Origin of the sequence: Bradyrhizobium vignae (assembly GCF_004114425.1) — a bacterium.
Taxonomy (GTDB): domain Bacteria; phylum Pseudomonadota; class Alphaproteobacteria; order Rhizobiales; family Xanthobacteraceae; genus Bradyrhizobium; species Bradyrhizobium vignae.
Genome location: NZ_RDQF01000025.1, coordinates 1 through 54,730, shown reverse-complemented (window position 1 = coordinate 54,730; position 54,730 = coordinate 1). Strand labels below are relative to the sequence as shown.

Here is a 54,730-nt window from a genome sequence, read left to right as displayed (position 1 = left end):
GACGCTGGCTTTCACCATGCCGTCCCGGGCCGCGGAGGATGCGGTCGTGATCCCCGCCCCCGCCGTGGACGCGGCGCCCGCGAGCGGCATCCAGACCGCCGTGCTCGCCGGCGGCTGCTTCTGGGGCGTGCAAGGCGTCTTCCAGCACACCGCAGGCGTCGTCAACGCCGTCTCCGGCTATGCCGGCGGCACCAAGGCGACCGCCGATTACCAGACGGTCTCGAGCGGCCGCACCGGCCACGCCGAGTCGGTCGAGATCAAGTACGACCCGAAGAAGATCTCCTACGGCAAGATCCTCCAGATCTACTTCTCGGTGGTGCACGACCCGACCCAGCTCAATCGCCAGGGCCCTGACGTCGGCCCGCAATATCGCTCCGCGATCTTCACCACTTCCGACGAGCAGAAGAAGGTGGCGGAGGCCTATATCGCGCAGCTCAACAGTGCGAAGGTCTTCAACAAGCCGATCGTGACCAAGATCGGCGCGCTCGAGGCATTCTATCCGGCGGAGGCTTACCACCAGGACTATCTGACGCTGCACCCGAACCAGCCCTATATCGCCTACAACGACATCCCGAAGGTCGAGAACCTGAAAAAGCTGTTCGCGGACAATTACATTGAGAAGCCGACGCTGGTGAATGCCAGCAAGGCCACCAACTGATCGCGAGATCACCAGAAAACGGGAGACCCATGCCCGACACCAAGACGAAAACCACCGACGACAAGGTCATCAAGAGCGAAGAGCAGTGGCGGCGCGAATTGACGCCGATGCAATACGCCGTGCTGCGCGAGAAGGCGACCGAGCGTCCCTTCTCCGGCGAATATGAGCACGAAGAGCGTGCCGGCACCTACGTCTGCGCCGGCTGCGGCAATGTGCTGTTCGAATCCGACGCCAAGTTCGATTCCGGTTGTGGCTGGCCGAGCTTCACCCAGCCCGCGGTCGAGAGCCATATCGACGAGGAACGGGATACGAGTCACGGCATGATCCGCACCGAAGTGCTCTGCTCCAAATGCAGCGGTCATCTCGGCCATGTCTTTCCCGACGGCCCCGGGCCGACCGGTCTGCGCTACTGCATCAACTCGGCGGCGCTGAAGCTGGAGCCGAAATAAACGCCGCGCGCGCCGGGTTCCCCCGTGGAACCCCGCGGCGTGATGTGCTTTTCTCCTCTGGCGGTGCGGCCGATCATCGCATCTCGGCGACCGCCAGGGAGGATGCCATGACGCTTGGGACCATCCTGATCATCCTGGTGATCATCTATCTGGTCGGCGGCCTGTCCGGCCGGTTCGGCGGCTACGGCTATGGCCTCGGCCATTCCGGCATGGGCATCGGCGGGGTCGTTCTCGTGGTGCTGATCGTGCTACTGCTTCTTGGCAAGATTTAAACCATTTAACACATTGATATTACTCGATTTATTCCGGCTGCGGAGCTGCCATGCGTGGATTCATCATCTCGCATCGCGGGGGTCGCATTTCTGTCAAATCGGCTTATATTAGTGGGCGAAAATGACATGCGGCGGGCCCGCTCGATTGCGGCCCCTGCCCTCCCCAAACCCCACGCGCTTAAAGCCCCAGAGAAGATCACGAGGTCTTTGACCATGCGTCCAATGCGTCCGTTCAACTTCAACACCTCCGCCGAACTCTTCCCCGCCGCGATCCGCAAGAAGAAGCGTGCAGGCTTCACCTATCGGCGGTTCGGCACTGCGGCCGAGGCCGTGCAGTTCGCGATGGAGCAGTTGCCGACGGACTCGCTGAACGGCGCCTATCTCCAGGTCGAGGAAGCGCGCTTCGACCAGAACGGCATTCGCTCGCTGTACGAGAGCGATGCCTTCCCGCTGCCCCGTCGGCCCAAGCCGGCTCCGGCTGCGGAGACTGACGCCGACGCGGCGTAAGCTTTTCGTAAAAACCTTCGATGTGCGCAAAAGGCGCGGTGACCGAGAGGTCATCGCGCCTTTTGCGTTTTGGGTTCTCCCTCTCCCGCTTGTGGAAGCGAGGCGACGACTCTCGTGCCCCGGACGCAGCGCAGCGCTGAAGGAGCGCTGCGGTGCGTCCGGGACACGAGAGCAAGGCAGAGGAACTAGAGAGACGCTACATCCGCGGCTGCTTCTCCAGCCAGCGGCGCAAGAGACGGACGTTGCGCATGTTGGCTCGGAACATCACGTCGAAGGCATCGCCCGCGAACGGGACTAGGCCGACCACGCCGTCGACCGCGACATTGCCGAGCATGCGCGCGGTGATGTACCAGGGCGCTCCCAGCGCGCGGGCCTCGCGCACGAGCCACAGCGAGATCGCGGTGGTGATGATGTCGCCGACGACGGGGATCAGTCCGATCAGCCCGTCGATGCCGTAGCGGATGTTGGTGCCGGGCAGGATGAAGGCGACGTCGAGCAGCTTTGCGATCGCCTCGAAACGCGCGATCCGCTGCTCGCGTGTCAGATTGCCGAACGGGCTCGCTTGCCCGAACTCGAAGCGAAACTCGCGAAACCCCTGCTCCAGGCTTTCCGGCCTGATCTCGTGGCCCTCCTGGTCGATGATCGGCCCGCGCGCCTCATGGCGAGAAAAGGTCGCGCGCGAGCTGCTGCCCGTACGGGATTTGCGCGGAGCAAGGATGTCGTCCTCGGACATGATCATGGCTTTCGGTGAACGCGCCAGCGCGGCGGAGGTTGCTGCCGCGACCTGACGCCGCGCATCAGGTCGACGCCGCCGCCGCTCGCGGCTCCTCGATATAGCGATGCACGAGCCAGGACGACATCACCGCCGGCACGAACCCGACGAGGCCATACAGGATGAACTGCACCGCGCCCGAATCCGGTCCGCGCGAGCTGTAGGTGAGCGAGGCCAGAGCGAAGGCGAACAGGCCGACCAGGAGCATCCGCAAACCCGGGCCGATCCGGCGAATGTGGATCAGGATGTCGTCGACCGCGCCGATCATCAGTGAGGGCAGGAAGCCGAACAGATAGCTGTATTGCAGGGTCTTGAAAAACACGACGAACAGCTTGCCGACCTCGCCGAGACTGGTCTGGGCCCAATAGCCGGACTGGTAGGTCGTCGTCAGCAGCAGCAGGAACCCGCCGACGAACGGGCCAACCAGGGCAAACACCAGATAGCGTTTCATCCAACAACCCTCACACTTCGCCAGCGTTATAACAGCGCCGCGGGAACCTTGAACAGCCGGGGCGCGGGCGCGGCCTAGGGGAACAAGTGGCAGGACGACGAGTTCAGACAGGACCAGAATTTTCCCTGGCGGATTGGAGGGGCCGATGGCCCGCAAACTTCTCCTGGCGACGATCGCGCTGGCAGCCTTGAGCGGCCTGTCCGACGTGCCCGCTCTTGCGCAAGACCATATGGGCACGCCGCAGGAGCAGAAGGCCTGCTCGCGGGACGCCTCGCGCTTCTGCCGCAAGGATCTCGGCAATGACGGCGCGGTGCAGAGCTGCCTGCAAGCCAACCGATCCAAATTGTCGCGCGCTTGCAGCAAGGTCTTTCAGAGCCACGGCATGTGAGGACCGAACCCCATCCCCCGCGAACGGAGTGTGAAGCCATGTTGCGCGACGAACAACTCTCGATCCTGCGGGACATCAGCCAATCCGTTGCGTTTGCCGACGACCGGCAGGGCATGGTGGGGCAGCTTATCGCCGAGGGCTACGTGATGAAGGACGGCGATCTGTTCGAGCTCACGGCCAAGGGCGTCACCGCCATCGAGGAACACGCCGCCGCTCTCGGCGGGATCGATGCGGAACAGATCTGATCGCGCGCGACGTGACTCGCGCGCAACAATTGCGAATTCCTTTGCGCTGACCATTGCAGGTCCGTGACAATGGCGCATACTTCGCTCGGGCGGCGTAGCACTTTCGATTCGAACATCAAGTAATCGAGCGACCACATGCGGGATCAAGATCCCGGCGTGAAGGCTGTGACGTGCGGCAGATCAAGCCGCGTGCGGCGCCCCAAAACCAAGCGGCTCAAGCCCAGGGGAACTCGGGGACCATCCTTCATGACACGCTATCAGACCATCGCTTCGCTGTTCGCACTCGCCAGCACCTTCGCACTCCAGACATCACCCAGTCTCGCCTTCTCGCAGGAAGCCCAGCAGATGTGCTCGGCTGACGCCATGCGGCTGTGCTCCAGCGAGATTCCCGACATCCCGCGGATCACCGCCTGCATGGTCAGGAACAAGGCCCATGTCAGCCCCGGCTGCCGCGCCGTGATGGACCGCGAGCACGCAGCCGCCGCAGCAGCGCGCAAGCGGGAAGCCGCGGCGCAGTAGCCGGCTCAACCTTGGTTGAATGATCGTCGCGAGAGGACTCGCTTCACCTCTCCCGTAGTGAGAGGTGAAGAGTTCAGTCGCCCCACTGGGCGAAGGCGTCGTTGAAGGCGCGCTCGCCGGGGGCGCCCTTCTCGATGGCGATGATGGCGCGGCGCTGGTCGGCGTAGACCAAGGGCACGTCGAACCAGGAGCGCTCCTTCAGGAGCTGCACGTTGCGGCTGCGGTCGGCGTCGACGTTGGAGAGGCCGACCAGGAAGAAGCCGTCGGTGACCTTGACCGCGAGGCCAGCGAGAGGCGTGCCGCGCGCCTGCTCGTTCGACTTCATCAGGATGCCCGGCACGTTGGAGACGCTGCCGCCGGGAAAATCCTGCGGCAGGATGAAGGTCAGCTCCGCGGTGTGGCTCGCCGGCAGCGAGGAGTCGGTGTTGCGGCGGAACGACATCGTCATCTTGAACTTGCGGTCGGGGATCTCGATGTCGGCGCGCACGGCAACGTCGGCCTTCTGGTTGCCGGAGGCCTTGATCGGCTCGAGCCGCCACACCACCGAGCCGACATACTGCTTGCCCTTCGGGTCGGACGGATCCGCGTCATAGAGCACGGCCCTCTGCGCCACCGGTGCGACCGGCTGGTCGCTGGGCTGGCCGACGCGATCGGGAATCTTTGGCTTGCTCTGCGGCTGCGAGGCATCCTTTGGCGCCTCCACCACCTGCGTCGCCGACGGCTTGAACAGATTGGTGGCGGTCTGCACCAGCTGCTTGCCCCAGAGAATGCCGGCCCCGACCAGAATCAGCACGATGCCGACGGCGATCGCGCTCTTGAACGGAAAGCCCGAGCGGGTGCGGGCGCGCTTCTTGGCGTCGCGGTCGGGCGCGATACGCGGACGCGGCGACGGCGGCGCGTAGCGCTCGGCCTCCTCGATCGATTCGTCGTAGGAATAGGGCGCCTCGGACTCGCCGGCGCGGTTTTCCAGGCTCGGCTCCAGCCGGTCGAATTCCGGCGAGGGCGAGGGCACGTTGGCATAGGTGCGCCGCGCGGCGCGGCTGGCCTGCGCGGCAGCGCCGCCGAGATCATTGGCATCGGCCGTGATGTCGCGGAAGCCGCGCACGCCGGGCGACGGCGGCAGCGGCGGTGGCGGTCCCGCGTCGGGCGGACGGCGCGCACCTTGGCGATCGCGCCCGGCCGGCGGCTCCGGCGTCGGCGGCGGGGCGGCGGGTCCTCCCTGGCGCGGGGCGTCGAAACGGGGAGCGCGCGGCGGACGCGGGGCCTCCCCCTGATCATCGACGTTGAAGGACGGGCGGTCGGCCCGCGGCGGCGTCGGGGCCGGACGCGTGCGCGGCGGAGCCGCAGCCGGGTTGCCCTCGGTGGCACGGGTGCTGGCGCGGCGGAAGGCATCGCCACTGCCGCCAGGGCGCCCCGCCCCACCTGCCCCACCTGCCCCACCTGGGCGCGAGGCCTCGCGGGCACGCTGGGCGGCCTCCGATTCGACCTTGCGGACGGCCTCTTCCAGCGACAGCCGTTCGCGCGTGATCTCGGATTCGGAAAGCGGCGGCTGCACGCTGCGCAGCTGGGCGATCAGGGCCGTGCGCGCCCGTTCATAGAGCGCGCGACGGCTTTCGCCGGGAGCGTTGGGGTCCAGGGCGGCAATAGCGCGGGCGATCAGCGGGTAGTAATCAGCCATTTCTACTCAACTATACGCGCGTCCCGGTAAGATATCGTTAAGCCTCAAACGGATTTTGCACCAGGATAGTATCTTCGCGTTCGGGGCTGGTGGAAAGCAGCGCGACCGGGCACCCAACCAATTCCTCGATCCGCCGGACATATTTGATGGCCTGGGCCGGGAGGTCGGCCCAGGACCGCGCACTGGCGGTCGGCTCCTTCCAGCCCTCGATGGTCTCGTAGATCGGCTCGACCCGGCTTTGCGCGCCCTCGCCGGCCGGGAAATGGTCGATCTCCTTGCCGTCGAGCTTGTAGCCGGTACAGACCTCGATCGAATCGAAGCCGTCGAGGATGTCGAGCTTGGTCAGCGCGAGGCCATTGATGCCGCAGGTCCGGACCGCCTGGCGGACCAGCACGGCGTCGAACCAGCCGCAGCGGCGCGGACGGCCGGTATTGGTTCCGAACTCGCGGCCGCGCTCGCCGATCTTACGGCCGATGTCGTTGTCCTGCTCGGTCGGGAACGGGCCCTGGCCGACGCGGGTCGTATAGGCCTTGCACAGGCCGAGCACGTAGCCGACCGCGCCAGGCCCGAGGCCGGCGCCGGTCGCGGCCTGCGCCGCCACCGTGTTGGACGAGGTGACGTAAGGATAGGTGCCGTGATCGACATCGAGCAGCGCGCCTTGCGCGCCCTCGAACAGCATGCGTTTGCCGGCGCGCCTCTCGATGTCGAGCAGCCGCCACACCGTCTCGGCATAGGGCAGCAGCTGCGGCGCAAGCGCGGTCAGCTCCTTCAGGATCTCCTTGCCGTCGAACTCCGGCAGATTGAGGCCACGGCGCAGTGCATTGTGGTGAGCCAGGAGCCGGTCGATCTTGTGCGGGAGCGTATCGAGGTCGGCGAGATCCATCAGGCGGATGGCGCGGCGGCCGACCTTGTCTTCATAGGCCGGGCCAATGCCGCGGCGGGTGGTGCCGATCGCGGTCGCGGCGCTGGCGGATTCGCGGTGCGCATCGAGCTCGCGGTGCAGCGGCAGGATCAGCGTGACGTTCTCGGCGATGCGCAAATTGTCCGGAGAGACCGCCACGCCCTGGGCTCTGAGCTTGGTGACCTCGTCGAGGAACGCGGCGGGATCGAACACGACGCCATTGCCGATCACCGACAGCTTGCCCTCGCGCAGCACGCCGGAGGGCAGGAGCGCGAGCTTGTAGGTCTTGCCGTTGATCACCAGCGTGTGGCCGGCGTTATGACCGCCCTGGAAGCGAACGACGATATCCGCCTGCTCCGACAACCAGTCGACGATCTTGCCCTTTCCTTCGTCGCCCCACTGGGCGCCGACGACGACAACATTGGCCATGCGCGGGTAATCCTTCGAAGATTTCTCTGTAAGTGGCATGATCCGAACGGAAAACCGGGACCCACTCTTCCGGGATCATGCCTGCGCCCAGCCCAATTCCCGGCCGAGGCCGGTCGCACGCGAGGCTGCCCAACCGGATAAAGGAAGCGGCCCCTCTAGGCAAGCAAGAACGGGGCTTTTTTCGGGCCCAGCGCGCGCTCCAAGCCTTTGATATCGCCGAAAAATCCAGAAACCTTCGCAGCCGGCGCGCTGGCTTCGACCAAAGCCTGAGAGGCCGCCTCCGCCGCCAGCATGGTCGCGATGCGTCCGCCCCCGTTGATGCAACCTCGTTTTCCGTGTCTTTGGATGCTGCCGGGTGATCAGCCGGCCCGGATCCCGCCGGGCCGGAGGGCTCGGCGTACTCCACGCGGGGCCCGCATCATCACAATGTCCGCCACCGGCCAGACCACGAGCGCGGAAACATCCGGCCACAGCTGGGTCGCCAACCAGCCTTATCTGCTGCTCAGCATCACGGCGCTGTGCTGGGCCGGCAACGCCATCGTCGGGCGGCTCGCCGCCGGCCACATTCCGCCGGTCACGCTGTCGTTCCTGCGCTGGTTCTTCGCCTTCCTGCTGGTGCTGCCGTTCGCCTGGAAGCACCTCGTGCAGGACTGGCCGGCCATCCGCGGCAAGCTCGGCCTGATGGTCACGCTCTCGATCACCGGCATCGGCGCCTTCAACACGCTGCAATATTGGGCGCTGGAGCATACCCAGGCGCTCAACACGCTGCTGCTGCAGTCGGCCGCGCCACTGCTGGTGGCGCTGTGGTCGCTGGTCATCCTCGGCATCCGGCTCACCGCGGCACAGGCTTTCGGCGTGCTGCTGTCGATGTGCGGCGTGCTGACCATCCTGCTGCACGGCGATTTCACCACGCTGTCGAGCATCGACTTCAACAAGGGCGACCTGATCTTCCTCCTCGCGCTCCTGATCTTCGCGCTCTATTCGGTGCTGTCACTGAAGCGGCCGCCGATGCACGGCCTCTCGTTCCTCGCCTTCACCTTCGGCTGCGGCGCCGCCTGTCTCGTTCCGCTGGAGATCTGGGAACTGTCCGCGCGTCCGGTCATGAAGCTCGACGGGCCGAACCTCTTGACCCTGTTCTACGTCGCCGTTTTCCCCTCGGCGCTCGCCTATCTCTGCTTCAATCGCGGCGTGCGGCTGATCGGCGCCAATCGCGCCGCGCCGTTCTTCCACGTCGTGCCGGTGTTCGGTTCGATCATGGCGATGGCATTTCTGGGCGAACACCCGCAGGCGTTCCACTTCATCGGCTTCGCGCTGGTGCTGGCGGGCGTGTTCGCGGCCTCGAGGAAGCAGGCGGCGTAGGCGCCACCAGGAGCGCGGCTCTGCACTTCCTTCCCCCTTGTTGTCCTTGTTGTGGGAGAGGGGAAAAGTGCACGCCGCGCGACGGGTATGCCTATTTGGGCCTGAACTTGCTGTACGCTTCACTTGTCGCGATGATGACGTGCTCGGCGCAGGCGTTGACGCGATGGGGATCGGCTTCACGCTCGTAGGCTTCCGACGTCATCATGTCGAGAAAGGCCGCGACGGACGGGTAATAGACCAGCGCGACGAAGTCCCACTGGTTACCCTGATGCGGGCCGAGCGCGACCGCCTTCGCTTCACCGGTCCAAAGCAGAGTGCCGCCGCGCGCCCTGATCATCGGCACCGTGATCGCGCTGTAGCGCAGATACGCGTCCCATCCGGACCCATCGCCGTCGCGCGAGCGCGCGTGGAAGCGCATCAGGTTCAGCATCACCACCGGCGCATTCGGTTCGAGCTTCTCCAGGCCCTCGATGTTCAACATATTAACCGCCAACGGCACCTCCTCAGCTCATGCGCGCATTGTAGCATTGCGGCCCTGTGACTTGTGTCATCTCGGCGATCCGGCGCAAGCTTGCATGCAACGCCCATGACGATCGCTTCGCCCGCAACACCGACCGCCAGTCCGGCCAGCCGGCTCAACAACCAGCCTTATCTGCTGCTCAGTCTGAGCTCGCTGTTCTGGGCCGGCAACATCGTGCTCGCCCGCCATGTCGGCGCGCATGTGCCGCCGCTGACGATGACCACGATCCGCTGGTTCGGCGTGTTCCTGATCCTGTTGCCGTTCGCCTGGCCGCATCTGAAGCGCGACTGGCCTGCCTTGCGCAAGAGCCTGCCCTTGATGCTGTTCCTGTCGCTGGTCGGCTTTGCCTTCAACAATGCGATCTCGTACTGGGCGATGCAATACACAGAGGCGCTGAACGCGCTGCTGATCCAATCGGCAGGGCCGCTGTTCGTGGCACTGTGGTCGCTGGTGCTGTTCGGCGTGCGGCTGACCGGAGCGCAGCTCGGCGGCATCGCGATCTCGCTGGCCGGCGTGCTGATCATCATCCTGCGCGGCGACCTCGCCGCGCTCGCGAGCATCAGCTTCAACAGGGGCGACATCATGTTCGCCTCCTCGCTGGTGGCGTTCGGCCTCTACTCCGCCTTCATCCCGCGGCGGCCGAAGATCCATCAGCTCTCCTTCCTGGCCTTCACCACCTGCTGCGGCGCGACCATGCTGCTTCCCACCGCGATCTGGGAGGCGGCGAGCGGCCGCGTGCTGCACTTCGACGGGATGACGCTGGCGACGCTGGGCTACATCCTGATCTTTCCCTCCACCCTCGCCTACCTCTTCTTCAATCGCGGCGTGGCGCTGATCGGCCCGAACCGCGCCTCGCCGTTCTTCCATCTCGTGCCGGTGTTCGGCTCGGCGATGGCGATCCTGCTGCTGGGCGAAAAGCTCCAGCCGTTCCACCTGATCGGCTATGCGCTGGTGCTCGCCGGCGTCGTGCTCGCATCGCGCCAGGGCTCGGCGGCGAAGTAATTCCGTGTGACGGACGGGCGCGTGCGATCTCGTGTCCGGACAAGATGCAGCGCCTAAGCGCTGCATCGCGGAGCCGGGATCCAGTGTGCCGCGAATGTGGGCCCCGGTTCGGCAGCGCATCACGCCGCGAAAGCGGCGCGCTGCAGTGCGCCCGGGGCACGCAACTCCCGTCTTCCGATTTCAGCAAACAGACGCTAGTTTCCCGCCAACGAAAAAGAGGGAACGACCACATATGCTTTCAGGGCTGATTCGAAACCTGCGCACCATCGGCGCGGCCGCACTTTGCCTCGCCGCAGCTTCCACGGCTCAGGCCGACACTTATCCCAGCCGCAACATCACGCTGGTCTTGCCGTTCGCGGCCGGCAGCGGCACCGACACCACGACGCGCCTGATCTCGCAGCATCTGTCGCAGGCGCTCGGCGTCGGCATCGTCATCGAGAACAAGGCGGGTGCCAACGGCATGCTCGCCGCGACCTACGTCGCGAAAGCCGCCCCCGACGGATACACGCTGCTGGTGACGACCAACACCACGCATTCGGCCAACCCCTATCTGCTCAAGAGTCTCACTTACGATCCGGTCAAGGATTTTACCCCGATCGCCCGTACCGGCGATCTGCCCTTTATGCTGGTCATCAATCCGGAAGTGCCGGCCAAGTCCGTCGCCGAGCTCATCGCTTATGGCAAGGCCAATCCCGGGAAGCTGAGCTACGCCTCGGGCTCGTCGTCGGCGATCGTGTCGGGTGCGACCTTCGCGCACAATGCCGGGCTCGACCTCTTGCACGTGCCCTACAAGAGCTCGCCGCCGGCGCTCAACGACGTCATTGGCGGCCGCGTCTCGATGATGTTCGTGGACATCCTGACCGGCCTGCCCCATGTCAACGGCAACGCCCTGCGCGCGCTCGCCGTCACCACCAAGGAGCGCTCGCCGCTGGTGCCACACCTGCCCTCGATGCAGGAGGCGGGCGTGCCGGATTTCGACATCTCGTCCTGGCAGGGCTATTTCGGCCCCGCCGGCATGCCGAAGGAGATCGTGACGCGGCTCAACACCGAGATCCGCAAGATCGTCGAGAAGCCGGAAATCAAGGCGCAGCTCGCCACACTCGGCATGGACGCCTTCTCCGGCACGCCGGAGGAGCTCGGCACCTTCGTCAATGAGCAGCTCGTGCTGTGGGAGAAGCTGATCACCAACGCGAAGATCGAAAAGCAGTAGGATCAGTCCCCGTGTTCCGGACAAGATGCAGCGCGTCCGCGATGCATCGCAGAGCCGGGACCCCGACCGCCGCATGCCCCCGGCTCAGCAGCGCATCGCTGAAGGAGCGCTGCGCTGCGTCCGGAGCACGAGACCTCCGCATTCTCCGTCATGGCCGGGCTTGTCCCGGGCAGACGGCGGAGCAGATCGAAGCGTCGGTGCACGCGCGAAAACTACGCCGCGCGCACCTTGGCGAGGAAGTTGTCGACGGCGGTGCGCAGCGCGCCGGATTGGTTGTCCAGTTCGCGGGCATTGGAGAGCACGTCGGTGGCGGCACTGCCGGTCGCTTCCGCGGCCGAGGTGACACTGCCAATATGGGCGTTGATTTCGCTCGAACCGGCCGCGACCGACTGGATGTTGCGCGCGATCTCGCGGGTCGCCTCGCCCTGCTGCTCGATCGATGCGGAAATGCCGGCCGTGATCTCGCTCATCTCGGCGATCGTCTGGGTGATGCCGGAGATGGCCGCGACCGCGTCGCTGGTCGAGGTCTGCATCGCAGCGACCTGGGCGGAAATCTCCTCGGTCGCCTTCGCGGTCTGATTGGCGAGCGCCTTGACCTCGGAGGCGACCACGGCGAAGCCGCGGCCGGACTCGCCGGCTCGGGCGGCCTCGATGGTAGCGTTGAGCGCGAGCAGGTTGGTCTGCGCCGCGATCGAGTGGATCAGCTTGACGACCTCGCCGATCTTCTCGGCGCCGGAGGAGAGCACCTGAACGGTGGCGTTGGTACGCTCGGCGTCATTGACGGCACGGCTCGCCACTTCGGTCGAGCGCGTGACCTGGCGGGAGATTTCCGCAACCGAGCTCGACAGCTCTTCGGCGGCCGCCGCGACCGTCCCGACATTGCCGGAAGCCTTTTGCGAGGCAGCGCCGACCGTTGCCGCACGCGAGGAGGCATCGCTGGCAGTGGCCGTCATCGATTGCGCCGTCGTCTGCATGCCCGCCGCGGCCGAGGAGACCGAGCGGACGATGCCGTTGACGCTGCGTTCGAAGTCGTTGGCGATGTCCTCCATCGCGCTGCGACGTTCCGCCGCGGCGCGCTCCTTGGCATCGGCTTCGGCTCGCTCGATCTCGCGGATGCGGACTGCATTGTCCTTGAAGATCTGTACGGTCGAAGCCATCTCACCGACCTCATCGCCGCGACCGACACCGGGGATGTCGCCTTCGAGCTTGCCCTCGGCGAGATCCTTCATGCGCATGCCGAGCAGCGCCAGCGGACGGCTGATGCTGCGTCCGATCATCCAGGCGACGCTGCCGGCAACGATGACGATGCCGAGCATGGCAAGGCCGAGCAGCCAGTAGGCCGGCCCCATCTTCTCGTCGATGTCATCGAGATAGGCACCCGTGCCCAGATACATGTCGAAGCCGGGGATGGCGACCGCGTAACCGAGCTTGCGGATCGGCTTTGGCTGTCCGGGTTTCACATACTCATAGAAGAGCAGGAGTTCGCCGTTGGCCTTGACGCCGTCCATGATCTCGCGGGACAGCTTGCGGCCATTCGTCTCCACGTCCATGCGGTTCTGGCCGATCTGCTTCGGATCCGGCGCGAGCTGCGTGATGCCGTCATAGGTGGTGCCGAACAGATAGCCGGACCCCTTGTCGTAAGTCATCGCGTTGCCGTAGCGGCGCAGGTCCGCGAGCGCGGCGTCCTTGGTCATCTCGCCGGCATTGACCCGCTTCATCAGCGTCGCGGCGTAGTTGCGGGCCAGCTCGACGATTGCCTTGGTCTGGTCGACGCGCGCATTCACCATTTCGCGCTTCATCAGATAGCCGGCGAGAACACCGGAGGCGCAAAGGCCGAACAAGGTGACGCCGACAAGAATGCCCAGCTTGGGGGCGATCTTCAGATTGCTCAACTTCACAGGTTAGCTCCGGCAAAAGTGGGACACGGGCACGCGACCAGATCGATCATAATCGAATCAATTTTTAGTGGCCGAGCCCTTAGCAAGTTACTTACGTGCCTCCGTAGAAGCCCGGACCGCGCGCGGAAAATCGGAAATATACCTCGCTCACGACAACCGCGAATTGTACGCACCGGCCGCGATTTCGCGTAAAAGACGCAAAGGCCCGCCACGAAGGCGGGTCACAACAAGAAACCAAATCGGGAGCAGGACATGCCGAAATACAGGGTGGTGACGCCGAAGGGTGCGAGCTTCACCGTCGCGGGCAGCGATTATTCCTATGAGCGCGAGGCGCTCGATCCGATCGATGCCGAGATCGTCGAGGCGCCGGCCGACGAGGCCGGGTTCATCGCCGCCGCCAAGAATGCCGACGCCATCTATGCCAAGGGCATCCCGATCACCAAATCGATCATCGACGCGCTGGAGAGCTGCAAGGTCATCACGCTCGGCTCGGTCGGTGTCGACAGTGTCGACGTCAAGGCCGCCACCGCCCGCGGAATTCCCGTCACCAACATCCCCGACACCTTCATCGAGGAGGTCGCCGACCACGCCATGATGCTGCTGCTCGCGGGCTTCCGCCGCCTGGTCGAGCAGGACCGCATGGTGCGCGACGGCCGCTGGGCCGAGGGCCGGCCGGCACTGCTCAAGATCCCGCGGCTGATGGGCCAGACGCTCGGCTTCATCTCGTTCGGCCGCGTGGCGCGGGCGGTTGCGAAACGCGCCGCGCCGTTCGGCCTGCGCATGATGGCCTATGATCCCTTCATCCAGGAAACGCTGATGTACGACCACGGCGTGATGCCGGCGACGCTGAACGAGGTGCTGTCGCAATCCGACTTCGTCTCGATGCACGCGCCGGCGAGGCCCGAGGTGCATCACATGCTGACCGAAAAGCACTTCCGGCAGATGAAGAAGGGCTCGATCTTCATCAACACCGGGCGCGGTGCCACCGTGGACGAGGAGAGCCTGATCAAGGCGCTGCAAGAGGGCTGGATCGCGCATGCCGCCCTCGACGTGCTGGAGAAGGAGCCCCCCTCGCACAACAATCCCCTGCTCGGCATGGAGAACGTGACGCTGACAGCCCACGTCGCCTCGGCCTCGGCACGGTTTGACGAAGCGCGCAAGCGCCGGGTGGGCTACGAATTGTCACTGGTGCTTCAGGGCATGTGGCCGGTAAGCTGCGTCAATCCGTCGGTGCTGCAGAACACCGCACTCCGCCGCTGGCAGCCCGTCAGCATGGACCGCGGACCGAACAGCTAGACGGGCCGGCGTAAAACGCGCCGACGACCGAAACGGCCCTTCACCGGCGATCAACGCCGGGAAGGGAACATCATAGGGAGGTTACTGATGAGGAACGACATCACACGTCGTGATGCCTTGGCGCTGGGCCTGTCCGCTGCAACGCTCGCGGCCACCGGTGCTGCAGCGCAAACACCACCATCAACGATCAAGGCCGCCGACGTTCCGGCGCCCAAGCTGCCGATCGAGAAGGGCGCATCCTTACGCATGCTGCGGCCCGTACGTTTCGTCCAGGCGGATGAGGATGTATTCCGCGCGAATGCAGCGAAGTTCACCAAGGAGACCGGCGTTGAGGTGAAGGTCGACTTCGTCGGCTGGGAAGACATCAACCAGCAGACCGCGGTGACCGCCAATTCCGGCGCCGGTCCTGACATCATCATCGGCTTCTCCGATGCGCCGCACATCTATATCGACAAGCTGATCGAGCTGACCGACATCGCGGACTATGTCGGCAAGAAGTATGGCGGCTGGCTGCCACTGGCGCAACGCTACGGCAAGAAGAACAAGAGCGAGACCTGGATCGGGCTGCCGTTCGGCGCCACCGCGGGGCCCCTGATCTACCGCAAGTCGGTCCTGCAATCGGTCGGCTTCGACAAGGTGCCGGAAGACCATGCCGGAATCGTCGACCTGTGCCAAAAGCTGCACAAGGCCGGCAAGCCGGCCGGTTTCGCGCTCGGCAACGCCAAGGGTGACGGCAACGGTTTTGCGAACTGGGCGCTGTGGTCACACAATGCCGCCCTGCTCGACGAAGAGGGCAACCTCACCATCAACAGCAAGGAGACCATCGCCGCGCTGAACTGGGTCAAGCAGTTGTACCCGACCTTCATCGCCGGCACGACGTCGTGGAACGACGTCAGCAACAACCGCGCCTACTCCTCGCAGGAGATTTCCCTGACCGCCAACGGCGTGTCGCTGTACTTCTCATTGAAGAACGATCCTGCCACCAAGGCGATCGCCGAGGACAGCGAACATCAGCTGCTGCCGAAGGGCCTGGCCAAGGTCTCGCCGATGGCGGGCCTGACCCTGAACGCGATGGTGTTCAAGCACAGCCAGTACCCCAACGCCGCCAAGGCCTTCCTGCAATACATGCTGGAAAAGGACCAGTACGAGCCGTGGCTCAATGCCAATTCCGGCTACTGGGCCCAGCCGCTCGCGGCCTATGCCGAGGCCGCCGTTTGGTCGCAGGATCCCAAAGTGAAGCTGTTCAAGGACACGATGAACAGCACCTATTACGACGGCTACAAGGGCCCGATCTCGACGGCGACGGGGGCGGTCAGCGCAGACTACGTGCTGATTCAGATGTTCTCGTCGGTCGCGACCGGCGCGGCCACGCCAGAGGCCGCGGCCGCGGAAGCCGAGCAGCGCTGCAAGCGGTACTTCCGGCGGCAAAACCGTTAGGCAGCTGAGCGATCGTCATTGCGAGCGAAGCGAAGCAATCCGGAGCGCGTCCGCGGAGACAGTCTGGATTGCTTCGACGCTTCGCTCCTCGCAATGGCGGTGGGATGACGTTCAACGACAGGACAAAAAGCTGATGTCCGTGACCACCCTCCCCTCTCCCGCGCTGGCCCAGCGGCAACCGAACTGGCTGGTGCGATTGTTCGACTACAAGCCGTTCCTGATCATGATGTGTCTGGCACCTGCGATCGGGCTGCTTACGGTCTTCCTCACCTATCCACTCGGCCTCGGTATCTGGCTCGCCTTCACCGACACCACGATCGGCCAGCGTGGCAGCTACGTCGGACTCGAGAACTTCCAGTATCTGCTCACCGATTCCCTGTGGTGGAACGCGGTGTTCTACAGCGTGGTCTACACGGCCATCGCGACGTTCGGGAAATTCGCACTCGGCTTCTGGCTCGCGCTGCTGCTCAACAACCATTTTCCGTTCAAGAGCGTGCTGCGCGCGATCATCCTGCTGCCGTGGATCGTGCCGACCGTGCTGTCGGCGCTGGCGTTCTGGTGGATCTACGATCCGCAATTCTCGATCATCTCCTACCTGCTGGTCGACGTGCTGCATTGGCGCAGCGACAACATCGACTTCCTCGGCTCGCCCTGGCCGGCGCGCTTCTCGCTGATCGCCGCCAATATCTGGCGCGGCATTCCCTTCGTCGCGATCTCGCTGCTGGCGGGGCTGCAGACCATCTCGCCCTCGCTCTACGAGGCTGCGATGCTCGACGGCGCCAGCGCCTGGCAGCGATTCCGCTACATCACCTTTCCGATGATGATGCCGATCCTCGCCATCGTCATGACTTTCTCGATCATCTTCACATTCACCGACTTCCAGCTGGTCTACGCCATCACCCGTGGCGGGCCCGGCAACTCGACTCATCTGCTGGCGACGCTGGCGTTCCAGCGCGGCATCGCCGGCGGCGAGCTCGGTGAAGGTGCCGCGATCGCGGTGTCGATGATCCCGTTCCTGGTGTTCGCGACGCTGTTCTCCTATTTCGGCCTGGCCCGCCGCAAGTGGCAGCAGGGAGAGAGCAATGACTGATACTGTCGCGCAAGCCGCTGTCGCCGACGCGAAGGCAGCGCCCGACACGATGGCCTGGGATTCCGGGCTGCGGCGGCTGATGATGATCTATCTGCCGCTCGGCTGCTTCGTGCTGATCCTGCTGTTCCCGTTCTACTGGATGGCGATCACCTCGTTCAAGCCGAACGCGGAGTTGATGAATTACAAGGAGCACAATCCGTTCTGGATTTCCTCGCCGACGCTGGCGCACATCAAGCACCTGCTGTTCAACACCGCTTATCCGCATTGGCTGTGGACGACGATGCTGGTCGCGATCGGGGCGACCACGCTGTCGCTGATCGCGAGCACGCTGGCGGCCTACGCCATCGAACGCCTGCGTTTCCGCGGCAGTCCTTATGTCGGCCTCGGCATCTATCTCGCCTATCTCGTGCCGCCGTCGATCCTGTTCATTCCGCTCGCCACCGTGGTGGTGCAGTTCGGCCTGTTCGATTCGCCGCTGGCCCTGATCCTGGTCTATCCGACCTTCCTGGTGCCGTTCTGCACCTGGCTCCTGATCGGCTATTTCAAGTCGATCCCTTATGAGCTCGAGGAGTGTGCGCTGGTGGACGGCGCGACGCGGCTGCAGATCCTGCGCCGGATTACGCTGCCGCTTGCGGTGCCCGGGCTGATCTCGGCCGGCATCTTCTCCTTCACGCTGTCCTGGAACGAGTTCATCTACGCACTCGCCTTCATCCAGAGCGGCGCCAACAAGACCGTACCGGTCGCGATCCTGACCGAGCTCGTCACCGGCGACGTCTACCAATGGGGCGCGCTGATGGCGGGATCACTGCTCGGCTCGCTGCCGGTTGCGATCTTCTACTCGTTGTTCGTGGACTATTACGTGTCCTCGCTGACCGGCGCGGTGAAGGAGTAGCCTCGCTCTCTCGCCCTGCCTCTCCCCGTTGTCGTGGGGAGAGGCGAAGAGGGCTGCGGCCTTTGGCCCGGCTTCACAATACTGCAACATGCGATCCGCATAAGGCGTGCGTCCGCCAACAGGAGACGCACATGCGCGCGACTTTTCTCAGCTCCGTCGCAACGATCATTCTCACCGTAAGCACCGCGCTCGCGCAGAGCGAGGGCGAATTCCCGGCCAAGCTCGCCGGCCACGTGGTGATGCCGGCCGCCACCTTCATCGATGCTCCGGCCGATGCCCCCACCGATCTCAAGACCTCCGGCAAATACACCACTGGCAAGCGGGTCGACGCGCTTGGCACTGTCATGGGCAAGTCCTATGAGCGACCGACCGGCGTGTCGTTGCCGTTCAAGGGCCAGCCACTCCAGGGCCATTCCGGCATCAAGACCATGCCCGACGGCAGCTTCTGGGTCATCACCGATAACGGTATGGGTGCGCGCGCCAACTCGCCGGATTCGATGCTGTACCTCAACCGCCACAAGATGGATTGGGCGAACGGCAAGATCGAGCGGCTGGAGACCATCTTCCTGCATGATCCCGACAAGAAGGTGCCGTTCCGCATCGTCCATGAGGACACCGAGAAGCGCTATCTCACCGGCTCCGATTTCGACACCGAGGGTTTCCAGATCATCGGCGACACTTTCTGGATCGGCGACGAGTTCGGCCCCTACGTCCTGAAGGCCGATAAATCGGGCAAGATCCTCGCGGTTTTCGAGACCCTCGCCGACGGCAAGCCGGTGCGCTCGCCGGACAACTGGGCCGTCGCGACGCCCGGCGCACCCGGCGCAACCTACACCAACGTCAATCTCCGCCGCTCCAAGGGTTTTGAGGGCTTCGCCTCGTCGAAGGACGGCAAGTTCATCTACGGCTTGCTCGAAGGACCGCTGTGGGATGCGGAGAAGAAGGACTGGGAGAAGGTCGACGGCAAGGAAGCCTCGCGGATCCTCGAATTCGACGTCGCCGCGGAGAAATTCACCGGCCGCTACTGGCAGTACGTGTTCGAGCAGAACGGCAACGCCATCGGCGACTTCAACATGATCGATCAGGCCTCCGGCCTCGTCATCGAGCGCGACAACGGCGAAGGCACCGCCGACAAGGCGTGCCCGCAGGGTACGCGCGGCGAGAATTGCTTCCCGGATCTTGCCAAGTTCAAGCGCATCTACAAGATCGAGCTCACCGACGCCAATGTCGGCAAGCCCGTGCGCAAGATCGGCTATATCGACCTGATGAAGATCAGGGATCCCGACAAGAAGGCGAAGAAGCCGCTCAACGACGGCGTCTACACCTTCCCGTTCTTCACCATCGAGAACGTCGATCGCGTCGACGACACGCATATCATTGTCGGCAACGACAATAACCTGCCGTTCTCCTCCAGCCGCGATCCCAACAAGGCCGACGACAACGAGTTCGTGCTGCTCGAGGTCGCGGATTTCCTGAAGGCGAAGTAAAGCTCTCTCCCTCTTCCCGCTTGCGGGGAGAGGGTTGCAAATGACAGAGATGCTCATCCTCCGCCATTGTAGCGCAGCGAAGCAATCCAGAATTTTTCCACGGAGACAGTCTGGATTTGCTTCGCTGCGCTCGCAATGACGAGGATAGAACTTCGGTCCTCGATGAGGTCGCGGAGACGGCCCGGGCACGGTCTCTCCCGTAGACGGGGCTTGCGGGGGAGCGTTGGGAGAGGGTGTCTCCAAAACGGGACAATCCCCTAAAGCGCGATGAGATTTGGATGAATCGTCATCGCGCTTTAGCTTGTTGTTTACGCATGATCTTTCCGGAAAACCGCTTCGCACTTTTCCGGATGATGCTTTAGAGGAGTGAGCCCTCACCCCAGCCCGCAAGCGGGAGAGGGAGCGCACTTCGTTCGCGGCTGGCAATCTACCCCGCCGGCACGATCACCATGCTCTTGTCCTTCGGCCAGCGGACGCGCCAGGCGAAGTTGATGTCCCTGATCTCGCCGGGCTTGGCGTCGAACGACCATTCCAGCACGCCGCGCTTGTCGCGGATGTTGGTTGCGGTCGGCTGCGTGCTCGAGGGCAGCATCTCGACCATGATGTCCTCGTTCTCGCTGACCGGCAACTGGTCTTCGATCGCGATCTTGATCGGGAAGTCGTGACCGTTGCGGATCGTGGTCTTGAACGCGCGCTCGTCGGTCTTCGACGTCGTCACGAGCAAGCCGGCCGAGCCCTCGTTGCGCTTGAGCACCGTGCGCTCGATTCTCACCTTGTCGTCGGCGCCGAAGCCGAGCCGCACGATGTCGTCCTTGGCGGACGCCGTGATCTTGCCACGGCCGACGAAGACGCCGTCGCGATAGATCGCGACCTTGCCGGGCAGAAGCGTCGTGTCGTCCGTCTGCTTGAAGCTGGCTTCGAGGAAGGCGGTGGGATCGATCACCGGCGCCGCGCGCACGGCGAGATCGGCGGGCACATTCACCGAAGCGATACGCAAGCTCTTGGCGCCCTCGGCAGCGCCGAGGCTGACGCGGCCGGGAATTTTGAAGGTGGCCTGGAAGTCGCCGATCTCGGCGACGGCCTGCTGCTCGTCGGCGCGCTCGCGCGGCTCGGCCGCTTCTGCGATCTTGGCCATGGCCGGTGATTGCGCCTGACGCGTCATCGGTGCAGGCCGCGCCAGATCCGAGGCCGTGCCGAGCGCCAGCGGCTTCGGCACTTGCGGATATTGCGCCACCAGCGAGCTCAGCTCCGGCGCGCTGCCGCCGCGGCCGAGACGCACGGTGGAGACGCCGAGCGTCACGTTCGACCAGTCCTCGCCGGTCGACTGCGTGACCTCGGCGCGACGGACGAGTTCGAGTTGCGGCTTGCGATCCCTAGCGCCGGTGTCGAGCCGGGCATCGTAGAGCGGCACCCAGCGCGCGTTGCGCACGGTGTAGGTCACGCGCAGCGTCGCCTTGGTCGCGGCGGCCGATGCCACGTCGATCCGCACCTCCAGCATGCTGGGCGGCTTGGCCGAGCGCTCGGCTTCCAATTCGGCGATCTGGCGATCGATCTCGCGCTGTTTTCGCGTGGCATCGCGAATTGCGGTGTCCGCGGTCGCGATCTCCTCGGCAACCGCCGCAAAGGCCGCGCGCCATTCGGTAATCGGGCGCGCCTCGCCCTTCTCGCCGAGGCCGGCCGGCGAGGCTTCGGCAAAGTGCTGCGCAAACTTGCGCCGCGCGTTGGCCGAGTCGATCGCACCCTGCAGGTCGGCCCGTTGATCCCTCAGTGCTTCGATGCGCTTGTCCAGCCCGGAGAGGTTCGCGGGCGGTGCGGCCTTCGGCGGCCGCGCATCGATCGTGCCGATGGTGAGCTTGGCGCCCGCCTCGCCTTCAACGCGGAGGGAAGACGGATCGAGCGAGAGCGGAAAGTCCTTGGCGACCAGCGTCGAATCACCGGAGGCGAGGTCCAACGAAATGACACGGGTGACGGTGGCGCCGTCCGGATAGACGGTGACCGTCTCGATCGTCGACGTGGCGTCCACGTTGGCCGCCCTGACGGCGACGCAATGGCCGTGGTCACCAGGACCAGGCCCGTGGTTGCCAAGTCTCTTGCGGTGATGCGCATGAAGTCCCTCCTGCCTATCGCCGCGCCGCCAGCCGGACGCGCGCGATGAAATGCCTCGCCATCGTGGTTGGACGCGGCAGGGAAGGAACCGGTTCGATTGGGGTTTCCGCGGGCGCCGACGCGGCGGCACCATGGCCGCTGAACGCTTTGAAGTCCCTTTAGGCCTGGGTCGGCGCGCCCTGGCCGAAGATGCGCCGGAGCAGATCGGTCACGTTGCGGGCGCCGGCCTTCTTCAGGATGCTGGCGCGATAACCTTCGACCGTCCGGGCGCTCAGATGCATCCGCCGGGCGATCTCCTTGTTGGTGAGACCAACGGCGAGATGCTCGAGCACGTCGCCTTCGCGCTCGGTCAGGGGCTCGCAACCGGGCAGCCAGCATTGCCGGATCGCTGCGGGCTGGGCGAACTCATCGATGGCGGCATCAATCCGGCCGACGACGTCGTGGGTGCGGAACGGCTTTTCGATGAAGTCGGCCGCGCCGCTCTTGATGGCGTCGACCGCCATGGCAATGCTGCCGTTCGCGGAGGTCACCAGTACCGGCGCCATGCAGTTCTCGCCGCGCAGCCGCTTGAGCACCTCGAGGCCAGAGTGATCGGACGGCAGCTCCAGCAGCACGCAGGCCGGCATCCGCGCCTTTGCTGCAGACAAGAGAGACGCACCGTCGGCGAAACAGATCACCTCATAGGCGTTCTGTTGGAGCGCGGTCGAAAGTTGTTCGCGGGAGGCAGCGTCGGTATCGACGACGAATATCTCACCCTTGGAAAGCATGTTTCCCGGCACGATCCCGATCCAGCAATGTCCTGGTCAAATGGCCCGAGACGGTAGCCGGCTCCATCGCCCTGCCGCACCGTCGTCAACACGGCATTCACGCCCGTGCTTCGGTCTCCCCCTATGTATGTTCCGTCCCGTTCCTGGATTTGACTGACCGGGACAGAAATTTTACATTTCGGGACATCCTTGGGAATGGCTGGCAGGAACGGTTCGCATGACCGACCTCATTCGCAGCTCAAGCCTGAGTTATTATCCGGAGGTTGCCCGGTCAGTCGGGCTCGACCCCATGCAGATGATGCGCAAGGCGAGGCTGCCGCCAGCCTGCCTCGACAAGCCCGACACGCCCATTGCCGTCGCCGCCCTGCGCCGTCTGCTCGAATTGTCGGCGGAGGCGTCCGGCTCCGAAGATTTCGGCTTGCGTCTCGCCGAGCGCGGCGGCCTGATCAATTTCGGCGCGGTCAGCCTGATCGTGCGCGAACAAGCGACCGTCGGTGAGGCCATCGATGCGTTCTCGCGCTTCATCCATATCCATGACGATGGCATGCGACTGGACGTTGCGCGCGGCAAGCAGACCGTGACCGTCGCGATGCATCTGCGTGGCCGGCACCCGAGCGCGTCGCGCCAGTCGATCGACATGGCGCTCGGCAGCGTCCACCGCATCATCCAGTCGCTGTTCGGTCACGACTGGCGGCCGCAGGAGGTGCACCTGCATTATCCACCGCCGCACGACCGCAAGCGCTACCGCGAATTCTTCGGCTGCCGCGTGGTCTTCAACGCGAAGCATGACGCGATCCTGTTGTCGGCGCACGATCTGGGACGCCGGATCCCGAGCGCGCATCCACTGATCGCGAATTACCTACGCAAGCGGATCGAGGCGATTGAAACACGGCCCGCAAGCTGGGAGCAGAAGGTCGACGAGGTCGTACGCCTCCTGCTCGCCGGCGGCGACTGCACGGTCGAGCGCGTCGCCGAGCATCTTGCCTGCACCCGCCGCACCATCCACCGCCGCCTCGCCGCATCGGGCACCAGCTTCTCGGCCATCCTGGATGCGCAACGCGCCGATCTCGTGACCCGGCTGATCGACGACCCCGGCCGGCCGCTGACGGACATCGCGGTGCAGCTTGGCTTCTCCGCGCAGAGCGCCATGGCGCGCTGGTTCCGCGGCCGGTTCGGCTGCACCATCACCGACTGGCGCAAGGGCGTGCGGCCTCTCACCGTGCCGCCCTCGGCGACTGCAGCTTGAGTTCAGCGAGCCGGCGCCGGCACGCCCATCGTGGCGACGGCGCGCCAGCGTGAATCCGGCAAAAGCTTGTCGCAGCGCAAACACTCTTATCGTGATCGGCGCACACTGCACCCGTCATCAAAACCTTTTCAGATGAAGGATGCTTCCGACGTTGACCCGCAGAGCCGCATTGATCAGCGCCGCCCCTGAATCTCTTCGGGACGCGCAGACCGTATCGTCATGCGCGCCCCCTTCGCGAAGCCTCAGGTGTTCTGAAGCCTCAGGTGTTCTTCAGCGCGATGCGGAATTCGGCTTCGGTCTTGGCCTTGACCTCGTCGAGCGAGACGCCGTCGGCAAGTTCGATCAGCGCCATGCCGCCGTCGCCGTGCTTGTCGATGGTGAAGACGGCAAGATCCGTGACGACCATGTCGACCACGCGTTCGCCGGTCAGCGGCAAGTTGCACTTCTTCAGCAGCTTCGGACCATCCTTGGCGGAATGCTCCATCACCACGACGACGCGCTTGACGCCAGCGACGAGATCCATCGCGCCGCCCATGCCTTTGACCATCTTGCCCGGGATCATCCAGTTGGCGAGATCGCCGTTCTGAGCCACCTGCATGGCGCCGAGGATCGAGAGATCCATGTGGCCGCCGCGGATCATGCCGAAGGAATCCGCGCTGGAGAAATAGGACGTCGAGGGCAGCTCGCTCACGGTCTGCTTGCCGGCATTGATGAGATCGGCGTCTTCCTCGCCCTCATAGGGGAACGGGCCCATGCCGAGCATGCCGTTCTCGCTCTGCAAGGAGACGTCCATGCCGTCAGGGATGTAGTTCGAGACCAGCGTCGGGATGCCGATGCCGAGATTGACGTAGTAACCGTCACGCAATTCCTTCGCGGCGCGCGCAGCCATCTGTTCACGGGTCCAGGCCATCTTGGTCTCCTGTCGATTCTTTAGTGGCGCATGATCTGATCGGAAAACCGGCTTCCACTTTTCCGGATCATGCGCTGGGGCGCGGGCGGGTGTTGCGGAATTCGATGCGCTTCTTGGCCGTACCGACCTCGACGATGCGCTTCACGAAGATGCCGGGCGTATGGATGTGGTCGGGATTGAGTTCACCGGCCGGAACCAGATGCTCGACCTCGGCCACGGTGATCTTGGCGGCGGTCGCCATCATCGGGTTAAAATTGCGCGCGGTCTTGCGGTAGATGAGGTTGCCGGCGGTGTCGCCCTTCCAGGCGTGCACGATGGCGAGGTCGGCGAACAGACCGCGCTCCATCAGATATTTCTCGCCGTCGAACTCCTTCACTTCCTTGCCTTCGGCGATCAGCGTGCCGACGCCGGTCTTGGTGTAGAAGGCCGGGATGCCGGCGCCGCCGGCGCGGATGCGCTCGGCCAGCGTGCCCTGCGGGTTGAATTCGAGCTCCAGCTCGCCGGCGAGGAATTGCTGGGCGAACAGCTTGTTCTCGCCGACATAGGACGAGATCATCTTCTTGATCTGGCGGGTTTCGAGAAGGCGGCTGAGGCCGATGCCGTCGACGCCGGCATTGTTGGAGACCACCGTCAGGCCCTTGACGCCGGACTCCCGGATCGCGTCCGACAGCTCCTCGGCGATGCCGCAGAGGCCGAAGCCGCCCGACATGATCATCATGTTGTCTTTTAGAATGCCTGACAGCGCCGACTTGGCGTCGGGATAGACCTTATTCATGCAAAAAACCTCGACTGAACCTTCGGCTTGCAGGCGTCGCGCCTTATTGGCGGCGATTATTAGGCGAAATCGTCCGAAGCCGTCAATGATACGGGGTTCTCCGCTCCGCCGCTGGGTGATAGAAGCTGCCCACGCCGTGGGCATAACCGTGCCGCGGCCTTGAAAGCGTCAAGAAAACCCATCAAGTTGCGGGGGTTGGGCGTGGGCGCGCAGGTTTCCCGGCCCGCCCTTCTGGCTCCAACGACCAACCCGATCAGGACATGCCATTGACCATGGCCCAAGGAATGAAGCGCCTCGGGACGCCGATCGCGGCGCTGCTCGGCGTCGCGCTGATCGCCCTGATCGCGACCTCCTGGCTCATCAACCGCGACGCGCTGCGCAGGGCGGTCGAAGCGCAGATCCGCGACGTCACCGGGCTCGAGCTCAGCGTCGCGGGCAGCATCGACATCTCGGTGCTGCCGGCGAGCTACATCTCCTTCCACGACGTCGGCCTCAAGGGCGGCGGCACCAGCGCTCCCGCGCTCCAGGTCGAGGTGCTCACCGCGAATTTGCGGCTGCTGCCGCTGCTGCTGCAACGATTCGAGATCGCCGACCTGATGCTCCTGCGGCCACGCATCCATGTCAGCCTCAAACCGGACGGCGAAAGCAACTGGACGCCCTTCATCCAGACCATCGCACGCACCATGAAGCCCGGGGCGGAGAACCAGGTCTCGTTCTCCGAAATCCGCATCCAGGACGGCGTGCTCGACTACGAGGACCCCGCCACGCATGCCACCGAGAAGCTCGAGGACATCGACCTGTCGCTGGCCTGGCCTTCGATCTCGCGCTCCTTTGCTGCGACCGGACAGTTCGACTGGCGCGGCGAGCGCGTCGACGGCTCGATCAGCTTCTCCGATTTCGTTGCCGCCCTCTCCGGCGACCGGTCCGGCCTGAAGGCGCGAATCGCCAGCGCGCCGGTCAAGCTCGCCTTCGACGGCAGCGTCGCCAATCGCACCAGCCCGATGATGGAAGGCACGCTCACGGTCGACAGCCCGTCCTTGCGCAACGCGCTGCGCTGGACCGGGCAGCCGCAGCCCGGCAGCGGCGGCTTCGGCCGCTTCGCGCTGAAGGCGCGCGCCAACGTCGTCGGCGCCTCGATCGCGCTCACCAATGTCAATGTCGAGCTCGACGGCAATGCCGCCGAGGGCGTCATGACCTACGCCAACAACGGCCGGCAGACGCTGCAGGCGACGCTCGCCGCCGACGCGCTCGACTTCACGCCCTATATCTCGACGTTCCGCCTGCTCGCGAGCGGCGCGCGCGACTGGAACAGGCAGCTGTTCGATCTCAATGGATTGTCGACCACCGACCTCGACATGCGCCTGTCGGCTGCAAGGCTGACGGTCGGGCCGACGAAGCTCGGCCGCACCGCGATCGGCGCCAATTTGCGCAACGGCACGCTGGCGCTCTCCGTCGGCGAGGCGCAGGTCTATGGCGGGATCGCAAAGGGCTCGTTCGGTATCGCGCGGTCCGACACCGTCGCCGACATCAAGGCGCAATTCCAGTTCACCGACGTCGATCTCCAGGCCTGCGCCACCGAACTGTTCGGTCTCAACAAGCTGTCAGGCCGCGGCAACATCAACGTCTCGCTGCTCGCCTCCGGATCGAGCCCGTTCGGCCTCGTGCAGTCACTCGACGGAAGCGCCACCGTGACCGGGCATGACGGTGCGATCTCGGGCTTCAACGCCGAGCAGCTCCTGAAGCGGCTGGAGCGGCGGCCGCTGTCGGGCGGCGGCAATTTCCGCAGCGGCTCGACGCCCTACGACAATCTCACCATCGCCGTGAAATTCTCCGACGGGATCGCCACCGCCGAGGACATCCGCGTCGAGGGGCCGGCGACGAAGATCACGCTCACCGGCACCGCCTCGGTGCCGGCACGCGAATACGACATGAAGGGCGTGGCGAGCCTCAACGGCGCGTCGGGGTTCGAACTGCCCTTCGTGGTGCAGGGCCCCTGGGACGATCCGCTGATCTTTCCGGATCCGGAAAGCCTGATCCGCCGCTCGCCGGCCTCCGCGCCGCTGCTCGACATGCTGAAGGACCGCAAGGGGGGTGACGCCGTGCGCTCCGCAATCGAGCGCATCACCGGCACCGGAAAGCGTCCCGCACCGGCGGAATCGCCGACGGCGGAGAACGCCAAAGAGAGCGCCAAGTCCAACTAACGCGCTCTGTCGGGTTCGGCACTTCAGCGCCACGGGCTCGATTGCTTGATTGGACATTGCGAGCGGCTCGATCGCAACGTGCCGTCAAGCGGCCGATTGCGTGGTCGCGATCCAGCTTTTATCCTCCCGCACCGCCGTTGCCTCGCCGGTCTTCATTCCTGCCGCGGGCGTGAGAGTGCTGCCTTGTCCCAGCTCACGGGCCAACACCTCGCGATCACAGGCGTCCTCCCACAGCGAAATGGTAATGGATGCGACACAGTTGCTGATCATGCTGGTCAGCGCCCGCGCCTCCGACATGAAGCGGTCGATGCCGACGAGCAGCGCCACGCCGGTCACGGGCAGATCCGGCATGACAGAGAGGGTGGCGACAAGCGCGACGAAGCCGCTGCCGGTGACACCGGCGGCCCCTTTGGACGTCAGCAGCATCAGTCCGAGCATTGCTGCGATCTGCCCCCACGACAGGTGAATGTCACAGGCTTGCGCGATGAAGATGGACGCCAGGGTGAGATAAATGGCGCTGCCGTCCAAATTGAAGGAATAGCCCATCGGCAACACGAGCCCCGACACGCCTTTCCGGCATCCAAGCTGCTCCAGCTTGCGCAGCGCTCCAGGCAGCGCCGGCTCCGACGACGACGTGCCGAGCACGATCAGCAGCTCTTCCTTGAAGTAGCGGATCGTCTTCCACAGGCTGAAGCCGTTCAGCCGCGCCAGCGCACCCAGCACGACCACCACGAAGACGGAGCAAGCGATATAGAAGGTCAGGATCAGCAGTCCGAGCGACCCGATCGAACGGATGCCGTAGCGGCCCACGGTGAACGCCATGGCGCCGAAGGCGCCGAGCGGGGCGAGCTTCATGATGAAGCCGAAAGACACAAACAGCACCTGTGAGAACGAGGCGACTGCCTTCGTCACCACGACACCCCCATCGCCGGCACGGCTGAGGCCAAAGGCGATCAGGATGGAGATCAGCAGGACCGGCAGCACCTCACCATCGGCGAACGCTCCAAAGAACGAATGCGGGATGATGTGCAGCATGAAGTCCGCGAATCCGGTCGCACCGGCCTGCTTGGTGAATTTCGCGGCCACCGATGGGTCCAGCGTATTGACCGCAACATGCATGCCGGCGCCCGGTTGGATCAGGGACACTGCGATCAGCCCGGCCAGCAAAGCGAGCCCGGTCAGCAGGTAGAACAGCGCCATGGATTTCACCAACGTGCGGCCGACCTCGCGGGAATCGCTGATGCTGTTGATGCCGCTGACGATGGTGCAGAACACGATCGGCGCGATCATCATCTTGACGAGCTTGACGAAGCCGTCGCCAAAGGGCTTCAGCGCGGCGCCAAATTCAGGCCAGAAATGGCCCGTGAGGACACCCAGCATGAGGCCGATCAGCACCTGGACATAGAGAATCCGGTAGAATGGCTTTCCCGCCTCGGTGCTCGGATGCCCAACCGGTGCTTCCTTTTGCATTCTCGTTTCTCCCATGGCTCTGATTGTTCTTGATGGTTTCGGAAGCGGCGGGCTTCAGGCCGCCAGCACCGAATGAGTCACGTGCGACCGACGGGCAAAGACGTGGCCCTCAAAGATTCGCCGAGCTGTTCGCAGCACCCGTGCAACCGGGCCGGGCTCCAGCCTGACCACGAGCTGGCCGGAAGGATGGGCAAGCGTGATCGGCACCGGCGGCGCCAGTGATCCGACCATCTCTGCCGCGATCGTTCCAGGCGTGACGCACGCCGTCGCGATCGCGACGGCGCCGGTCACCGCCAGCGCGTTGTGACAGTCATGCGGCATGAAGTACCTGACGTTCAACGTCGCCTCCCTCGCGGGCGCAATCAGAACCGGTTTCGGGATCACCATCGTTGCGGGATCCGGAAAGCCCATCCGGCGCCCCGCCTCGATGCGCAAGTCTTCAAGACGCGCGCGAAAGCGGCCGTCGATGAAGTCAGAGGGCGCCTCACTGCCGGTCCATCCCAGATCCGCCGCGCGGACCAACATGACGGGCATCGCCGCGTCGAGGCAGGTCACATCGATCCCTTCGATGCGGTCGACCGGACGTCCCGTCGGCAGCAGGCGGCCAGTGCGTGCACCGGCCGCGTTGGGGAACGACAGTTCGATCGGCGCGGCCGTCCCCGGAACACCGTCGATCCGCGCCTCGCCGTCGTAGGTCACGCGTCCTGCGGGTGTCGGAACGGTCGCGTCAATCAACTTGCCGGTATTGACGTTGTGGATGCGCACATGGGTGCGATCTGCCGCGGCGGCGACCAGTCCGGCTTCAATTGCGAACGGCCCCACAGCCGCCAGCATGTTCCCGCAATTCGGCGAGGTATCGACGATCCCCTCTCGAACCCGCACCTGGGCAAACAGGTAATCGACATCGGCGCCGGCCACCGTTGCCGGTCCGACGATCGCGACCTTGTTGATGACGGCATTGCCGCCGCCGATCCCATCGATTCCAAGGTCGTGTCCTCCTCCCATCACGGACAGCAGGACCGCGTCGCGCAGTTTGGGGTCGGCCGGAAGATCACGGGCCAGGAAAAACGGCCCGCGTGAGGTTCCCCCACGCATGACCACACAGGGAATGGCAATCTGATCGTTCATGGAGCTCTTCCGTTTGGCGACATCTTCGCGCGAGCCAGAGCATCCTCCGGCAGAACTCTTTTGTGAAATGCAAATATCTGAGGTATTATTCCGGTTATCGATATAATTGGAGGCTGCCGCCATGAACGCAGAACTGCTCGACCTCAAGGCGTTCATCACCGTGGCGGAGACGGGAAGCTTCGTCCGCACCGCGAGGGCGCTGAACCTGTCGCAGCCGGCGCTGAGCCGACGCATTCAGAAACTGGAAGAAGGCCTCGGTGCGCCGTTGCTCGAACGGTCGACGCGCCACGTCAATCTCACCATGACCGGCCGCGACTTCCTGCCGAAGGTGCGCCGCCTCATCGACGAGTTCGAGACCTCGGTGCTCGCCATCCACGATATCGGCGCGCGCAGTTCAGGCCTCGTCTCGGTGGCTGCGGTGCCGACGGCGGTGTTCTACTTCCTGCCGCGTGCGATCGGCCGATTTGCCGAAGCGTATCCGCGCATTCGCATCCGGATTCTGGACATCGGTGCCAACGAGGGATTGGAAGCGGTCGCACGCGGAGAAGCCGATTTCGGCATCAACTTCATCGGCGCTTCGCATGCGGAAATCGAATTCGAGAAACTGGTCGAGGATCCTTTCGTCCTGGCCTGCCGCCATGACCATCCGCTGGCATCGCGCAAACAGGTCAGCTGGTCGGAAATCGTGTCGCACCGGGTCATCACGGTCGGTCGCAACAGCGGCAATCGCGCGCTGATCGACAATGCGCTGGCGCGACATGGCCTGCAGCTGAACTGGTCCTATGAAGTCGCCCACCTCTCCGGTTCGCTCGGCCTGGTCGAAGCGGGACTTGGCATCGCCGTGCTGCCGAGGCTCGCGACGCCGGCGGCCGGCCACCCCATCATTCACACGGTTCGGTTGGTCGAGCCGGAGGTGTCGCGGACGATCGGAATCGTGCGCAGGCATGGGGCGACACTATCTCCTCATGCCAGCCAATTTCTCAAGATGCTGCTCGAGGCATGGCGCTCGCCTTCCCGGACGAGCGGACAAGGCAGGCCACGATCCCGATCCGCTGACACGAGCCCGAATGCCGCTTCGACCGGCCTCAAAGGGAAACGATGACAAGGCCACGAGGCGAATTGATTGGCATGCATTGATGCGAGCTTTGGATCAATGCGCGAATTCGCCACAGCCCCTCCACCCCCAGGACATTGGTCTGACAAGAAGTCGCTAGATCGGAGGACGGCCATGCGCTAGTGTTTTATACGACCGGTTAAAACACCGGCCGTTTGAGGGAGAAAAACGTGAAATCCAAGGTTATTGGCGCAGTATCATTGGCGGTCGCTGCGGTTGGGCTGTTTGCCGCCACTGCACCCGCCTTTGCGCAGCAGAAGACGATCACGGTCTGGTGGGGCAAGGGCTTCTATCGTTCCGAAGACGACGCGCTGCTGGAGACGATCAAGAAATTCGAAGCCAAGACCGGCATCAAGGTCGAATTGTCGCAATACGCGATCCAGGACATGATCCCGAAGACGGTCGCAGCGCTCGATGCCGGCACCGTTCCCGATGTGGCTTATTCCGATTCCTATGACGTGCAGGCGCAGGGCAAGTGGGCCTATGAGGGCAAGCTCGAGGACCTCACGGACATCATGGAGCCGATCAAAGACCGGTTCGTGCAAAACACGCTCGATGCGTCGATCCTCTACAATGATGTCACCAAGAAGAAGGCCTATTATGGCTTCCCGCTGAAGCAGCAGAGCATGCACGTCCAGATCTGGAACGACATGCTGGAGAAGGCCGGCTTCAAGCAGAGCGATATCCCGAACGACTGGACGGGTTATTGGACGTTCTGGTGCGACAAGGTGCAGCCGGCGATCCGCAAGGCCACCGGCCAGCGCATCTACGCCGTGGGCCAGCCGATGGGCGTGGAATCCACCGACGCCTTCCAGTCCTTCTACACCTTCATGGATGCCTACCACGTCAAGCTGGTCGACGACGACGGCAAGCTGCTGGTCGATGATCCCAAGGTCCGCGACGGCCTGATCAAGGCGATGAAGGACTATACCGACACCTACATCAAGGGCTGCACCCCGCCGTCCTCGACCACCTGGAAGGATCCCGACAACAACGTCGCCTTCCACAACAAGACGATCGTGATGACCCACAACTTCACGATCTCGATCGCTGCGAAATGGTACGAGGATTCCCAGAATCAGAACCTCACGCCGGAACAGCGCGAGGCCGGCAAGAAGGCTTATGAGCAGGACATCATCACGGCGTCCTTCCCGAAGGCGCCGGATGGTTCGACCATCAAGTACCGCTCCGACGTCAAGACCGGTCTGATCTTCACCGCGGCCAAGAACAAAGCCGAGGCCAAGCAGTTCATCAGCTTCCTGCTCCAGGAAGAGAACGTCCGTCCCTATATCGAGGGTGCGCTCGGCCGCTGGTTCCCGGTGACGAAGGAAAGCCAGGAAAGCCCGTTCTGGCAGGCTGACAAGCACCGCAAGGCCGTCTACACGCAGTTCAAGGGCGGCACCGCGGCGTTCGACTTCACCAAGAACTGGAAGTTCACGATTCTCAACAACGAGAACGTGTGGGCGAAGGCGATGAACCGCGTCGTCAGCGAGAAGGTTCCGGTCGACAAGGCTGTCGACGAACTGATCGCCCGCATCAAGCAGGTTGCAGGTTAGTCATCGGCCCCTCTCCCCGCGTTGCAGGGAGAGGTATAAGAACAATACCGGCCGCGTTTCGCGGCCGGCTTCTCTTTGAAGAGTCCGAAAATGGCAATCACGCTCTCTGGCGATCAGGCAATTCCCGGCCCGCCCCTGTCGTCGCGGCTGAGCCCGGCGCAGGTCTGGGGCATCATCCTGCTCGCGCCCTATCTGCTCGTTTTCCTGGCCTTCGTCGTCTATCCCGTCGGCTACGGCTTGTGGCTGGCACGCGCGCCGGAAAACTACGTCGCGCTCTACAACGATCCGATCTTCGCGCGCGCCGCGGTCAACACGCTGATCTTCCTGGTCATCGGCATTAACATCAAGATGCTGATCGCGCTGTTCCTGTCCGGCTTCTTCGCGCAGCAGCGCACCTGGATCAAATGGCTCTCGGTGATCTTCATCCTGCCCTGGGCGGTGCCGTCGATCCCCACCATTTTGTCGGTGCGCTTCATGCTCAATCCCGAGTGGGGCATGATCAACCATTTCATCTTCTCTCTTACCGGCGATGACGGCCCGAACTGGCTGAACGATCCGACAGTGGCGCTGAGCATGGCGATCGCCGTGCACATCTGGAAATCGCTGCCGTTCTGGACGTTGATCCTGATCACCGGACGCCTTGCGATCTCGCACGATCTGTTCGAGGCCGCCGAAGTGGACGGCGCCAGCTGGTGGCAGAAGTTCCGCTACATCACCTGGCCGTCGATGCAGACGCTGTACGTGACCTGCACGCTGCTCTCGATGATCTGGACGCTGGGCGATTTCAACAGCGTCTACCTGCTCACCGGCGGTGGCCCGGCCGACCTCACGCACGTGCTGTCGACGCTCGGCATCCGCTATCTCCGGCTCGACCAGCTCTCGCTCGCGATGGCCTCCATCGTCTGCGCGATGCCGTTCGTCCTGCCGCTCGTGTACTTCATGATGAAACGGTTGTCGCGATGAAGCTTCCCTCTCTCCGTGACGTCGCGACGGAAGCGCGGCTGCTCCTGATCGGCATTCCCGTCTTCCTGTGGACGATGATCCCGATCTATCACATGTTCCTGTTCGCGATCTCCCCGAAGGAGGACGCGTTCTCGGGCAAGCTGTGGCCGGACCATCCGACGCTGCACAACTTCGAGATCGTGTTCAAGCAGCAGCACTATTTCCTGCGCGACTTCTACGTCCAGTTCTGGAATTCGACGCTGATCGCGGCATCCGTCGGCGTGCTGACGCTGTTCATCGCCACGGCCGCGGCGTTCTCGATCTCGCGGCTGAAGGTGCCGGGCGGACGCATGGTGCTGAACCTCGCGCTCTTCACCTACTTCATCCCGGCGGCGTTCCTCGCGGTGCCGATGTATCGCACCATGGGCAATTACGGCCTGCTCAACAATCACTGGTCGCTGATCCTGGCCATGGTGACGATCGCCTCGCCTTACGCGATCTGGGTGCTCAAGCAGGCCTCCGACAAGCTGCCGGTGGAGCTGGACGAGGCCGCGGTGATGGACGGTGCCACGACGCTGCAGATCTTCCGACTGGTCTATCTGCCGCTGATGATGCCCTCGCTGGTCGCGATCGGCACCTATGCGGTGCTGCTGGCCTGGAACGAATATCTCTACGCGTTCCTGCTGCTCTCGAACGATCGCGAGATCACGCTCCCCGTCGCGCTCGGCAACTTCCTCGCCGCGGACGACTCGCCGTGGGAGCTGTTGATGACGACCGGCTTCATCTACGCGCTGCCGCCGGCCGCGGTCTACTACGCCTTCCGCCGCTACATGGTGGGCGGGCTCACGGCGGGTGCGGTGAAGTCCTGAGTGCGTATCGAGGCGGCTTCGGTTCACCTCCCCCCGGCGGAGAGAGGTCGGATTGCTTCGGCGCGCAATTGCGCGCCTGAGCAATCCGGGTGAGGGGCCGCAGCGATCAGCGAGACCTCAAGCCCTCACCCGGATCGCATCTTTGATGCGATCCGACCTCTCCCGTCGGGAGAGGTGATCTGCCTCCTCGGCTCGCATCGTTTCAAGCAAAAACTCATCCTGCTCTAAAGCGGTGCCGCGCTCTCGCCCTGCGAGCTCGACAGCTTCGAGGCGAGCGAGGCAATGACGATGACGACCGCGATCAGGGCGATCACCAGCGTACAGATCGCGTTGATCTCAGGCTTCACACCGAGCCGCACCTCCGAATAGATGCGGATCGGCAGCGTCGCCGAGCCGGGGCCGGTGGTGAAGCTCGCGATGACGAGATCGTCCAGCGAGAGCGTGAAGGCGAGCATCCAGCCTGCGACGATCGCAGGCGCGATCAGCGGCAGGGTGACGGCCATAAACGCCCGAACCGGGTTGCAGCCGAGGTCCATCGCGGCCTCCTCCAGCGAACGATCGAGCGAGCCGAGTCGGGACTGCACGACCACCGCGACGAAGCACATCGTCAGCGTGGTGTGGGCGATCGTCACCGTCCAGAAGCCGCGCTCGGCGTTCAGCGCGACGAACAGCAAGAGCAGCGACAATCCGGTGATCACCTCCGGCATCACCAGCGGCGCATAGAGCATGCCGGAAAACAGCGTGCGGCCGCGGAAGCGTTCACCGCGCGACAGCGCCACCGCCGCGAGCGTGCCGAGCAGCGTGGCGATCGTCGCGGAGGAGACCGCGACCCGCAGGCTCATCCAGGCCGCCTCGATCATGGCGCGGTCCTTGAAGAACTCGCGGTACCAGCGCAGCGACCACCCGCCCCACACCGTCACCAGCCGGGAGGCGTTGAAGGAATAGAGAACGAGGATGAGAATCGGCAAATAGAGAAACGCCAGGCCCAGCGCCAGCGACGCGATGTTGAAGCGTGATAGGCGCGAAACCTTGCGCATCGTCTCAGCGCCTCTGTTCCAGCTGCCGCTTCTGCAGCCGCTCGTACAGCAGCAGCGGCAGCAGCAGCACGACCAGCAGCACGATGGCCGCGGCGGAGGCGACCGGCCAGTCCTTGTTGGTGAAGAATTCCAGCCACAGGGTCTGGCCGATCATCAGCGCATTGGAGCCGGCCAGGAGATCAGGGATCACGAACTCGCCGACGATCGGGATGAAGCACAGCAGCACGCCGGCCCCGACGCCGGGCAGCGACAGCGGAAAGGTGACGAGCCAGAACACATGCCAGGGCGGCGCGCCGAGATCGGAGGCCGCCTCCTCCAGCGCCGGCTCCATCTTGGCGAGCGTGGCGTAGAGCGGCAGGATCATGAACGGCAGATAGGAATAGACGATGCCGATATACATCGCGGTGTCGGTGGAGAGCCACACCACGGGCTGGCTGACCAGATGCAGCGCCAGCAGGATCTGGTTGAGCAGGCCATCATGCTGGAGGATGTTGATCCAGGCATAGATGCGGATCAGGAACGAGGTCCAGAACGGCACGATCACCAGCACCATCGCCACCGCCTGCCAGCGTTTTGGCAATCGCGCCATGCCATAGGCGATGGGATAGCCGAACAGCAGCAACAGTGCAGTCGCGGTCACGGCGACGGTGAGGCTGCGGACATAAGCAAAGACATAGATGTCGTCGGAACCGAGCAGCCTGAAATTGTCGATCGACAGCGCGGCTAAGGCGGCCTTGAGCGCTTCCCATCCCGCCGTCAGGTCGAACACGGGCTCATAGGGCGGCTGCGCGATCGCGGTCTGCGACAGGCTGATCTTGAGGACGAAGGCGAACGGCACCAGGAAGAACAGCGCCATCCAGACATAGGGTGCGATCGCAGCGAAGCGCGCCGGCCGCGCGAAGATGCGGCGGGAGCTCATGACGGCAGCACCACGCAATCGTCGGGCGTGAACCAGGCGACGACATGCTGGTTGAGGCTGTAGGCATCGACGTCGAGGCGCGCGCTGTTGACGACCGAAGCCTGCAGCATCCCGCCGGAATCGAGCTTCACCTTGTAGGTGGTGGTGCCGCCGAGATAGCAGATGTCGGCGATGACGCCGTCCAGCAGGTTGATCGCCGTCTCACGGCCCGCCTCGCTCACTGGGGCGCGACGCGACAGCTTGACCTTCTCGGGACGGATCGCGACCGCGAATTTTCCCGTGCCGAGCGGTTCGCGCGGCTCGGCGACCACCAGCGCACCCGCATCACGCGTGCCGATGACCAGACGATGACCGTCGCGCAATTTTGTCTCACCGTCGAACAGATTGATGTCGCCGACGAACTCGGCGATCCAGCGCGAGCGTGGTGCCTCATAGAGCTCGCGAGGACTAGCCACCTGCGCGAGCTTGCCGGCCTTCATCACGCCGATCCGGCTCGCCATCGTCATCGCTTCTTCCTGGTCGTGGGTAACGATGATGAAGGTCATGCCGAGCCGGCGCTGCAGCTCCATCAGCTCACCTTGCGTGCTCTCGCGCAGCTTCTTGTCGAGGGCCGCAAGCGGCTCGTCGAGCAACAGGAGTTGCGGCCGGCGCGCCAGGGCGCGGGCGAGCGCCACGCGCTGGCGCTGGCCGCCGGAGAGCTGGTCCGGCTTGCGTTTCTCCAGGCCCTCGAGCTTCACCAGAGCGACCATTTCCGCGACGCGGGTGGCGATCTCGGCGCGCGCCATGCCGGCACGCTTGAGGCCGAAGGCGATGTTGTCGCGCACCGACAAATGCGGAAACAGCGCATAGTTCTGGAACATCATGTTGATCGGACGCTCGTGGGGTAGCGCCTGCGCGATATCCTTGCCGCCGAGCAGGATGTGTCCCTCGTCCGGCGCCTCGAAGCCCGCCAGCATGCGCAGCAGCGTGGTCTTGCCGCAGCCGCTCGGCCCCAGCAGCGCGAAGAATTCGCCGGACTTGATGTCGAGCGACACGCCGTCCACGGCCCGGAACGTTCCAAAGCGCTTGGCCACGCCCTCGATGCGCAGCAACGGCTGGCCCGCCGCGGGAAGCGCATCTCCGCCAGTCACATCCGCTTGAACATCCCTTCCGGGCAGCTCTTCCGCCATGATCCCTGCCAACCCCGATTCCGCCGCACGCTAGCGGTCGATCGTGTTTAGCTCAACCGGTTCAGGGCGGATGACCGGAAATTGGCCTTCATGCGACGCGCGTCAAAGGGCGTATGATCAGGACATGACCAAGTTGCCGGATCAGGCCCTGGAGATCGCACGCAGTCTGCCCGCAGACGCGCAGGACGATATTGCCCGCATCGTACTCCAGCTTGCCGGTACCGATGCAGCGCCTCCTGTCATCCTGTCGGATGACGAGAGAACGGCAATTGCCGCATATGCCATCCGCCATGGGGCTCGCGATCCCGGAGGGATGCCGGGTGCGCGAGGTCCCGCCTAAGTCAAATCCGCCATGAACGCCGCCAGCGCCTCACAGTCCGCCGCAGGCATTGTCAGGCCCAGCTTGGAACGGCGCCACAGAACGTCATCCGGAAAACGCGCCCATTCGCGGGTCACGAGATAGCGCACCTCGGCGCCGGTCAGTCGGGGACCGAAAGCCGGACCAAGCTCTTCGCGTGTCCTTGCTTCGCCGAGCACGGCCGACAATCCCGAGCCGTAGGCCGCAACCAGGCGCTGGGCTTCCGACTCCGGCAGAAAGCGCCAGCGGTCGCGCGCAAGCTCGACCTCGGTGTCAAAACGATCCCAGGCGAAATCTCCGCCGGGCAACGCCGCACCCGCGGTCCAGGGCGGCGACATCGGATAGAACGGGGTCAGCTTCGTCACCGCCCACTCCGCGCGCAAGCGCGAGGTGGTGACGTCGCCGCCGAACATCGTGAGCAGCGGCGCCTTGCCCCGGCGCGCGTGGAACAGCGTCGTCTCGTCGCGGCCGCGCGCGGACGCCAGCGTCAGGTTGACGCCCGAGACCGTGCGGACCACGTCGATCGGGGCGACGCGCTCGCGGAAATAGCGGCTGACGGCCTCGCAGAGATAGCTGATGTCGGCTCCTCGCATCGCAACGATGGCGGGATCGCCCGTGAAGGCGTGCGTGACCGTGCCGATCAGCGTGAAATCGCGCTCGAAGGGCCGGGCGAAGATCAGCTGTCCATCATTGTTCTGGAAGACGTAGACGTTTTCAGAATCGAACAGCCTGGGCACGATGATCTGGCTCATCTGAGTAGCCGCCATCACCGGCTGCGGCTGCCGCAGCACGGTCTCCGCGACCATCGAGGTCCAGCCGCCGGTCGCGTTGGCCAGCGCCCGCGCCGTGACGGTACGGCGGTGTCCGCGATCGACCACCGCGAGGCGCCAGATCTCGCTTCGGTCGGCACGGACGCAGCGCGCCCCGGTCCGGATCGCAGCGCCACGCTCGGCGGCATCCAGGGCCGTGAGCACGACAAGACGGGAATCGTCGACCACGCAGTCCGAATATTCGAACGCCGTGCCGAACGGACGTTTCAGCGCGTTGCCCACCGGATGATGCGTGATGTCGAGGGTCGTCGATCCGGGCAGGCCGTTCCGGCTGGCGAGGCTGTCATAGAGGAACAGGCCAGCGCGCAGCAGCCACGGTGGACGCTCGTCCGCATGGGCCGGAATCACGAAGCGCATCGGCCGGACCAGGTGCGGCGCGATGGCGAGCCAGATCCGGCGCTCGGCGAGCGCTCGGCGCACCCGCCAGAAGCCACGGCGCTCCAGCACCGCGAGATCGCCATGGATCAGCCGCGGTGTCGCCGACGACGCGGCGCCGGCGAGATCACCCTGCTCGAACAGAATCACGCGCAGGCCGCGGCCAGCCGCATCGCGCGCGAGGCTGACACCGTTCAGGCCGCCGCCGATGATCGCAAGATCGTAGTCCGCCATGAGGCCGTCGAATGGGAGCGTTGGTAGCGCTCAGCATCACTAGCCGGTCTTGAGCGCGAGCTCCATGACCTCGGCGCGGCCGACGAGATCGGCATATTTCCCGATCGGCAGCGGCTTGCCGAGCAGATAGCCCTGCACGCCGTCGCAGCCCTCCTTGGCGAGGAAGGCGAGTTGCTCCACCGTCTCGACGCCCTCGGCGATGATCGACATTTCGAGGCCGTGGCCGAGGTCGATAACGGCACGCACGATCGCCGCTGATTGCGGGTTGCGGCCGAGATTGATGATGAAGGCGCGGTCGATCTTGATCTTGTCGAACGGGAACGCCTGGAGGTAGCTCAGCGAGGAGTAACCGCTGCCGAAATCGTCCATGGAGATGCGCACGCCGAGCGCCTTGAGGCGGCGCAGCAGCGCAAGGCCCCGATCGAAATCCTCGATCAGCACACCCTCGGTGATCTCGAGTTCGAGCCGGCCCGGTGCAAGGCCCGTCTCGATCAGGATCGAATGGACGAGGCCAACCACGTCACCGTGCATGAACTGCGCCGGCGACAAATTGACCGCGACCTGCAGCGGCTTCGGCCAGGACGCCGCCTCGCGACAGGCCTCGCGCAGGATCCACTCGCCCATCTCGACGATCAGGCCGCTCTCCTCAGCGATCGGGATGAATTCGGCCGGCGAGACCTGACCGCGGACCGGATGCTGCCAGCGCGCCAGCGCCTCGAAGCCGATGATCTCGCTCTCGGCGACGCTGTGGCGGGCGGCCCCCTGCGGCTGGAAGGCGAGCGAGAGCTCGCCGTTCTTGATCGCCATCGAAAGATCCTGGTGCAGCACGCGGCGATTGCGGATCTGCTGGTCCATCTCCGGCTGGTAGAGGCTGATCGTGCCGCGCGACTTCTGCTTGGCGCGGAACAGCGCGGCGCCGGCGTTGGCGAGCAGCGAGGCGCCATCCGTGCCGTTGTGCGGGAAGATCGACATGCCGGTGGTGACGCCGGCACGGACCGGCCGGCCATCGATCTGGAACTCCTCCGCGACGGCTTCGCCGATCTGCTGCGCCAGCGCGAGCCCCGCTTGCGGCTGCTTGCCGTCGATGATGAGACCGAACTCGTCGCCGGACAGGCGCGCCACCACGCCGCCGCGGGCGGAGTCCTGGAGCCGCTGGGCCACCTCGATCAGGAGTTTGTCGCCGAGCGCATGGCCGAAGACGTCGTTGACCTCCTTGAGCCCGTCGAGGTCGACGCAGAGCACGGCGAACTCCTCGCCGGTGCCTTCGCAGGCCTCGATCATCTGAGTCAGCGCCTGCAGGAAGGCGGCGCGGTTCGGCAGATCGGTGAGACCGTCGTGATAGGCCATGTGCGCCATGCGCGACTCGGTCTGCCGGCGATCCGTGACGTCCTCGTGGGTCTTGATCAGATATTGCGGTTCGCCGGCGTCGCTGAGCACGGTGGCGCGGCGGGTCAGGAACAGCCGCAGACCGTCCTTGGTGGAGATCGGATGCTCCTCGGTGATCATCCCGCGTTTCTTGATCGCGGCCTCGTCGCGCGCGATGATCAGCTTCGCTTCCTTGGCGTTGAAGATGTCGGAGGCGGTCAGGCCGGTGGCTTCCTCGCGCCTGCGGTTGAGGATCGTCTCCGCGCTGCGGTTGGCGAGCAGATAGCGGCCGTCCTTGACCTGCTCCACGATCAGCGCGACCGGAATATTGTCGACCACGAGCTCGAGGAACTTCTTGGTGCTCTCCAGCTCCTTCGACAGCGAGCGGCGGTCGGTGATGTCCTCGAACACGATGAGCAGGAATTCGGGCTTGTCGCTCTCGTTGCGGACCACGATCCGGATCGAAGCGACCATGCGCCGTTCTTCGCCCCGCTCGAGCTCGAATTCGTTGCGGAACTCGCCGTCCGGCGAATTGAGCGCCGCCCGGTCGGTCGCCTCGATCGTGGCTGCCGAGACCGGCGCAAACAACTCGCGCGCATTCTTGCCGACGACATGATCCCGCGAGAACCCCCAGAACCGCTCGCAGGCGCTATTGGCGAAAATGTAGCGGCCGTCCTCGATGTTCTTCGCCGCGACGCAGGCCGGCACGTTGTCCAGCACCGTCTCCAGGAACTGCTTGGTCGAGGCGAGCTGCCGTGACAGCCTCCGCTGCTCGCTGACGTCCAGATGCGTCGCAACCGAGCCGCCATTCGGCAGCACGAAATATTTCACCAGGATGGCCCGCCCGTCGGGCAGTTCGGTGATCAGACCATTAGGGCTTGCCGCCTTCTCGTAGAACTCGTTGTCAGAGACGCCGCCGAGGACGCCCCGCTTGCGCCTCAGCTCGAGGATATCATGGGCGGTCATGCCGGTCCAAAGGTCGGAGCGGGTCAGGCCGTAAATATCGAGATAGCGGTCGTTGCAGAAGATGATGCGCCGCTGCGCATCCGTCATCACCACGCCCTGGTTGAGATTGTTCAGGGCCGACGAGATGAAGGCATTGCGCCGCAACTGCAAACGCCGGGTCTGACGCAGCGAGGAATGGATCCACAGCGCGATCGCGCCGAGGAACGCGCAGATGACGATGCCCGCGATCAGGGCTTCCCAGATCACGTTGGGATCAAGCTTGGTGAGATCGCCCGGAACGGTGAACCCGTCCGAAGCCGCAAAGGCGCGCACAGGCGCGGCCGCGCCGGCCAGGCACATGACGGCCTGCACAGCAATCGGAAGCGTGCTGCCCACGTGCCAGTTCTTCTCAGCCATCAGCCACCCGCGATTTCAACGTCGGATTGTCTGGCCTCGCGGGTTTGGATCGGGTAAACGCTTGTACCCACAATAGAAAAATGTGACGCGAAATACGGCAATTGCCCTGACATGATAAATGCTTTCTTAACGGAAAATTCCCCTGCGCCGCCGCTTCCAGGCCTGACGCCACCGGCGCTTCCAGCGGACATCCTGCGCAACCATGGATAGGGTCGACTGCGTCGTCATCGGAGCCGGCGTGATCGGTCTCGCGGTGGCCCGAAAGCTCGCGCAGACCGGGCGCGAGGTGATCGTGCTCGAGGAAGCCGAGGCCATTGGGACCATCACCTCCTCGCGCAACAGCGAGGTGATCCATGCCGGCATCTACTACCGCGCCGGAAGCTGGATGGCGCGCATGTGCGTTGCCGGCAAGCACGCGCTCTACCGCTACTGCGCCGACCGCGGCATCCCTCACAAGAATTGCGGCAAGCTGATCGTCGCGACCAGCCCGAAGGAGACCGAGAAGCTGCAATCGATCAAGGCGCATGCCGAAGCCAACGGCGTGCTCGACATGCAGCTGCTTTCGGGCGAGGCCGCACGCGCGCTGGAGCCGGCGCTCGCCTGCGACGCCGCGCTGCTGTCGCCGTCAACCGGCATCATCGACAGCCACGCCTACATGCTCTCGCTGCGCGGCGAGGCCGAGGACGCCGGCGCCGCCTTCGCGTTTCACACCCCGCTGATCCGCGCCAAGGCGGCGGCCGGTGTCATCGAGATCGATGCCGGCGGCGAGGCACCGATGACTCTGCAATGCGACCTTCTCGTCAACGCTGCCGGCCTCTCGGCGACGAATGTGGCGCGCAACATCGACGGCATGCCGCTGGACCGGATTCCGCCGGCCTACCTCGCCAAGGGAAACTACTTCAGCTGCAACGCCAAGGCGCCGTTCTCGCGCCTGATCTATCCGGTGCCCGAACCCGGCGGATTGGGCGTGCACCTGACGCTGGATATGGCAGGGCAGGCCCGCTTCGGGCCTGACGTCGAGTGGATCGAAACGATCAACTACGAGGTCGATCCTTCACGCGCCGAGCGCTTCTACCCGGCGATCCGCAAATACTGGCCGACACTGCCCGATGGCGCGCTGATGCCGAGCTATTCGGGCATCCGCCCGAAGATCGTGCCGCCGGCCGTGGCCACGCAGGATTTTTTGATGCAAGGCCCGCACGATCACGGCGTCGCAGGGTTGATCAATCTGTTCGGCATCGAATCGCCGGGATTGACGTCGTCGCTCGCGATCGCCGATCACGTCGCCGAGCTCGCAGGCATCTAGAGCGTCTTCGTGCGAAGTGGATACCAGTTCGCGTCAGGGCAACGCGTCCAAACAAAGACCAGCGCCGTGCAAAGATCTTGCACGGCGTGCACCCTGCAGCAGGGATGAGCACGAATGCTCTCACCCCTGCGAAGGATGTGATCAACTCTGCGGTGTTACGGGGTTACTAGTGGAGCGTGTCGCCTTGCTTCAGACGCTCGATCTGGTCCTTGACCATCAACTTCCGGCGCTTCAACTCAACAATTTGCAGGTCGTCTGTTGAAAGGTGCACAAGAGCTTCGTGCAATTCGTTTTCGAGAAGTTTGTGCTTCCGTTCCAATTCAACAAGATGTGCCTGAATTGTCATTCGAAACCTCCTCGGTAGGGTTGAACCTCAGGATTCGATCCGGACAGCCAAGTCTACATCACCGATTCGTCCTGTCGATGGGTATCCGTTGTCGCGCCGTCATTTTTGAAAGTTCATATGTAAGGAAGCGTGACCAAGGGAACCACGCGGGAAAAATCCATGATATCAATGCAGCTGCGCAAGGCCACAGCTCCTCGCAGAAATATGTTGCGGGAGATCGGCGAGCGAGGGTCGCAGATCGCTTGCGATCACGCCGCGCAAGGACGATAATTTCCACAGGGCATCCACAGCCCAGATTCACGGCTATCGGTTTTCGGCCACCGCAGACATGACCAATGAAGATGAGCGTGAGCTCGAAGCCGAGCTCACCCGGTTGCAGCAGGAACACCGAGATCTCGATGCGGCGATCGATGCGTTGCATCAATCGCCCGCGCCCGACCTATTGCGGTTACAGCGGCTCAAGAAGCGCAAGCTGTTGTTGCGCGACCGCATCGCGTTCATCGAAGACCAGATTACCCCCGACATCATCGCCTGAGCCTAAGCCGGTCTTTCGCGGCGCTCGCCGCAGCTGAATCCACTTGACTCAAAAAGAACAAAATAGGAACATTCGAAGGATCCCAGCGGCCCCAGGAAAATGCAAAGACAAGGCACAAGGACAACGCAGATGTCGGCAACGCCTCTTCTCGACAACAGCCATTATGAACAGGCCTGCGATCAGGCGATCGCGATGTGCGACGGCAATCTGCGCAGCACCATCAAGGCGCTGATCATGGCCAACGAATATCTGGAAGCCGAGCTGGAGGAATTGCAGGCGGCGATTTCGGCCGGCTGCATTCCGGAAACCTCGCGGAGCAAGAGCAGCGCCGCCTGAGTTCATCATTGGAGCAACGCCATGTCAGATGTGACCTACTACGTTGCAATGCCCTTCTTGATCGATGCCGACGGCTCGCCGGTCGCGGGCGCCGCGGAGGAGTGTCAGTCCTCGACGGCGGCGCTACGACGCGCAGAGATTCTCGCGCGCGGCGCCGGCCATATCGGCGCGATCGCGTTCAGCCGCAGCGGCGATCCCATGACCGGCGAGTTCGGTGACGCGACGCTGCTGCGCAAATTCGGCAACGTGCCCGAAGATCTTGCGACCCTCTAACGCTCGCCGCTGGCCAGCCTGATCCGCGGCTCGTGCCGGCGGTGCGCCTTGCGGACGTACATGGCGGCATCGGCCTCCTCCAGGGCGCGGCCTGCGTCGGAGTGGGGACCGAGCAACGCGACGCCGGCAGAGGCGCCTGCGGTCACGTGCTGCCCGCGGAAGACGAAGGACAATTCGTCGATCGCCTGCTCCAAGGCCGTGGCCTTCGCCTTGGCATCGGTCTCGCTGAGATTCCAGAGCAGCAGCGCGAACTCGTCGCCCCCGAGCCGGCCGACCACGTCGGAGGCGCGCACCTGTCGCGTCAGCGTGGCGACAATCGCCTTGAGCACCTCGTCGCCGGCGGCATGGCCGAAGGAATCGTTGATCGGCTTCAGCCGGTCGACGTCGAGCACGATCAGCGCCCCGCTGGCGCGGTAGCGCTTCATATAGGCGATGGCGCGCGCGAGCTCGCGCTCGAAGCCGCGCCGGTTGTGAATTTCGAGCAGGAAATCGGTGTCGGCCGCAGCTTCCAGCTCCGCGACCCGGCGCTGCGCTTCCTTGAGCTTGGCCCGCAAGCCCCGGATCGTCGCCCTGACGTTGTCTCTGGCTCCGTCATCATCCAACGCGGCGCGCCGCGACGGCTTCGCCCGACGCTTGGTCGGCCGTTTGGGGGCGGCATTGGATCGGCCGGCGCTGGTCTTCCGGCCCTCTTTGGCCTTCGCGGCGCTAGCCCTTTTTGGTTTCTTCATGGGCATCCTGCTCAATGAAGGCTTGCGGGGATTCACCAAGACAGGATAGTGGATTCCCTTCTCCTTGCCACCGCCTTGCGAGCCGCCGGCCGGAACCTTTAATCTGGCCTATCTTTCTGTTTTTCCGGGCACATTTGATGTCATGACCGCGCCGATCGCCATCATCATGGGAAGCCAGTCGGACTGGGACACGATGCGGCATGCCGCCGACACGCTTGACGCGCTCGGCATTGCCGCCGACAGCCGCGTCGTCTCGGCCCACCGCACTCCCGACCGGCTGTTTGCTTTCGCCAAGGGCGCCAAGGCCGCGGGTTACAAGGTCATCATCGCCGGCGCCGGTGGCGCCGCACATCTGCCCGGCATGGCGGCGGCGCTGACGGAACTCCCGGTATTCGGCGTTCCCGTCGAATCCAAGACGCTGAAGGGCGTCGATTCGCTCTATTCGATCGTCCAGATGCCAGCGGGCATCCCGGTCGGCACCCTCGCCATCGGCAAGGCTGGCGCGATCAACGCCGCGCTGCTGGCAGCCGCCGTGCTGGCATTGTCCGACCCGGCCTTGTCCGATCGCCTCGCCGCCTGGCGCAAGGCTCAAACTGAGGCGGTCGCCGAGCGCCCGGAGGACAAGGCGTGACCGACACCAGGCACGTGAAGCTGAAGCCCGGTGACACCATCGGAATCCTCGGCGGCGGACAATTGGGCCGGATGCTGGCCATGGCCGCGGCCCGGCTCGGCCTGCGCTGTCAGGTGTTCTCGCCCGATCCGGATTCGCCGGCCTTCGACGTCGTGCTGAACGCGACCTGCGCCGAATACGCCGATGTCGAAGCGCTCGAGCTGTTCGCGAGCGACGTCGATGTCATCACCTACGAATTCGAGAACGTGCCTGCCGCCGCCGCGATGGTGCTGGACGCGCGCCGCCCGGTGCTGCCCAATCGCAGGATCCTCGAGACCACCCAGGACCGGCTCGCCGAGAAGGATTTCGTGACGAAGCTCGGCATCGGCACTGCGGCCTATGCCGACGTCACCTCCGTCTCCTCGCTACGCGAGGCGATCCTGAGAATCGGCCTCCCGGCCGTGGTGAAAACCCGCCGCTTCGGCTATGACGGCAAGGGCCAGGCCATCATCCGCGAGGGCGACGACATCGCCAAGGTGTGGACCAGTCTCGGCACCAAATCGGCGATCCTGGAGGCCTTCGTGCCGTTCGAGCGCGAGATCTCCGTGATCGCTGCACGGTCGGCCACAGGCCAGGTCGAGTGCTTCGACGTCACCGAGAACGAACACCGCGACCACATTCTGAAAATCTCCCGCGCACCGGCACCGATCCCGGACGCTCTCGCCGATGAAGCGCGCAGCGTCGCGACCAAAATCGCAAACGCGCTCGATTATGTCGGCGTGCTCGCCGTCGAGATGTTCGTGCTCGCCAATGGCACCGGAGCGAAGGTACTGGTCAACGAGATCGCCCCGCGCGTGCACAATTCCGGACACTGGACGCTCGACGGCGCTTCGGTCTCGCAATTCGAGCAGCACATCCGCGCGATCGCCGGCTGGCCGCTCGGCAAGCCGGTGCGCCATGGCGAGGTCGTCACCATGACCAACCTGATTGGGGACGAGATCAAAGATTACGAGAAGTGGCTCACCGTGCCGGGCGCCACCGTCCACATCTACGGCAAGGGCGCGCCGCGTCCCGGCCGCAAGATGGGTCACGTCACCGAAGTGCGCCCCACCATCGGCAAGTAACGGGACCGCAGCTTCGACCTGCGATCCCGCTCTTTGCGATCACGCGGTCTTCACGCCCGCGACGACGCCGGTAGGCTCCTCGCTGAGCCAGCGATAGATCACCCCACCCAGAGCGCCGCCGATCAGCGGTGCAACCCAGAACAGCCAGAGTTGCGACAGCGCCCAGCCGCCGACGAACAGTGCCGGGCCGGTGCTGCGCGCCGGGTTCACCGACGTGTTGGTGACGGGAATGCTGACGAGATGGATCATCACCAGCGCGAGCCCGATCGCGAGCGGTGCGAAACCCGCCGGCGCGCGGCCGTGGGTGGCACCCATGATGATGAACAGGAACATCATGGTCATCACCGCCTCGGTGAGGAAGCACGCGATCATGCTGTACTGGCCGGGCGAATGCGCATCATAGCCGTTGGAGGCGAAGCCCTTGCCGACATCGAATCCGGGCGCTCCGCTCGCGATGACGTACAGCAGCCACGCGGCGACGATCGCACCCGCCACCTGGGCGATCACGTAGGGCAGGATCTGACCCGCCGGAAAGCGGCCACCGGCGGCGAGACCGACCGTGACAGCCGGGTTGAGATGGCAGCCCGAGATGTGGCCGATCGCATAAGCCATGGTGACGACGCTCAGGCCGAACGCGAGGGAGACACCGACCAGGCCGATGCCGACCTGGGGGAAGCCGGCGGCGATGACCGCGCTCCCGCAGCCTGCGAAAGTGAGCCAGAAGGTGCCGATGCCCTCGGCGGCGTATTTTTTCATGTCCATGGACAGTCCCCTCATTTCAAAGAGGCCGGAACAAAGCCCCGGTCACAGCCCCCCAAATGGCGCCAAATCTCCAAAATCGGGGCCGCATGGAGGTATTTTCGCCGCATTTAATGGCCGAACTTGGCCCGAAAACCCGCTTGGCCGGTGGACATCTCTGGTTTTGTCTGATACATCCCCGCGCTCAAGGTTAAGGGCGCCGGGCTTTTGCCATCCCCTTTGACTTACCAGAATTCAAATCCGATCCACCTGAAGAGGATGCCGCGTGCAGGTTCTCGTTCGCGATAACAATGTCGATCAAGCCCTCAAGGCGCTGAAGAAGAAGATGCAGCGCGAGGGAATTTTCCGCGAGATGAAGCTCCGCGGTCATTACGAGAAGCCCTCCGAGAAGAAGGCCCGCGAAAAGGCCGAAGCCGTGCGCCGTGCGCGCAAGCTGGCCCGCAAGAAGCTGCAGCGCGAAGGCTTGCTGCCGATGAAGCCGAAGCCGGTGTTCGGCGCCGGCCCGGGCGGTGATCGCGGCGCTCGTGGCGGCGCCGGTGCAGGCCCGCGCGGCCCGCGCTGATTTGCCGAACCTGTAAGACCTCAGTTTTCGATGACGCGGGCCCTTGGCCCGCGTCATTGTTTGTGAGCGGTGCCTTTCCGGGACGGGCACTACCGATGCGGCGCTAAAGCGCGATGAGACTGGGACGAATTATCATCGCGCTTTGGTTTTGTTCGAGCATGATCTCTTCGGAAAACAGCTTCAGACTTTTTCCGGAGCATGCTCTAGCGCGAGCGAACCGTAGATGGCCTCTCCCTTCCCCGAGCGTGGCTTGCCGCGGCTACGCCAGATCTGGCGGCAGCCGTTCGCGCTGGCCGTGATGGGGATTGCGCTCTGCGGCTGCTCCTTCGATCTCGGATCGCTACTCCCCGAGAAGGACAAGCCGCAAGAAGCACCCAAGACGGCCGCGCCCACCGAGAGCGCGGTGAGCGCCGGCAACATCGCCGAAGCTCAGGCCCATACCGCAAAGGCCCAGTCGCTGGCGAAGTCAGGCGAGACCGCGGCAGCGCTCGACGAGTTCAATCGCGCGGTCGGGCTCGACCCCTACAATGCGCAGGCGCTTTATGGCCGCGCGCTGATCTACCAGGGCAAGAACCAGCACGACTTCGCGATCGCCGATTTCAGCGCTGCGAGCGGGCTCAACCCGCAAAAGGCCGAGCCGCTGCTCGGCCGCGCCAACAGCTATCTTGCGCTCGGCAAGAACAAGGAGGCCGCAGCCGATCTCGATGAAGCCTCCGAGGCCGATCCGCACAACGCCCAGGTCTGGACCACGCGCGGACAGGCCTATGAGCGGCTGGGCGACAGGGCCAAGGCGGCGGCGTCCTACACCAAGGCGGTCGCGCTGCGTCCACGCGATGACGCCGCCCGCAGCGGCCTCGCCCGCGTCGGCGGCTGACGGTTTGGCGCAACGCGGAGCGCAGCTCAGTCGGGGGTAGCGCTCTTCGGCAGAACGGCGTTGAACATCGACTTCATGCCCGACAGCATCTCGTCGGCGACATTGGTCTTCTTCGGCCGCGGCATGGAGGCGCCAGCGTCGGCACGCAGATCGAGCGGTGGCGCGATGACCGGCACGGGAATGTCAGCCGGCGGCGTCACCCGATTCGGATCGTCGCTGCTGACCGAGGCCGTGTAGGGCGGATTGGAGCCACCATTGCCATAGGCCTCAGATGAGGGCGTCGATACAGTGATCGGCGGCGGCAGCGGACGAACCGGGGCCGGCTCCATGCTGACGACCCGCGGAGCCTCCGGCGTGCGGGTGGCTTCCCGCACCACGGGCTCTGCCGGCCGCTCGGCTTGCTTGGTCTCCGACGAGCGAACCTCGGCGGGCCTGGTTTCGGAAGATCTGGCCTCAGCGGCCTTGCCCTCAGGCGACTTGCGCAGGCGCTCGATCGCGGCACGCGCGAGATCGTTGGCGTCGGGGGTGGCGGCTGGAGAAGCCGCAGTCGCGGCAGAATTGGCCTCAACCACGGGAGCAGAGGCAGCCGGAGCGGACTTGGCCGCGGCCTTGTCGCGCGGACGGCCGCGCGGGCTGATTTCGGCGGGAGCCACGTCTGCGGCCTTGGTCTCGACAGGCGCCTGATGATCGGCAGGCTTCTCGGCCGCCGCCTTGTCCGTGACGTTCTTCTCGGAGATGCCCTTGGCTTTGACGCCGGGGGCAGGAAGGTTGGCGGTATCGGTGGGCTTGTCACTGCCGGTCTTGGCAGGCGCGACCGCGGCGGCTGGAGTGTCGGCCGCCGGCTTGGCGTTGATGTAATGATTAACGATGTAGGCCCCGATGATCGTCGCGAGCACCGAGGGGAAAATATCCATCGAAATTTTTGCGAGGTATTTCAGCATTCCGACCACTCCCCGCGCGATCTGATGCGGGAACTTTAGGGCATTGTGAGGGATCAACTGCGACGGATCGATGGCAAACGGTCGCGCCAACTCAACGTTTTAGCTCGACTTCAACGAACACGATCTCAGTTGAGGTTTCGTTAAGTACGTCATGTTGGACGCCCGCCTTGCGGAAGTAGGATTTTCCGGCGGCGAGTTGCGCCTTGGACCGTTCGCCATTGGGCGCCACGATGGTCATCTCGCCGGCGACCACGGGCACGATCACATAGTCCATGCCGTGGGTGTGATGGCCGGTCGCGCTGCCAGGCGGAAGGCGCCATTCCGTGACCCGGACCTCTTCGTTGTCGACCTGAACCTCGGACCTGGCGGCAAGCATCTGGAGTTCCTTTTACGGCACGAAAACCATGAACACGTAGACGGCAAATACCACCATATGGACCAGGCCGAACAGGACATTGGTCCTGCCCGTGCCGAAGGTCAGCATGCTCAGGAAGAAGGTCAGCAGCAAAAGCACGCTGCCCTGGGCGCTGAGGCCGAGTTCGAGCTCCTTGTCGAGCGCGTAGGTGGCGACGCCGACGGCGGGGATGGTCAGGCCGATGGTCGCCAGCGACGAGCCGAGCGCGAGATTGATGCTCTTCTGGAGGTCGTTCTTGCGGGCCGCCGCAATGGCCGCGACACCCTCGGGCATCAGGATCAGCAGCGCGACCAGAAGGCCGGCGAAGGCCGGCGGCGCGCCGATCCTGGCGCCGACGGCATCAACCACCAGCGAGAATTTCTTGGCCAGCAGCACGACTGCCAGCAGCGAGACCAGGAGCAGCGCCACGGTGAGCCCGAACATCCCGGCCGACAGGTGCCCCTCCCCGCCCTCGCCCTCCGTCCGTTCATGAACGAAGTAATCCTTGTGCAGGACGATCTGGGTGTAGAGAAAGACCCCATACAGCGCGAGCGTGACGACATCGACGAAGCCGAGCTGGACCGAGGAATAGACCGGGCCAGGTGTGGTGATGGTGTAGTTCGGCAGGATCAACGTGATGGTCGCGAGCGCGAACAGCACGCTGAGATAGACGTTGGCGCCGGAGAGCTGAAAACCCTGCTCGCGATAGCGCAGGCCGCCGATCAAAATGCAGAGGCCGACGAGGCCGTTGCAGACGATCATGACCACGGCGAACACGGTGTCGCGGGCCAGTTCCGGCGCAGGCTTGTCGCCCAGCATGATCGTGGTGATCAGCACCACCTCGATGATGGTCACCGAGAGCGTCAGCACCAGCGTGCCATAGGGTTCGCCGACCCGCTCCGCGATCACTTCGGCATGATGAACAGCGGCGAACACCGTGCCGAACAGGATAACCAGAAGGACGATGGCGAAGAGAAGCCCGCCAAACGACAGCGTGAACACATAACCGGTCGCGCTGACGGCTGCGAACAACAGCACGGCGAGCGCGGGGAAGATCCAGGCCGACCGGGGCATCGGACTATATGCGCTCATCCACCGCTTCCAGTTGCTTGAATGAGCAGTATCAAATCAGGCGCGAGATTCAATGCCACTGCAGGATCGGGGCGACCGGCAGGAACGTCAGCAGCAGGAACAGCGGGACCAGCACGGCGCCCGCGCGCAGGAGATAGCCGAAGAAGCTCGGCATCTCGACGCCATTCTCGCTGGCAATGCTGCTCACCATGAAGTTCGGCGCGTTGCCGATATAGGTGAGCGCACCCATGTAGACCGCCCCCATGGAGATCGACGCGAGCGTGCCCGAGAGCTCATGCATCAGCACCCGCGGGTCGCCACCGGCGAGCTCGAAGAACAACAGATATGTCGGCGCATTGTCGAGGAACGCGGACATCAGGCCGGTGAACCAGAAATAGGCGGCCTCGCGTGGTGCGCCGTTCGGCTCCGTCACGGCCGACAGCAGCCAGGCGAACGCACCGTCATGGCCGGCCTTGAGCATGGCAATGACCGGGATGATGGCGACGAAGATCCCTGCGAACAGCTTGGCGACCTCGCGGATCGGCTCCCAGGTGAAGCCGTTGGCTTGCCTGTGCTCGTCGGGCGTCAGCCACACCGAGAGCGCCGCGATCACCAGCAGCACCAGATTGCGGACGACATCCTCCAGCTCCAGCTTGGTGCCGAGAATGTCGAAGGCGATGGCCGGCTTCCAGAGCGCCGAGGCGAGCAGGCTGGCGACGATGGCCGCGATCAGCAGCAAATTGAGCAGCCCGCGGACGCGGACCGGCTGTGCCGGGCCGGTGTCATCGAGCGGCGGCTCGCTCCGGAAGCGCCAGACGTCGACAGCGACGAAGATCGCGAGCAGCAGCCCGGCCACGATCACGGTCTGCAACCAGATGGTCCGCGTGGTCCAGAAGAAGTCGACGCCGTGCAGGAAGCCGACGAAGAGCGGGGGATCGCCAAGTGGGCTCATCGCGCCGCCGACATTGGCAACGAGGATGATGAACAAGATGACGACGTGGGTGTTGTGGCGCCGCAGCCGGTTGGCGCGGAGCAAGGGGCGAATCAGAATCATCGCGGCACCCGTGGTGCCGACGACGCTCGCCCCGAACGTGCCGAGTGCAAGGATGCCCAAATTGCTTGCCGGCGTCGCCTTGATGTCCCCTGTGATGAGGATGCCACCGGCCACGACGTAGAGCGAGAACAGCAGCACGATGAAGCCGAGATATTCGGCGAGCATGGCATGAACGAGCGCCGCCAGCGTCGCCATGCCGCCGGCAAAGAAGACGAGCGAGGCGAGCGCCAGCAGCGCCCAAGCCGCGGCGATCTTGCCGTAATGATGGTGCCAGAATTTCGCAAAAAGCAGCGGCCCAAAGGCGATCGACAGCAGCAAGCCGGCAAAGGGCAGCGCATAGGGCCAGCGCATCGCCGCACCATCGAGCCCCGTCGCCGCCAGCGCATTCTGCGGCAGAAGCGTCAGGCAGAAGACAGCGAGTACGAGAACGCAACGTTGCACTAAGCTGTCAGCCGCCAATGAACCCTCTCGCCGTTTCGATCGCGCCATATTGATCGAGATTGTCGTGCCCGCCGCCCACCATGCGAACGAACCGCTTGGGCTCATGGGCGAGTGCGAACAGACGCTCTCCGAAGATGATCGAAATGGCAAGGTCGTTAGTGCCATGCATGACAAGCAGCGGCACCGTGACGCGCGCCATGCGCCGGTCCGAATGGAACGGATCGCGCATCAGAAGGCGGACCGGCACGAACCAGAACGACGAAGCCGCAACGTCGACGGTCGATGTATAAGGCGCCTCCAGGATGAGCTTCCCAACGCGATGTTCCGAGGCGATGGCAACCGCCACGCCCGTCCCCAGAGAGAAGCCCCACGCGACGATTCGTTCCGCTGCATAGCGCGCAGCGGTGAAGGCGTAAGCGGCCGCAGCGTCGTACAGCAGCCCCTGCTCGCTCGGCATCCCGCTCGAGCCCGCATAGCCGCGATAGGACAGGGCAACGAGGCCGGTGCCGTCGGCGGTCATCGCCTTGAAACGGCTGATGCGGCCGGCGAGAAAATCGCCATTACCCGGGAAGTACAGGATCACGGAATGGCCGGGCTTGGCCGGCACGTGCCAGAGGATGACTCTCTCACCGTCCGACGTGGTCAGGACATGCTCTTCCGCCTCGGGAAGGCCGGCGGCATCGGGAGCGGTGCGGCCGACGGGCGGGATCGGAAACAGCATCTCGCGCTGGCGGACATACAGCACGAGGAGACCGGCGCAATAGACGGTCACGAGCACAATGGCGATCCACTTGACGATGGTCATCATTGCACGGCCCGCCCTCGGGTTGAGACCAGGGCTTGCGACGGCTCCGCAGCAAGGCAGCTGCACGCCACCTTGTGGGCAGCGCCATTTGACGCGCCGCTCGCGCATGGCTTTGGGCCGCCCCGGATGGGACGGTCCCTTCCGCGATTACATCGCCTTGACGATGTTCTCGGTGACCTTCTTGGCGTCGCCGAGCAGCATCATGGTGTTGTCGCGATAGAATAGCGGGTTGTCGATGCCGGCATAGCCGGAGGCCAGCGAGCGCTTGATGAACATCACCGTACCGGCCTTCCAGACCTGGAGCACCGGCATGCCGTAGATCGGAGAGGACTTATCCTCTTCCGCAGCCGGATTGGTGACATCGTTGGCGCCGATCAC

General features: G+C 64.4%; 56 protein-coding genes and 1 pseudogene (1 of these 57 cut by a window edge). 30 read left to right on the top strand and 27 right to left on the bottom strand.

The annotated features are described in order from the left end of the window. The 4 genes from msrA to EAV90_RS21615 all read left to right on the top strand — a co-directional run. Positions 1-658, top strand: the 3' portion of a protein-coding gene (gene msrA, locus EAV90_RS21630) for a peptide-methionine (S)-S-oxide reductase MsrA (RefSeq protein ID WP_129144629.1). It extends 47 nt beyond the left edge of the window; the window shows 658 of its 705 coding nt (coding positions 48-705); its start codon lies beyond the left edge, outside the window; it ends in the stop codon at positions 656-658. A 29-nt stretch (positions 659-687) separates the two neighbouring features. After that, entirely contained in the window at positions 688-1,107 is a 420-nt protein-coding gene (gene msrB / locus EAV90_RS21625) for a peptide-methionine (R)-S-oxide reductase MsrB (RefSeq protein ID WP_122405559.1), read from the top strand. 107 nt (positions 1,108-1,214) lie between these two features. Continuing rightward, a complete protein-coding gene (locus tag EAV90_RS21620) occupies positions 1,215-1,379 on the top strand; it encodes a DUF3309 family protein (RefSeq protein WP_162500439.1) in 165 nt (54 codons plus the stop codon). 213 nt (positions 1,380-1,592) lie between these two features. Beyond that, positions 1,593-1,886 (top strand): hypothetical protein, encoded by a 294-nt coding sequence (locus tag EAV90_RS21615; protein ID WP_174221610.1) that lies wholly within the window; start codon positions 1,593-1,595, stop codon positions 1,884-1,886. A 196-nt stretch (positions 1,887-2,082) separates the two neighbouring features. Here the strand turns inward: EAV90_RS21615 and EAV90_RS21610 are convergent, their stop codons facing one another. Together EAV90_RS21610 and EAV90_RS21605 are read right to left on the bottom strand one after the other, a co-directional pair. Beyond that, entirely contained in the window at positions 2,083-2,625 is a 543-nt protein-coding gene (locus EAV90_RS21610; RefSeq protein ID WP_129144628.1) for a DUF4112 domain-containing protein, read from the bottom strand. A 58-nt stretch (positions 2,626-2,683) separates the two neighbouring features. Then, entirely contained in the window at positions 2,684-3,109 is a 426-nt protein-coding gene (locus EAV90_RS21605; protein WP_122405563.1) for a DUF5413 family protein, read from the bottom strand. Between the two features lie 145 nt (positions 3,110-3,254). Between EAV90_RS21605 and EAV90_RS21600 the strand changes: the two genes are divergently transcribed. From EAV90_RS21600 to EAV90_RS21590, 3 genes are all read left to right on the top strand, one after another. Then, entirely contained in the window at positions 3,255-3,497 is a 243-nt protein-coding gene (locus tag EAV90_RS21600) for a cysteine rich repeat-containing protein (RefSeq protein WP_162500440.1), read from the top strand. A gap of 38 nt (positions 3,498-3,535) precedes the next feature. Next, positions 3,536-3,742, top strand: coding sequence for a hypothetical protein (locus tag EAV90_RS21595; protein WP_162500441.1), 207 nt, complete (start codon positions 3,536-3,538; stop codon positions 3,740-3,742). Positions 3,743-3,988: 246 nt separating this feature from the next. Continuing rightward, positions 3,989-4,261, top strand: a complete 273-nt coding sequence (locus tag EAV90_RS21590) for a hypothetical protein (RefSeq protein ID WP_312016176.1) — start codon at positions 3,989-3,991, stop codon at positions 4,259-4,261. 73 nt (positions 4,262-4,334) lie between these two features. On the opposite strand, the gene EAV90_RS21585 is transcribed toward EAV90_RS21590, so the two are convergent. The 3 genes from EAV90_RS21585 to EAV90_RS39590 all read right to left on the bottom strand — a co-directional run bounded on the left by EAV90_RS21585 (position 4,335) and on the right by EAV90_RS39590 (position 7,562). Beyond that, on the bottom strand, positions 4,335-5,939 hold the full coding sequence (locus tag EAV90_RS21585; RefSeq protein WP_129144627.1) for a hypothetical protein: 1,605 nt from the start codon (positions 5,937-5,939) through the stop codon (positions 4,335-4,337). A 37-nt stretch (positions 5,940-5,976) separates the two neighbouring features. Continuing rightward, on the bottom strand, positions 5,977-7,269 hold the full coding sequence (locus EAV90_RS21580; RefSeq protein ID WP_122405567.1) for an adenylosuccinate synthase: 1,293 nt from the start codon (positions 7,267-7,269) through the stop codon (positions 5,977-5,979). A 155-nt stretch (positions 7,270-7,424) separates the two neighbouring features. Next, on the bottom strand, positions 7,425-7,562 hold the full coding sequence (locus EAV90_RS39590) for a hypothetical protein (RefSeq protein ID WP_160118923.1): 138 nt from the start codon (positions 7,560-7,562) through the stop codon (positions 7,425-7,427). Positions 7,563-7,695: 133 nt separating this feature from the next. On the opposite strand from EAV90_RS39590, the gene EAV90_RS21575 reads away from it, so the two are divergent. Next, positions 7,696-8,628, top strand: a complete 933-nt coding sequence (locus EAV90_RS21575; protein ID WP_129144626.1) for a DMT family transporter — start codon at positions 7,696-7,698, stop codon at positions 8,626-8,628. A 91-nt stretch (positions 8,629-8,719) separates the two neighbouring features. On the opposite strand, the gene EAV90_RS21570 is transcribed toward EAV90_RS21575, so the two are convergent. Continuing rightward, on the bottom strand, positions 8,720-9,109 hold the full coding sequence (locus EAV90_RS21570) for a DUF1330 domain-containing protein (protein WP_174221651.1): 390 nt from the start codon (positions 9,107-9,109) through the stop codon (positions 8,720-8,722). A 105-nt stretch (positions 9,110-9,214) separates the two neighbouring features. Here EAV90_RS21570 and EAV90_RS21565 point away from each other — a divergent pair, with 105 nt between their 5' ends. Further along, positions 9,215-10,150 carry a DMT family transporter gene (locus tag EAV90_RS21565; RefSeq protein WP_162500443.1) on the top strand — a complete coding sequence of 312 codons (936 nt, stop codon included), beginning with the start codon at positions 9,215-9,217 and terminating at the stop codon, positions 10,148-10,150. Between the two features lie 232 nt (positions 10,151-10,382). Continuing rightward, the gene (locus tag EAV90_RS21560; RefSeq protein WP_122405571.1) at positions 10,383-11,360 is read left to right on the top strand and encodes a Bug family tripartite tricarboxylate transporter substrate binding protein; all 978 of its coding nucleotides are present in this window, start codon (positions 10,383-10,385) and stop codon (positions 11,358-11,360) included. A gap of 212 nt (positions 11,361-11,572) precedes the next feature. Here the strand turns inward: EAV90_RS21560 and EAV90_RS21555 are convergent, their stop codons facing one another. Further along, positions 11,573-13,258 (bottom strand): methyl-accepting chemotaxis protein, encoded by a 1,686-nt coding sequence (locus EAV90_RS21555; RefSeq protein ID WP_122405572.1) that lies wholly within the window; start codon positions 13,256-13,258, stop codon positions 11,573-11,575. 252 nt (positions 13,259-13,510) lie between these two features. On the opposite strand from EAV90_RS21555, the gene EAV90_RS21550 reads away from it, so the two are divergent. The 5 genes from EAV90_RS21550 to EAV90_RS21530 all read left to right on the top strand — a co-directional run bounded on the left by EAV90_RS21550 (position 13,511) and on the right by EAV90_RS21530 (position 19,460). Then, positions 13,511-14,554: a C-terminal binding protein gene (locus EAV90_RS21550; RefSeq protein ID WP_122405573.1), complete on the top strand. Its 1,044-nt coding sequence runs from the start codon at positions 13,511-13,513 to the stop codon at positions 14,552-14,554. 87 nt (positions 14,555-14,641) lie between these two features. Further along, positions 14,642-15,991 carry an ABC transporter substrate-binding protein gene (locus tag EAV90_RS21545; protein WP_129144625.1) on the top strand — a complete coding sequence of 450 codons (1,350 nt, stop codon included), beginning with the start codon at positions 14,642-14,644 and terminating at the stop codon, positions 15,989-15,991. A 133-nt stretch (positions 15,992-16,124) separates the two neighbouring features. Continuing rightward, entirely contained in the window at positions 16,125-17,081 is a 957-nt protein-coding gene (locus EAV90_RS21540; protein WP_122405575.1) for a carbohydrate ABC transporter permease, read from the top strand. Further along, entirely contained in the window at positions 17,074-17,973 is a 900-nt protein-coding gene (locus tag EAV90_RS21535) for a carbohydrate ABC transporter permease (protein WP_129144624.1), read from the top strand. Before EAV90_RS21540 ends, EAV90_RS21535 begins: the two co-directional genes overlap by 8 nt. Before the next feature lie 131 nt (positions 17,974-18,104). Continuing rightward, positions 18,105-19,460, top strand: a complete 1,356-nt coding sequence (locus EAV90_RS21530; protein ID WP_129144623.1) for an esterase-like activity of phytase family protein — start codon at positions 18,105-18,107, stop codon at positions 19,458-19,460. Positions 19,461-19,887: 427 nt separating this feature from the next. Here the strand turns inward: EAV90_RS21530 and EAV90_RS21525 are convergent. Next, positions 19,888-21,566 (bottom strand): annotated as a pseudogene (locus EAV90_RS21525) (mucoidy inhibitor MuiA family protein). A 158-nt stretch (positions 21,567-21,724) separates the two neighbouring features. Then, positions 21,725-22,333: a response regulator transcription factor gene (locus tag EAV90_RS21520; RefSeq protein ID WP_174221652.1), complete on the bottom strand. Its 609-nt coding sequence runs from the start codon at positions 22,331-22,333 to the stop codon at positions 21,725-21,727. Positions 22,334-22,550: 217 nt separating this feature from the next. Between EAV90_RS21520 and EAV90_RS21515 the strand changes: the two genes are divergently transcribed. Further along, complete coding sequence (locus tag EAV90_RS21515; protein ID WP_129144622.1) at positions 22,551-23,579, top strand: AraC family transcriptional regulator; 1,029 nt, start codon at positions 22,551-22,553, stop codon at positions 23,577-23,579. A gap of 259 nt (positions 23,580-23,838) precedes the next feature. Here the strand turns inward: EAV90_RS21515 and EAV90_RS21510 are convergent, their stop codons facing one another. Both EAV90_RS21510 and EAV90_RS21505 read right to left on the bottom strand, forming a co-directional pair. Next, positions 23,839-24,489 (bottom strand): CoA transferase subunit B, encoded by a 651-nt coding sequence (locus EAV90_RS21510; protein WP_122405581.1) that lies wholly within the window; start codon positions 24,487-24,489, stop codon positions 23,839-23,841. Positions 24,490-24,556: 67 nt separating this feature from the next. Further along, positions 24,557-25,264: a CoA transferase subunit A gene (locus EAV90_RS21505; RefSeq protein ID WP_122405582.1), complete on the bottom strand. Its 708-nt coding sequence runs from the start codon at positions 25,262-25,264 to the stop codon at positions 24,557-24,559. A gap of 272 nt (positions 25,265-25,536) precedes the next feature. Here EAV90_RS21505 and EAV90_RS21500 point away from each other — a divergent pair, with 272 nt between their 5' ends. Continuing rightward, positions 25,537-27,465 (top strand): AsmA family protein, encoded by a 1,929-nt coding sequence (locus EAV90_RS21500; protein WP_164937052.1) that lies wholly within the window; start codon positions 25,537-25,539, stop codon positions 27,463-27,465. 84 nt (positions 27,466-27,549) lie between these two features. Here the strand turns inward: EAV90_RS21500 and dctA are convergent, their stop codons facing one another. Then, complete coding sequence (dctA, locus tag EAV90_RS21495) at positions 27,550-28,935, bottom strand: C4-dicarboxylate transporter DctA (RefSeq protein ID WP_129144620.1); 1,386 nt, start codon at positions 28,933-28,935, stop codon at positions 27,550-27,552. Between the two features lie 54 nt (positions 28,936-28,989). After that, on the bottom strand, positions 28,990-30,063 hold the full coding sequence (locus EAV90_RS21490; protein ID WP_129144619.1) for a 4-oxalomesaconate tautomerase: 1,074 nt from the start codon (positions 30,061-30,063) through the stop codon (positions 28,990-28,992). Between the two features lie 121 nt (positions 30,064-30,184). Between EAV90_RS21490 and EAV90_RS21485 the strand changes: the two genes are divergently transcribed. The 4 genes from EAV90_RS21485 to EAV90_RS21470 all read left to right on the top strand — a co-directional run bounded on the left by EAV90_RS21485 (position 30,185) and on the right by EAV90_RS21470 (position 34,544). After that, positions 30,185-31,165 (top strand): LysR family transcriptional regulator, encoded by a 981-nt coding sequence (locus EAV90_RS21485; protein WP_129144618.1) that lies wholly within the window; start codon positions 30,185-30,187, stop codon positions 31,163-31,165. Between the two features lie 182 nt (positions 31,166-31,347). After that, positions 31,348-32,733, top strand: a complete 1,386-nt coding sequence (locus tag EAV90_RS21480) for an ABC transporter substrate-binding protein (protein WP_122405586.1) — start codon at positions 31,348-31,350, stop codon at positions 32,731-32,733. Positions 32,734-32,823: 90 nt separating this feature from the next. Continuing rightward, positions 32,824-33,696, top strand: coding sequence for a carbohydrate ABC transporter permease (locus tag EAV90_RS21475; protein ID WP_122405587.1), 873 nt, complete (start codon positions 32,824-32,826; stop codon positions 33,694-33,696). After that, the gene (locus EAV90_RS21470) at positions 33,693-34,544 is read left to right on the top strand and encodes a carbohydrate ABC transporter permease (RefSeq protein ID WP_122405588.1); all 852 of its coding nucleotides are present in this window, start codon (positions 33,693-33,695) and stop codon (positions 34,542-34,544) included. Before EAV90_RS21475 ends, EAV90_RS21470 begins: the two co-directional genes overlap by 4 nt. 224 nt (positions 34,545-34,768) lie before the next feature. On the opposite strand, the gene EAV90_RS21465 is transcribed toward EAV90_RS21470, so the two are convergent. Genes EAV90_RS21465 through EAV90_RS21455 form a run of 3 tightly spaced genes read right to left on the bottom strand, consistent with a single transcriptional unit; the run spans position 34,769 to position 37,669 of the window. Continuing rightward, positions 34,769-35,581, bottom strand: coding sequence for an ABC transporter permease (locus EAV90_RS21465; RefSeq protein WP_129144617.1), 813 nt, complete (start codon positions 35,579-35,581; stop codon positions 34,769-34,771). A 4-nt stretch (positions 35,582-35,585) separates the two neighbouring features. Further along, entirely contained in the window at positions 35,586-36,500 is a 915-nt protein-coding gene (locus EAV90_RS21460; RefSeq protein ID WP_129144616.1) for an ABC transporter permease, read from the bottom strand. Then, entirely contained in the window at positions 36,497-37,669 is a 1,173-nt protein-coding gene (locus tag EAV90_RS21455) for an ABC transporter ATP-binding protein (protein ID WP_129144640.1), read from the bottom strand. The genes EAV90_RS21460 and EAV90_RS21455 overlap by 4 nt, the downstream gene beginning before the upstream one ends. A 124-nt stretch (positions 37,670-37,793) precedes the next feature. Here EAV90_RS21455 and EAV90_RS21450 point away from each other — a divergent pair, with 124 nt between their 5' ends. Then, positions 37,794-38,009, top strand: a complete 216-nt coding sequence (locus EAV90_RS21450) for a hypothetical protein (RefSeq protein WP_129144615.1) — start codon at positions 37,794-37,796, stop codon at positions 38,007-38,009. On the opposite strand, the gene EAV90_RS21445 is transcribed toward EAV90_RS21450, so the two are convergent. Together EAV90_RS21445 and EAV90_RS21440 are read right to left on the bottom strand one after the other, a co-directional pair. Continuing rightward, entirely contained in the window at positions 38,006-39,466 is a 1,461-nt protein-coding gene (locus EAV90_RS21445) for a glycerol-3-phosphate dehydrogenase (RefSeq protein WP_129144614.1), read from the bottom strand. The genes EAV90_RS21450 and EAV90_RS21445 overlap by 4 nt on opposite strands. Before the next feature lie 39 nt (positions 39,467-39,505). Next, positions 39,506-42,193, bottom strand: coding sequence for a sensor domain-containing protein (locus EAV90_RS21440; RefSeq protein WP_122405594.1), 2,688 nt, complete (start codon positions 42,191-42,193; stop codon positions 39,506-39,508). Between the two features lie 202 nt (positions 42,194-42,395). On the opposite strand from EAV90_RS21440, the gene EAV90_RS21435 reads away from it, so the two are divergent. After that, positions 42,396-43,499, top strand: a complete 1,104-nt coding sequence (locus tag EAV90_RS21435) for an NAD(P)/FAD-dependent oxidoreductase (RefSeq protein ID WP_122405595.1) — start codon at positions 42,396-42,398, stop codon at positions 43,497-43,499. Between the two features lie 166 nt (positions 43,500-43,665). Here the strand turns inward: EAV90_RS21435 and EAV90_RS21430 are convergent, their stop codons facing one another. After that, on the bottom strand, positions 43,666-43,845 hold the full coding sequence (locus EAV90_RS21430; RefSeq protein ID WP_025034152.1) for a YdcH family protein: 180 nt from the start codon (positions 43,843-43,845) through the stop codon (positions 43,666-43,668). A 328-nt stretch (positions 43,846-44,173) separates the two neighbouring features. Between EAV90_RS21430 and EAV90_RS21420 the strand changes: the two genes are divergently transcribed. From EAV90_RS21420 to EAV90_RS21410, 3 genes are all read left to right on the top strand, one after another. After that, positions 44,174-44,380 (top strand): YdcH family protein, encoded by a 207-nt coding sequence (locus EAV90_RS21420; RefSeq protein ID WP_008546179.1) that lies wholly within the window; start codon positions 44,174-44,176, stop codon positions 44,378-44,380. A 129-nt stretch (positions 44,381-44,509) separates the two neighbouring features. Continuing rightward, positions 44,510-44,716: a hypothetical protein gene (locus EAV90_RS21415; RefSeq protein WP_122405596.1), complete on the top strand. Its 207-nt coding sequence runs from the start codon at positions 44,510-44,512 to the stop codon at positions 44,714-44,716. A gap of 21 nt (positions 44,717-44,737) precedes the next feature. Further along, positions 44,738-44,989 carry a hypothetical protein gene (locus tag EAV90_RS21410; protein WP_129144613.1) on the top strand — a complete coding sequence of 84 codons (252 nt, stop codon included), beginning with the start codon at positions 44,738-44,740 and terminating at the stop codon, positions 44,987-44,989. On the opposite strand, the gene EAV90_RS21405 is transcribed toward EAV90_RS21410, so the two are convergent. After that, positions 44,986-45,717, bottom strand: a complete 732-nt coding sequence (locus EAV90_RS21405) for a GGDEF domain-containing protein (protein ID WP_162500444.1) — start codon at positions 45,715-45,717, stop codon at positions 44,986-44,988. The two genes, EAV90_RS21410 and EAV90_RS21405, sit on opposite strands and share 4 nt — an antisense overlap. Positions 45,718-45,859: 142 nt before the next feature. On the opposite strand from EAV90_RS21405, the gene purE reads away from it, so the two are divergent. Further along, complete coding sequence (gene purE, locus EAV90_RS21400) at positions 45,860-46,348, top strand: 5-(carboxyamino)imidazole ribonucleotide mutase (RefSeq protein WP_122405599.1); 489 nt, start codon at positions 45,860-45,862, stop codon at positions 46,346-46,348. Further along, positions 46,345-47,451 (top strand): 5-(carboxyamino)imidazole ribonucleotide synthase, encoded by a 1,107-nt coding sequence (locus EAV90_RS21395; protein WP_129144612.1) that lies wholly within the window; start codon positions 46,345-46,347, stop codon positions 47,449-47,451. Before purE ends, EAV90_RS21395 begins: the two co-directional genes overlap by 4 nt. A gap of 39 nt (positions 47,452-47,490) precedes the next feature. On the opposite strand, the gene aqpZ is transcribed toward EAV90_RS21395, so the two are convergent. Then, a complete protein-coding gene (gene aqpZ, locus EAV90_RS21390; RefSeq protein WP_129144611.1) occupies positions 47,491-48,213 on the bottom strand; it encodes an aquaporin Z in 723 nt (240 codons plus the stop codon). 262 nt (positions 48,214-48,475) lie between these two features. Here aqpZ and rpsU point away from each other — a divergent pair, with 262 nt between their 5' ends. Beyond that, complete coding sequence (gene rpsU / locus EAV90_RS21385) at positions 48,476-48,772, top strand: 30S ribosomal protein S21 (RefSeq protein ID WP_027573137.1); 297 nt, start codon at positions 48,476-48,478, stop codon at positions 48,770-48,772. Positions 48,773-48,995: 223 nt separating this feature from the next. After that, on the top strand, positions 48,996-49,646 hold the full coding sequence (locus tag EAV90_RS21380) for a tetratricopeptide repeat protein (protein WP_122405602.1): 651 nt from the start codon (positions 48,996-48,998) through the stop codon (positions 49,644-49,646). A gap of 26 nt (positions 49,647-49,672) precedes the next feature. On the opposite strand, the gene EAV90_RS21375 is transcribed toward EAV90_RS21380, so the two are convergent. The 6 genes from EAV90_RS21375 to EAV90_RS21350 form a co-directional block, all read right to left on the bottom strand. Beyond that, a complete protein-coding gene (locus EAV90_RS21375; protein WP_129144610.1) occupies positions 49,673-50,587 on the bottom strand; it encodes a hypothetical protein in 915 nt (304 codons plus the stop codon). 91 nt (positions 50,588-50,678) lie between these two features. After that, positions 50,679-50,963, bottom strand: coding sequence for a cupin domain-containing protein (locus EAV90_RS21370; RefSeq protein ID WP_129144609.1), 285 nt, complete (start codon positions 50,961-50,963; stop codon positions 50,679-50,681). 12 nt (positions 50,964-50,975) lie between these two features. Beyond that, positions 50,976-52,073, bottom strand: a complete 1,098-nt coding sequence (locus EAV90_RS21365) for a calcium:cation antiporter (RefSeq protein WP_129144608.1) — start codon at positions 52,071-52,073, stop codon at positions 50,976-50,978. Between the two features lie 49 nt (positions 52,074-52,122). Continuing rightward, entirely contained in the window at positions 52,123-53,457 is a 1,335-nt protein-coding gene (locus EAV90_RS21360) for a sodium:proton antiporter (RefSeq protein ID WP_407194528.1), read from the bottom strand. Between the two features lie 97 nt (positions 53,458-53,554). Continuing rightward, entirely contained in the window at positions 53,555-54,352 is a 798-nt protein-coding gene (locus EAV90_RS21355) for an alpha/beta hydrolase (RefSeq protein ID WP_129144639.1), read from the bottom strand. Between the two features lie 147 nt (positions 54,353-54,499). Continuing rightward, a partial coding sequence (locus EAV90_RS21350; protein ID WP_164937046.1) for an NAD(P)(+) transhydrogenase (Re/Si-specific) subunit beta occupies positions 54,500-54,730 on the bottom strand: 231 nt, incomplete at its 5' end.

What these genes read in the sequence shown, in the direction of transcription:
- EAV90_RS21430 (WP_025034152.1), bottom strand. Translation starts at nt 43,845, where the DNA reads ATGACAATTCAGGCACATCTTGTTGAATTGGAACGGAAGCACAAACTT.
- EAV90_RS21590 (WP_312016176.1), top strand. Translation starts at nt 3,989, where the DNA reads ATGACACGCTATCAGACCATCGCTTCGCTGTTCGCACTCGCCAGCACC.
- EAV90_RS21615 (WP_174221610.1), top strand. Translation starts at nt 1,593, where the DNA reads ATGCGTCCAATGCGTCCGTTCAACTTCAACACCTCCGCCGAACTCTTC.
- EAV90_RS21565 (WP_162500443.1), top strand. Translation starts at nt 9,215, where the DNA reads ATGACGATCGCTTCGCCCGCAACACCGACCGCCAGTCCGGCCAGCCGG.
- EAV90_RS21355 (WP_129144639.1), bottom strand. Translation starts at nt 54,352, where the DNA reads ATGACCATCGTCAAGTGGATCGCCATTGTGCTCGTGACCGTCTATTGC.
- EAV90_RS21485 (WP_129144618.1), top strand. Translation starts at nt 30,185, where the DNA reads ATGAACGCAGAACTGCTCGACCTCAAGGCGTTCATCACCGTGGCGGAG.
- EAV90_RS21435 (WP_122405595.1), top strand. Translation starts at nt 42,396, where the DNA reads ATGGATAGGGTCGACTGCGTCGTCATCGGAGCCGGCGTGATCGGTCTC.
- EAV90_RS21585 (WP_129144627.1), bottom strand. Translation starts at nt 5,939, where the DNA reads ATGGCTGATTACTACCCGCTGATCGCCCGCGCTATTGCCGCCCTGGAC.
- EAV90_RS21550 (WP_122405573.1), top strand. Translation starts at nt 13,511, where the DNA reads ATGCCGAAATACAGGGTGGTGACGCCGAAGGGTGCGAGCTTCACCGTC.
- EAV90_RS21450 (WP_129144615.1), top strand. Translation starts at nt 37,794, where the DNA reads ATGACCAAGTTGCCGGATCAGGCCCTGGAGATCGCACGCAGTCTGCCC.
- EAV90_RS21405 (WP_162500444.1), bottom strand. Translation starts at nt 45,717, where the DNA reads ATGAAGAAACCAAAAAGGGCTAGCGCCGCGAAGGCCAAAGAGGGCCGG.
- EAV90_RS21445 (WP_129144614.1), bottom strand. Translation starts at nt 39,466, where the DNA reads ATGGCGGACTACGATCTTGCGATCATCGGCGGCGGCCTGAACGGTGTC.
- EAV90_RS21560 (WP_122405571.1), top strand. Translation starts at nt 10,383, where the DNA reads ATGCTTTCAGGGCTGATTCGAAACCTGCGCACCATCGGCGCGGCCGCA.
- EAV90_RS21365 (WP_129144608.1), bottom strand. Translation starts at nt 52,073, where the DNA reads ATGAGCGCATATAGTCCGATGCCCCGGTCGGCCTGGATCTTCCCCGCG.
- EAV90_RS21470 (WP_122405588.1), top strand. Translation starts at nt 33,693, where the DNA reads ATGAAGCTTCCCTCTCTCCGTGACGTCGCGACGGAAGCGCGGCTGCTC.
- EAV90_RS21570 (WP_174221651.1), bottom strand. Translation starts at nt 9,109, where the DNA reads ATGTTGAACATCGAGGGCCTGGAGAAGCTCGAACCGAATGCGCCGGTG.
- EAV90_RS21620 (WP_162500439.1), top strand. Translation starts at nt 1,215, where the DNA reads ATGACGCTTGGGACCATCCTGATCATCCTGGTGATCATCTATCTGGTC.
- EAV90_RS21600 (WP_162500440.1), top strand. Translation starts at nt 3,255, where the DNA reads ATGGCCCGCAAACTTCTCCTGGCGACGATCGCGCTGGCAGCCTTGAGC.
- EAV90_RS21360 (WP_407194528.1), bottom strand. Translation starts at nt 53,457, where the DNA reads ATGCGCTGGCCCTATGCGCTGCCCTTTGCCGGCTTGCTGCTGTCGATC.
- EAV90_RS21545 (WP_129144625.1), top strand. Translation starts at nt 14,642, where the DNA reads ATGAGGAACGACATCACACGTCGTGATGCCTTGGCGCTGGGCCTGTCC.
- EAV90_RS21475 (WP_122405587.1), top strand. Translation starts at nt 32,824, where the DNA reads ATGGCAATCACGCTCTCTGGCGATCAGGCAATTCCCGGCCCGCCCCTG.
- EAV90_RS21605 (WP_122405563.1), bottom strand. Translation starts at nt 3,109, where the DNA reads ATGAAACGCTATCTGGTGTTTGCCCTGGTTGGCCCGTTCGTCGGCGGG.
- EAV90_RS21375 (WP_129144610.1), bottom strand. Translation starts at nt 50,587, where the DNA reads ATGCTGAAATACCTCGCAAAAATTTCGATGGATATTTTCCCCTCGGTG.
- EAV90_RS39590 (WP_160118923.1), bottom strand. Translation starts at nt 7,562, where the DNA reads ATGCTGGCGGCGGAGGCGGCCTCTCAGGCTTTGGTCGAAGCCAGCGCG.
- EAV90_RS21420 (WP_008546179.1), top strand. Translation starts at nt 44,174, where the DNA reads ATGACCAATGAAGATGAGCGTGAGCTCGAAGCCGAGCTCACCCGGTTG.
- EAV90_RS21515 (WP_129144622.1), top strand. Translation starts at nt 22,551, where the DNA reads ATGACCGACCTCATTCGCAGCTCAAGCCTGAGTTATTATCCGGAGGTT.
- EAV90_RS21465 (WP_129144617.1), bottom strand. Translation starts at nt 35,581, where the DNA reads ATGCGCAAGGTTTCGCGCCTATCACGCTTCAACATCGCGTCGCTGGCG.
- EAV90_RS21455 (WP_129144640.1), bottom strand. Translation starts at nt 37,669, where the DNA reads ATGGCGGAAGAGCTGCCCGGAAGGGATGTTCAAGCGGATGTGACTGGC.
- EAV90_RS21440 (WP_122405594.1), bottom strand. Translation starts at nt 42,193, where the DNA reads ATGGCTGAGAAGAACTGGCACGTGGGCAGCACGCTTCCGATTGCTGTG.
- dctA (WP_129144620.1), bottom strand. Translation starts at nt 28,935, where the DNA reads ATGCAAAAGGAAGCACCGGTTGGGCATCCGAGCACCGAGGCGGGAAAG.
- EAV90_RS21595 (WP_162500441.1), top strand. Translation starts at nt 3,536, where the DNA reads ATGTTGCGCGACGAACAACTCTCGATCCTGCGGGACATCAGCCAATCC.
- EAV90_RS21410 (WP_129144613.1), top strand. Translation starts at nt 44,738, where the DNA reads ATGTCAGATGTGACCTACTACGTTGCAATGCCCTTCTTGATCGATGCC.
- EAV90_RS21490 (WP_129144619.1), bottom strand. Translation starts at nt 30,063, where the DNA reads ATGAACGATCAGATTGCCATTCCCTGTGTGGTCATGCGTGGGGGAACC.
- EAV90_RS21580 (WP_122405567.1), bottom strand. Translation starts at nt 7,269, where the DNA reads ATGGCCAATGTTGTCGTCGTCGGCGCCCAGTGGGGCGACGAAGGAAAG.
- EAV90_RS21575 (WP_129144626.1), top strand. Translation starts at nt 7,696, where the DNA reads ATGTCCGCCACCGGCCAGACCACGAGCGCGGAAACATCCGGCCACAGC.
- EAV90_RS21505 (WP_122405582.1), bottom strand. Translation starts at nt 25,264, where the DNA reads ATGAATAAGGTCTATCCCGACGCCAAGTCGGCGCTGTCAGGCATTCTA.
- EAV90_RS21540 (WP_122405575.1), top strand. Translation starts at nt 16,125, where the DNA reads ATGTCCGTGACCACCCTCCCCTCTCCCGCGCTGGCCCAGCGGCAACCG.
- aqpZ (WP_129144611.1), bottom strand. Translation starts at nt 48,213, where the DNA reads ATGGACATGAAAAAATACGCCGCCGAGGGCATCGGCACCTTCTGGCTC.
- EAV90_RS21510 (WP_122405581.1), bottom strand. Translation starts at nt 24,489, where the DNA reads ATGGCCTGGACCCGTGAACAGATGGCTGCGCGCGCCGCGAAGGAATTG.
- EAV90_RS21520 (WP_174221652.1), bottom strand. Translation starts at nt 22,333, where the DNA reads ATGCTTTCCAAGGGTGAGATATTCGTCGTCGATACCGACGCTGCCTCC.
- EAV90_RS21415 (WP_122405596.1), top strand. Translation starts at nt 44,510, where the DNA reads ATGTCGGCAACGCCTCTTCTCGACAACAGCCATTATGAACAGGCCTGC.
- EAV90_RS21370 (WP_129144609.1), bottom strand. Translation starts at nt 50,963, where the DNA reads ATGCTTGCCGCCAGGTCCGAGGTTCAGGTCGACAACGAAGAGGTCCGG.
- EAV90_RS21530 (WP_129144623.1), top strand. Translation starts at nt 18,105, where the DNA reads ATGCGCGCGACTTTTCTCAGCTCCGTCGCAACGATCATTCTCACCGTA.
- EAV90_RS21500 (WP_164937052.1), top strand. Translation starts at nt 25,537, where the DNA reads ATGGCCCAAGGAATGAAGCGCCTCGGGACGCCGATCGCGGCGCTGCTC.
- EAV90_RS21460 (WP_129144616.1), bottom strand. Translation starts at nt 36,500, where the DNA reads ATGAGCTCCCGCCGCATCTTCGCGCGGCCGGCGCGCTTCGCTGCGATC.
- msrB (WP_122405559.1), top strand. Translation starts at nt 688, where the DNA reads ATGCCCGACACCAAGACGAAAACCACCGACGACAAGGTCATCAAGAGC.
- EAV90_RS21610 (WP_129144628.1), bottom strand. Translation starts at nt 2,625, where the DNA reads ATGATCATGTCCGAGGACGACATCCTTGCTCCGCGCAAATCCCGTACG.
- purE (WP_122405599.1), top strand. Translation starts at nt 45,860, where the DNA reads ATGACCGCGCCGATCGCCATCATCATGGGAAGCCAGTCGGACTGGGAC.
- EAV90_RS21535 (WP_129144624.1), top strand. Translation starts at nt 17,074, where the DNA reads ATGACTGATACTGTCGCGCAAGCCGCTGTCGCCGACGCGAAGGCAGCG.
- EAV90_RS21380 (WP_122405602.1), top strand. Translation starts at nt 48,996, where the DNA reads ATGGCCTCTCCCTTCCCCGAGCGTGGCTTGCCGCGGCTACGCCAGATC.